Raw genomic sequence first — 56,253 nt, 5'->3', positions numbered from 1 at the left:
GGGTACTTCTGCGCCTTGACGTTCTCGTACGGGGCGTATGTAGCCATGTAGTCGTAGACGGTGACGTCGTGGTACGGGTCGCCCCATTCCTCCCACTCGCCGACGGTCAGCGGCAGTTCGGGTTTCAGGATGGAGGTCAGCGGGTCCACGAACGGCACGATCGCCTGGATGGCGGCGAACTTCTCCGGGGCCATGTTCGCCACCGCACCCATGAGCAGGCCACCTGCGGAACCGCCTTCGGCGACCATCTGCTCGTGCGTGGTCAGCCCCTCGGCCACTACGGCGTCGGCACACGCGATGAAGTCGGTGAACGTGTTCACCTTGTGCAGCATCTTGCCGTTGTCGTACCAGCCGCGGCCCATCTCACCGCCGCCGCGCACGTGGGCGCACGCCCAGATCATGCCGCGATCCAGCAGCGACAGCCTCGCTACAGAGAAGCCCGGGTCCATCGACGCCTCATACGAGCCGTAGCCGTACAGCAAAAGCGGTGCAGGGCCTGTGACACCCTTGCGACGCACCACGGATACCGGCACCTTCGCGCCATCCTTCGCGGTGGCCCACACGCGGAAGGCCTCGTAGTCGTCGGCGTTGTAGCCGCCTTCGACTTCCTGTTCCTTCAGCAGCGTCATCTCACCGGTCGCCACCTCATAATCAACGACCTGCGACGGCTGCGTGTACGAGGAGTACACGATGCGCACCACCGGCGCATCCCACTCCGGGTTGCCGGATAGCCCAACGTTGTACAGCTCCTCAGAGAACTCAAGCTCGGTGAACTCGCCGAAGCCATTGCTTAGCGACGACACCGCCAACCGCGGAATCCCTCCCCGGCGATACCCCATGAACATGAAGTCGCGGTACGTATCGATGCCCTCGATACGCATCGAATCTGAGTGCTCCACCAGCACGTCCAAATCGCGCAGGGCCGGCAACTCACCGACCGGCGTGGTGGCCACACAGAAGTTCGGCCCGTGGGCGTTGTGGGTGATCACCCACTGCTCTTTACCGTCCACCACGCAGTAGTCCGGGTGGTACTCAATGCCGGACTCGCGCGGCCACAGCACCTCGAACTCACCGGTCGGATTGTCCAAATCCAGCACCCGGTACTCGGAGGTCAGCGAAGAGGACGTCACAATCATGAGGAACCGCTCGGCGCGGTCCGCCCCCACACCGACGCCGAATTTCTCGTCCGTCTCTTCGTAGATCAGCACGTCGTCCTCGGCCGGGGTGCCCACCTTGTGGCGCCAGACCTGGTGGGGGCGCCAAGCGTCGTCCACACGCACGTAGAACAGGTACTCTTCGCCGGCCCAGGTGGCGCCGTAGAAGATGTTGTCGAGGCGGTCGTCGAGAAGCTCGCCCGTCTCAAGGTTCTTGATGCGCAGCGTGAAGCGCTCGTCGCCTTCAGTGTCGTAGGAGTAGGCCAACAGACGACCGGTCGTGGCCACCGACGAGGCACCCAGCGAGAAGAAATCGTGGCCTTCTGCCAGTTCGTTGATGTCCAGCAGGACCTGCTCGTCCGCCATGTGGTCGTTGACCTCGGGCGGTGTCCACGGCTCGTCACGCGTCGGCACACGGCAGGAAATGCCGTAGTTTTTGCCCTCAATGGTGCGGCCGTAGTACCACCAGTCGCCCTGGCGCTGCGGCACGGACATGTCCGTTTCCTTGATGCGGGACTTGATCTCGGCGTAGATGTCGTCGACAAGACCCGTCCAAGCGGCAGTCTTCGACTCCGTATAGGCGTTTTCCGCCTCGAGGTAACTGATTACCTCGGGGCTGTCCTTGTCCCGCAGCCACTCGTAGTCGTCGACAAAGTCGCGGCCGTGGAACGATCGTGTAATCGGGTGCTTCGCAGCTTTCGGAGCAGTCATACCCGGAGAGCCTACGCGTGCTCCCCCGGCCACTCAGAGAAGCGTCGGCCACTGAGGCGCTCGTAGGCCTCGATGTAACGGTCGCGGGTGGCCTCCACCACGGATCCGGGCAGTTCAGGCGGCTGCACACCATCGGCTGGGTCCCAACCGGACTTCGAGCTTGTCAGCCAGTTGCGCACGTACTGCTTGTCAAAGCTCGGCTGGACCACGCCCTCTTCGTAGCTGTCGGCTGGCCAGTAGCGGGAAGAATCCGGGGTGAGGACTTCGTCGGCAAGCACAAGCTCACCGTTTTCGTCCAAACCGAACTCAAACTTGGTGTCCGCGAGGATGATGCCCTTGGTCTCCGCGTACTCGGCGGCACGGGTGTAGACATCCAGCGTTGCCGCACGCAGGCGCTCAGCCAGACCAGAACCAACCTTGTTGGCCACGAACTCGAAGGTGACGTTCTCGTCGTGATCCCCCTGCTCCGCCTTAGTCGCCGGGGTGAAAATCGGCTCAGGCAACTTCGATGCCTCAGTTAGGCCCTCCGGCAGTTTCACGCCACAGACGCGGCCAGTGGCGTCGTATTCCTTCTTGCCAGAGCCGGTGAGGTAACCACGCGCAACGCACTCGAAGGGCACCATGTCGAGCTTCTTGACCACCATGGCGCGACCGAGGACCTCTTCGGGAATGCGCTCGTCGTCAATCGGCCCCGCAAGATGGTTGGGGACATCGCCGAGCAGGTCGAAGAAGAACATCGACGTTGCGGTGAGGATACGCCCCTTGTCCGGAATGGCCGGCTCGAGCGAGAAATCGAACGCCGAAATACGGTCGGATGCCACCATCAGCAGCGTGTTGTCATCGACTTCGTAAATTTCGCGGACCTTGCCGCCGGCGAGATGGGCATAATCAGAAAGCTCTGGACGCATGCGCGTTAGTATATTCCCCGTGATCAAACGCGCGACTGCAGTCCTACTCCCCCTCGTTTTGGCTGCGTGCGGCACCCCTTCGGAGTTCGCTGGCAACATGCCAGCGTTTGAACCAACCCGCGACGGCACCACATTGTCGTTCGGCGACACCGCCCGCGTGGTCACCGAGGATGTGAGCTTCCACGTCCCCGTGCAGTGGGACATCACCGTCGATGCCCCCAAAACGCGGCGCGCTCCACGCAGCGCCGAGCAGGCAAACATGCTCGTGTGCTTCCCAGTCACGTTCACCCCGGTTGCGGTGGGTGAGTTCCCCGTGGACGTCACCGTCACGCTGCCGAAGCTCACGCCTATCGACGACACCCTCACCGCCAACACCGCCAACCCCGAATACTGCGGCGAAAGCACCCTCACCGGCTACACCCCGGACCTCACCGGGCCCCAGCACGGCTTCGTCGCCTCCTGGTCCGGCACCGCAGACCGGGGTGTAGTAGGCACCGGCGTCGAGGTCAGCACCCGCGACGCCACTGTGACCTTTACTTCCCCCTAGAGGATCTCGCCCGGGGTGTAGTTCGCAGCCTCCGGGTGCGCATCCACAACCTCTTGCACGCGTGCAAGCACACGATCCACCTGCGCCTCGGCAGCGCCGATGAACGCGTGGCGGTCCTCCAACGCTTCGTCCAGTGCTGCCTTGTCCAACGGAAGGCGCTCGTCGTTAGCCAAGCGCTCCACCAGGTTCTGCTCTGCGCCGCGCTCGCGCATGTCCAGCGCCATAGCGACGGCGTTTTCCTTGATCACCTCGTGTGCGGTCTCACGGCCGACGCCGGCGCGCACCGACGCCATGAGGATGCGGGTGGTGGCAAGGAATGGCAGGTAGCGGTCCAGCTCGCGGTTGATCATGGCCGGGAACGCGCCGAACTCGTCGAGCACGGTCAGCATGGTTTCCAGCTGGCCGTCAATGGCGAAGAACGCGTCCGGCAGCGCCACGCGACGCACCACGGAGCAGAACACGTCGCCCTCGTTCCACTGCTGGCCAGCAAGGTCGCCAACCATGGTGAGGTAGCCACGCAGGATGACCTGGAAGCCGCCGACGCGCTCGCAGGAGCGTGCGTTCATCTTGTGCGGCATCGCCGAGGAACCAACCTGGCCTTCCTTGAAGCCCTCCGTGACCGTCTCGTTGCCGGCCATGAGGCGGATCGTGGTGGCCAGCGACGACGGGCCTGCACCCAACTGCACCAGCGAGGACACCACGTCGAAGTCGAGCGAGCGCGGGTACACCTGGCCCACCGAGTCAAAGACGCGGTCGAAGCCGAGGCCTTCGGCGATGCCCTGCTCGAGCTGTGCCAGCTTGGCCTCGTCGCCACCCATGAGATCCAGCATGTCCTGCGCGGTACCCATCGGGCCCTTGATGCCGCGAAGTGGGAGCCGATCCAGCAGTTCCTCAATGCGTTCGATGGCCACCAGGATCTCATCGGCAGCAGAGGCGAAACGCTTGCCCAGCGTGGTGGCCTGCGCCGCAACATTGTGGGAGCGTCCAGCCATGACCAGGGACTTGTACTCGCCAGCGCGGTTGCCCACCGCCTTGAGCAGCGCGACTGCCTTGTCGCGGGTCAGTTCCAGCGCCTTGCGCACCTGGAGCTGCTCCACATTTTCGGTCAGGTCGCGCGAGGTCATCCCCTTGTGGATCTCCTCGTGGCCCGCCAGCGCATTGAACTCCTCAATGCGTGCCTTCACGTCGTGGCGAGTGACCTTCTCGCGCTGCGCGATCGAGTCCAGGTCGACCTTGTCGATGACCTTCTCGTAGTCCTCGATAGCGCCCTCGGCGACCTCGACACCGAGTTCCTTTTGGGCCTTGAGCACTGCGATCCACAGTTGGCGCTCAAGGATGATCTTGTGCTCCGGAGCCCACAGGGTGGCCATCTCCGGGGAGGCGTAACGGTTGCTCAGAACATTGGAATTATTCGGTTTCACGGCATTTATCCTAGGGAAATAGCGCCTTCGATGGCGGGGCGGGCGATGTCTTTGCGGTAGAAGGATCCGGGCAGTTCGATGCCCTCAATGATGCGGTACGCGTTGTCCACGGCCTCCTTGAGCGTTGCGCCATTGCCGACGACGCCAAGCACACGGCCACCAGACGCCACATAATTGCCGTCCCCTTCCTTGGTGCCTGCGTGGAGGACCTTCGTCGGGTCATCGAGTGCGTCGCCGGTGATCACACCACCGGTCTTTGCGGCCTGCGGGTAGCCCTCGGCAGCCAGCACGACCATGGCAGCGAACCCCTCACGCCACTGCAGCGGCTCGATCTCACTCAAGCGACCTTGTGCGACAGCCAGCAGCACGTCCGCCAGCGGGGTCTCCAACAACGACAGCACAGCCTGGGTTTCCGGGTCGCCGAAGCGGGCGTTGAACTCCACAACCGCCGGGCCTTCCGGGCCCCACGCGGCACCGATGTAGAGCAGGCCCTGGTACGGAATGCCACGGTTGACCATTTCGGTGGCCACCGGGCGGGCGATGTCGTCGACAAGCACCTGCACCCCGTTCTCCGGCAACCACGGCAGCGGCGCGTACGCACCCATGCCACCGGTGTTCGGGCCTTCGTCGTTGTCGTAGGCCCGCTTGTGATCCTGAGCGGGCAACAGCGGCACAACCGTCTCACCGTCGACGAGGCAGAACAGCGACACCTCCGGGCCTTCAAGGAAGGACTCGAACAGCACTGGGTTTCCAGCCTCAATGACAGCCTCTGCGTGCGCCTTGGCTTCGGCGCGGTCCTCGGTGACCACAACACCCTTACCGCCGGCAAGGCCGTCGTCCTTGACCACGTAGCGCGGCCCGTACTCGTCTAACACGGACTCGATACCATCTGCCGATTCCACGCGGGTCGCCGTCGCCGTCTTCACACCAGCCGCCGCCATGACCTCCTTGGCAAACGCCTTCGAGCCCTCAAGCTGCGCGGCCGCCTTCGTTGGTCCGAAGACGGGGAAGCCGGCGTCGATCAGCGCGTCGGCTGCACCCGCAACCAACGGCACCTCAGGTCCGATGACCACGAGTTCCGCGTCGATCTCACGGGCGAGCGACACAATATCTACTGGGGACGACACGTCGAGCGGACGCACCGTGGCCAGGCGGGACATACCCGCGTTACCCGGCGCGACAGTGAGCTCATTGCCGTGCATTGCATGGAGAAGGGCGTGTTCCCGGCCGCCCGAACCGATGACAAGGATGCGCATGCGATCCAACTTACCGGTAGCGTCGGAGACTATGAGCACTGTATTCAGCAAAATTATTGCAGGCGACATCCCGGGCCGAATTGTGTACCAGGACGACAAGGTCGCAGCATTCCTCACCATCGAACCGGTCGCGTACGGCCACACGCTGGTCGTTCCCATCGAAGAGATTGACAAGTGGACCGACATCCCGGCGGACCTGTGGGCGCACATGAATGAGGTGGCGCAGAAGGTCGGACGGGTTGTCGTCGATAAGTTTGATGCGCAGCGCGCGGGCTACCTCATCGCAGGATTCGAGGTCCCCCACGCCCACATCCACGTCTTCCCCGCCAACGACATGTCCGGCTACTCGCTGGCCAGCGCAATGCGTGCCGACGAAACCGACGCCGCCAAGATGGACGCCGCCGCCGACACCATCCGCGAAGGCATTAAGCAGCTGGAAGCGAAATAGTAAACGTCGAGCCCTCGCCCGGCGCCGTATCGACAACCACGGTGCCGCCGTGGGCCTCGATCAGCGATTTGGTAATCGCCAGCCCCAGACCCGAGCCACCGCCCGAGCTGCGGTTGCGCGACGCATCCGCGCGGTAGAAGCGCTCGAAAATATGCTCGGCGTCCTTCTGTTCCATGCCGCAGCCATTATCCGCAATGTCGAGGACCACACGGTCCAGGTTGTGCCGGATCGTGATGGTCACCTCTGCATCCGGACCCGCGTGCTTAAAGGCGTTAGTGACCAAGTTGACCACTACCTGGCGCAGCCGGCCGGGATCCCCCACCACGACAGGGACGTCTGGGGTGTCCTTGACCACGTCCACCACCCGCTCTGGGTAGGCGGCGTGCATCGAGTCCTTCACCGAAAGCGCAAGCTCGAGCACATCCACCTCCTGCTTCTCCAGGCGGGAACCCTCCGCACGGGTTAGCGCCAGCAGGTCCTCGACGAGCAGCTGCATACGCGCGGACTCTTCATCGATCTTGCTCAGCACCATTTGCGGGTCATCCACCATGCCCTTGCGGTACAGCTCGGTGTATCCGCGCACGCTGGTGAGCGGTGTACGCAGTTCGTGTGAAGCATCGCCAACGAAGCGGCGCATCTGCTCTTCCTGCGTTTTCGCATTTTCCAGCGATTCTTGCAAGCGGCTCACCATGGTGTTCATGGCAAACGACAGACTGCCCACTTCTGTCTCACGTGGCCAAGCGGGCACTCGCCTGTCGGTATCGCCTCCGGCGATCGCCAGAGCGGTGTTTTCCACAATCTTTAACGGAGCCAACGCACGTGCCACGAAGTAGTTACTTGCAATGCCAATGCCGACGAGCACCAGAGCCCCAACCAGCGCCTCAATCTGTGCCAGGGAGCGCAACATCCGGTACTCCGACTCCAGCGACTTCGCCACATACTGCACGGAACCGTCGGACTGCTCCGTGGCAATGGCACGCCAGCGCTTCACAGTCGTCGTATTTGGGTCGCTGAGATCAGAAGTGATCGTGACCAACTGTCCGAAGTCAGTCGTTTTGATCTGGCTCCAATCTGGCGAGTTGACCTCCCCCGGGCGCGACACCATCACGCCCCGGTCCGGGTACAGCCTGGATTGGGTGAACTCACTCGGCAGGTTCCAAGGGTTGAACTGCCACACCGGCCCCTGGTGCGCCCACGTATCCAAGCCTTCCCGCAGCTGGTCGTCTGCACGGTCCAGCAGCAGGTTGCGCATGAGGAAGTAGATCAGCACGGAACTCAGTGTCGTACCGATCACGGAGATGACCATCACGGTGGTGACAAGTTGCCGCTTCAGTGGCTTCTTTGTCGGCCCCGTAAATAAGGAATACGCCATAACGTTGCGAAAGGCCTACTGGCGTGGGGTGCGCAGCACGTAACCGACACCACGGACCGTGTGGATCAGCGGCACATCGCCCGTGTCTACCTTGCGGCGCAGGTAGGAAATGTAGGACTCGACCACGTTGCCGTCGCCGCCGAAGTCGTAGTGCCACACGTTGTCCAGGATCTTCGCCTTGGACACGACCACCTCAGCGTTGAGCATCAGGTAGCGCAGCAGGTTGAACTCCGTCGGGGAGAGCTCGACGATCTCGCCGGCTTTGGTGACCTCGTGGGTGTCGTCGTTAAGCGTCAAGTCCGCATAACGCAAGGTGGAATCCTGGTTCGAATCGTCCACCACGTTGCCGCGCCGCAGGATCACACGCAGGCGCGTGATCACCTCTTCGAGCGAGAACGGCTTGGTCACGTAATCATCCGCGCCAATGGTCAGGCCGTGGATACGGTCCTCCACGGCATCCTTTGCTGTCAGGAACAGCACCGGACTGTCAAGTCCTTCTGCTCGTAGCTTGCTGAGCAGCTCAAAGCCGTCCATCTCCGGCATCATCACGTCCAGGATGTACGCATCCGGGCGGGAGGTGCGCGCCAGCTCGAGGGCTTCCGCACCAGAGTTGGCGGTCTCCACATCAAAACCCTGGAACTTCAGAGACACCGTCAACAGTTCGACGATGTTCGGCTCGTCATCAACAACCAGCACTTTGAGGTTCTGCGAGTCAGCCATGGTTTGTGTTCTCCTTAATTTTTGCGGCAATCATGCACTTGCCACGATTAAACAACACAACGCTGTACGTCGCCTGTGTACTTGCTGCCCAAGGTTGAGCAAGTCGATCTTTGTTCGCCAAAGAAAATGCCCCCTCGCCGATACGTATCGACGAGGGGACCCACGAGCTGGAGACGAGACTTGAACTCGCAACCTACGCATTACAAGTGCGTTGCGCTACCGATTGCGCCACTCCAGCAACGCGCTAGATCTTACACATAGCCCGTGGTCGCGCGAAAACCGCCAAGCCGATAGTGTGGCCTGTGTGGAAAAGAGATTGTGGGGAAAGCTCAGAGGTTCGCGCCAACGCTTAGCGACGATCGACGCTGCCCGCACCTCTCCTCCCCCATCCGTCCTCGCCCCGATCAACCTGACCGATCCGACAGAGGTCGCCGCGGTGATGAACATCGCCGCCCGCATCGGCGAGATCCTCATCGCAAACGCCACTACATCCGCGGATGCGATCAAGCAGATCCACACCGTGTGTTCGTCGTACGGCCTGCACTACGTGCACGTATCCATCACGGTGAACACGATTACGTTGAACACCATCATCGGCGTGGACCATCGCACCCCGGTCACCGTGTTCCGCGTGGTCACCATGATCAGCGAGAACTACCACAAACTGCAGGAAGTGGACCGCCTGATCCGCTCGATCCGCTCAGGTGCAACACCGCCTGAGATGGCGGAGAAGATTCTCGACGAGATCGACAACGCCCCCATCCCTTACCGCAACACCCGCAACTTGGCCGGCTGGACTGTGATGGGTTTCTTCGTCGCCATGCTGCTCGGCGGCGATTTGCTGCTCATGTTCTTCGGCGGCCTGACCGCGTTTCTCATCATGGGCTTTTCCAAGTTGCTCTCCCGTGGCGGGTTGCCCGGGTTTTTTCACAATGTGATTGGTGGGTTCGTCGCCACGCTGCCCGCTGCAATCGCCTATGACTTTTCCGCCTCGATCGGGCACACGATCAACCCCAGTCAGCTGATCGCAACAGGCATCATCGTCCTGCTTGCAGGTTTGACGCTGGTGCAATCGCTTCTCGACGGCGTCACCGGCTCCATGGTCAACGCCTCCGCCCGCTTCTTCCAAGCCATGTTGGGCACCGGCGGCATCGTCGCAGGCGTCGCCGCTGGCGTGCAGGTTTCCGAGCTGGTCGGGATGCCACTGCCACCAGTCGAGGTGCTCCCAGCTGATGCGGCGTACAACAACGTGTGGCTGACCACCTTCGGTGGTGCGATGGCGGCCGCTGCCTTTGCGGTGTGTTGCTTTGCGGAACGAGCCGCTGTGCTGCTGTCCTTCGTCACCGCAGCGACAGGTTCATTCATCTTCTACATCGTGCTCACTCCGCTCGGCGCTGGCCGACTGTTGGCTATCGCGGCGTGTGCGGTCGCCGTCGGCTTGGCCGGCGGTCTCATTTCCCGTCGCTTCCTGATCAACCCGGTGATCACTGCTGTCGCCGGCGTGACCCCGTTCCTGCCCGGTTCGTGGATCTACCGCGGCATGTACGCACTGATGAACGAGCAGCTCCTGCTCGGCATGATGAACCTACTGACCGCGATCGGCACCTGCCTCGCCCTAGCCGGCGGTGTGGTGTTCGGCGAGTGGCTGGCCCGCCGCATCCGTGCCCCACAGCTCTACGTGCCGTACGAGGCGTTTAGGCGCGCTGGCCGGCTGACTTTCCAGCAGATTCGTCGGGTACGGCGCCGTCGTTAAGCAGGTGGCGTAGAATGATGGGGCTTTAGCTGTCGTTCTTGCAAGGAGGAACCCCCAAGTGCCACCTAAGATCACCGATTCGCGCCCCACCGCCGAACAAACGCATGCCGTTGAGGAGCAAACTGCGTCGGGCGCCCGTCGGATCGTGGCCACTTACGCTGAGGACTTCCTGGACGGCGTAACGCTCATGTCCATGCTGGGTGTCACCCCGCAGGGCTTCGTGTACAAGCGCTACGTCGAGGACCTGGAGCAAGCAGCGGAAGAGGAAGCGCCGAAGAAGGCCACCAAGAAGAAGGCAACGAAGAAGAAGGCGTCCAAGAAGAAGGCCACGAAGAAGAAGGCGACGAAGAAAAAGTCCACCAAGAAGGCAGTGAAGAAGGCTGCCAAGAAGACTGCTAAAAAGTCGACGAAGAAGACCGCCAAGAAGGCCTAATGGGTAGCAACGAGTTCCTCGTCGTGGCCAACCGCCTGCCTGTAGACAAGGTGGGCGACCATTACGAGGTCTCCCCTGGCGGTTTAGTCGCAGCCCTCGCACCGGTACTGCGCTCCCGTGGGGGCTGCTGGGTGGGATGGCCTGGCAATACCAGCGCAGAACTCGAACCGTTTGAGTTCAACGGCATCTCGCTGGTCCCCGTGTGCTTGGACCAGGACGACTTCGAGGGCTTCTACGAGGGCTTTTCCAACTCCACATTGTGGCCGCTGTACCACGACCTCATCGTCACCCCCGAGTACAGGCAGGAGTGGTGGGAGCGCTATGTCGCCGTCAACGAAAAGTTTGCGCGGGCGACCGCCAAAGCCGCTGGCAAAAACGCCACGGTGTGGGTGCAGGACTACCAGCTTCAGCTCGTACCGGGGATGCTGCGCGAACTACGCCCCGACTTAACCATCGGCTTTTTCCTGCACATCCCGTTCCCGGCACCAGCGCTGTTCCAGCAGTTGCCGTGGCGCGACGAGATCCTCTCCGGCCTGTCCGGCTGCGACCTGATCGGTTTTCAGCGCACCACCGACGAAGAGAACTTCCGCCTGCTCACCACCGATATTCGTACTGGCACCTTCCCCATTTCTATTGATGCGGATGAGGTGCAGGCGGCGACGGAGTCGTCGATACGCACACTGCGCAATTCGCTCGGCAACCCGAAGCACGTGCTGCTGGGCGTGGATCGGATGGATTACACCAAGGGCATCCTGCAGCGACTGCTGGCGGTCGAGGAACTGCTGGAGGAAGGCGAACTCGACGATATTGCCGTGGTGCAGTTGGCTACGCCGTCGCGTGAACGCATCGAGCACTACCGCAAGACCCGTACGGAAGTTGAGCAGGCGATCGGGCGTATCAACGGCCGCTTCGGCCAGGTCGGCCGCCCGGTCGTGCATTACATCCACCGCGGAGTGTCCAAGGACAAGCTGGGTACCTTTTATGCGGCGGCCGACATCATGCTGGTCACGCCGTTTAAGGACGGCATGAACCTCGTGGCCAAGGAGTACGTCGCCGCACACCCGAAGGGCGACGGCGCGCTTGTGCTTTCCGAGTTCGCAGGCGCTGCAGTCGAACTCAACCAGGCCTACCTGTGCAATCCGTTCGACCTGGGGTCCGTCAAGGCCGCGATTGTGGCCGCAACCAATCCTGATCCGGCACGCATGCGGGCGATGCACGACTGGGTCATGGAACACGACGTGACCCGCTGGGCGCAGGACTTCTTGGAGGCGTTGTGAAGCGCGCGCTGCTGCTCGCCCCGGTGATGCTGCTCGCGGCGTGTTCGAGCCCACAGCAGTGGCACGTCGTTGGCGTATACACCGACCCAGAGGCGCCCGTCGCGCGCAATACCGGCGGCGCATCCGTCACCTTTTCGGGTTCGTCGTTTTCCGGTACCACCGGCTGCGCTGAAGTGTCCGGCGAGTTTGAAGGCGACGACACTGTGCGCCTCCACGACGTGACGGTCGGCGACCCGGGCGACTGCTCCGGCTGGGCCCGCCACATGCACGACCAGTTGGCGCCACTGCTTCACGACGACTCCGAGTTCACCGTCACCCGCCCAACCGACACCGACCTTGTGCTCACCCTGCTCAGTGACGCCGTGGATGCCCCGGCCGTTAAACTGCGCACATGGTGATTGCTCAGGCAGAAACGTTGTTGGTGTGCCTCGACTTCGACGGCACGCTTGCTGAACTCAACCCCTACCCCTACGCGGTCACAATGCATCCGGCGGCCGAGGACGCGATCCGTCGCCTTGCTGCTCTCCCCGGCACCGAGGTTGCAATCCTGTCCGGACGACACCTCGACGGCCTGCGCCAGGTCCTCCCTTCCGGCCTCAATGTCACGCTCGTCGGCTCCCATGGCGCCGAGCCCGGGCCCACGCTTGACGACGACTCCCGCGCCCACCTCGACGACATCGAACGCCAACTGCGCGACATCGCCATCCCGCCCGCCTATGTGGAGGTGAAGCCGTATCAGAGGGTGTTGCACGTGGCGCCGGTCGCGGATAAGCAGGCGGCCCAGGACATGCTCGATGCCGCCGCTGCCCTGCCCGCCCGCAAGATCACACTGGGACATAACGTGGTGGAGTTTTCGGCCGTGGATATCACGAAGGGCACCTGGCTCGCTGAATACAAACGTGACTTCGCGGCCACCGTGTTCGCGGGTGACGACGACACCGACGAAACCGCCATCGCCGCCCTCGGCCCCACCGACCTGGCGGTAAAGGTCGGCGACAAACCCTCGCTGGCGTCGCGTCGCGTCGCAGGTGTTGACGCCATGGCTGAGCTCTTGGCGGAACTCGCCGACGAAAGGGAAGCATGGAACGCCTCTCGCTAGAGCACCAGGGACGCACTCGCACCTGGACCGCCGTCGAAGGCGACCCCGACACGCTCCTGCTGGTGCTGCACGGCTCGCGCCAATCCGGCAACGTGATGCGCAACTTCACGGATCGCACCTTTGAAGCCCTCGGCGCGACCGTGGCCTACCCGGACGGTGTGGAGCACCACTTCAACGACCTGCGCACCGGTTTCAACGAGTCCGCACGCCGCCTGAACATCGACGACGTCGGATTCCTACGGAAGGTCATCGCACACCACGCCCCGCGTCGCGTGATCGGCATCGGCTTTTCCAACGGCGGCCAAATGGTCATGCGCCTCCTTTTCGACGCCCCCGGCCTCCTCGACGGCGCCGCCACCTTCGGCGCCTCCATGCCCGTCGAATCCAACACGTGTGTTGGCACTTCCGATTATCAGCCCACCCCGCTCGTTTCCGTCCAAGGCACCGCCGACCCGCTCGTCCCCTACAACGGCGGCGAAGCCGGGATCGGCGGCAACAACCGTGGCCAGACCCGTTCCGCAATCAACTCTGCGCAGTTCTTTGCGGAACTCAACTCGTGTGAGTGGCGGGGGTCGTCGACAAGCGGTGCCCTGCGTATCGACGACTGGCACGGCCCCGCCCCCGTCCGCCTCATCACCATCGACGGTTTCGGCCACATGGTGCCGGTAGCCAAAACGCTCGACGCGCGGCTTGGGCCCGGCACCGACGAGATCACCGGCGGTGAGGTTATTCAGCGATTCTTCTTTGACGAGCGAACTCGCTAAGCACCACGCCCGCCGCCACCGACGCGTTGAGGGACTCCACCCAATCCGTCATCGGCACCGACATGATCACGTCGCAGTTCTCGCGCACCAGGCGTGAAATGCCCTTGCCTTCGGAGCCAACCACGATCACTACCGGGCCCGTGGCCTGGTCAAACGTGTCCAGGGTGTGCTCGCCGCCCGCATCCAGGCCGACGACCGTGTAGCCGTTGTCCTGGAATTTCTTCACCGTGCGGGTCACGTTGGTCACGCGCGCCACCGGCAACTGCGCCGCCGTACCCGCCGACGTCCGCCACGCCACACCCGTGACCTGCGCCGAACGCCGTTCCGGGATGATCACGCCGTTACCACCGAACGCCGCAGTCGAACGAATCACCGCACCAAGATTGCGCGGATCCGTAATGTTGTCCAGCACCACAAACATGCCGGGGCCATCCACCGACTCCAGCAGGTCATCCAGGTCAGCGTACTTGTACGGCTGGATCTTCAGTCCGATGCCCTGGTGCAGGCCGTTACCGGTCATCGCATCCAACTGCTGACGCGGCACCTCCTGCACCGGAATGTTCTTGCTGTTCGCCAGCGCAACGGCCTCGCTCAGACGATCATCGTGGCCAGTGCCCTGCGCGACGAACAACGCCTCCGACGGCACCTTCGCCTTCAGACACTCAATGACCGGGTTGCGGCCCACCACCAGATCCGCCACCTCACGGTCGTGCCGACCCTGCGCGCGGCGCTTCTGCTCCAACTTGCGCTTATGCGCCGCGTGGTAGACGCGATCCTCAGCCTTCGGCGTCGCACCCTTGCCCTTCAGGCCACGGCGACGCTGCCCGCCAGAGCCCTTCGTCGGACCCTTTTTGTTCTTCTTCTGTACGTCACGACGCTGATACGGTTTCGCCATCGTCTACTCCTTTACCTGCCACTGCGGCCCCTCGGCCGTGTCGGTCACTTCAATTCCCGCACGCGCCAACCGGTCGCGCACCTCGTCCGCCGTGGCCCAATCCTTCTCCGCACGCGCGGTCGCACGGCGTTCCAGTTCAGCTTCCACCAGCACGTCTAATGCCTTGCTATTGCCATTGCTTGACGACGACCCCCACGCCCCCGGATCAACACCCAACACCGCCGCCATCGCACGCACCTGCGCCGCGATCGGGGCCGGATCGGCTGCCTTATTGCCCTCGCGCACAAGGTTGTGGATTTCTGCGAGGGCTTTCGGGACGGCGAAGTCGTCGTTAAGCGCCTGCTCAAATGCCTCAGTCCACGTCGACGGCTCCGGCATACCAGCGCGCTTCACAAACTCCTCGATGCGCCTGTAACCCGCCGCCGCCTCCTTAAGCGCCTCCGGCGAATACTCCAACACGCTGCGGTAATGCGCCGAACCAAGGTAGTAACGCAACTCCACCGGACGCACTTCCTCCAACATGTTGTCGATGGACAGCACATTGCCCAGGCTCTTCGACATCTTCTCGCCAGCCATGGTCACCCAGTGGTTGTGCATCCAGTACTGCGCGAAATCATCGCCCGCCGCATGCGACTGCGCCTGCTCGTTCTCGTGGTGCGGGAACTGCAGGTCAAGGCCACCACCGTGGATGTCAAACGTGCCACCCAGGTACCACGTGGACATCGCCGAGCACTCTAAGTGCCACCCCGGACGCCCATCGCCCCACGGGGTCGGCCAACTCGGCTCACCCGGTTTCGCCGCCTTCCACAACGCGAAATCACGTGCGCCACGCTTGCCCGCGTTCGACGTCTCCCCCTGCTCCATCTCCTCAACCTTGTTGCCGGAAATCGAGCCGTAATCGCCGCCCGCCTTCACCCAAGCGTCAACGTCGAAGTACACCGAACCGTCCGCTGCATAGGCGTAGCCGTTATCAAACAGGCGCTGCATGTAATCGACCATCTGCGTCACATGCCCAGTCGCCCGCGGCTCCACCGACGGTGGCAACACACCAAGCGTGTCGTACGCACGGGTGAACTCACGCTCGTACGTGGACACCCACTCCCACCAGGGGCGATTGTGCTCGTCTGCCTTGGTGAGAATCTTGTCGTCAATATCCGTGACATTACGCACGAACGCCACGTCGTTGCCCTTCGCCGCAAACCAGCGACGAACAATATCAAACGCAACACCCGAACGCAGGTGGCCAATATGCGGCTTCGCCTGCGGAGTGGCGCCACACAGATAAATCGAAACGTGGCCAGGATTCACCGGCTCGAAGTCTCGCAGCGTGCGGGTCTTGGTGTCGAAAATACGTTGATTCACGCCGTTTATCCTACGTTGCCGTTCAATTCCACCAACGCAGTGGCAATCGCCGCCCGGCCCTCACCCGAACCAGTGAACCCCATGTGGTCCGTCGTCGTCGCCGACACCGATACCGGAGCACCCAAAGCCTGCGACAACACCCGCTCTGCCTCCTCACGCACCGGGCCCATCTTCGGGGTCTGCCCAATCATTTGTGCAGAAACATTGACGACGGTGTGGCCGTGGTCGTCTACAAGCGCACGGAGCTCCTCGAGCAACTGCACCCCTCGGACCCCGTCATACTCCGGGCGGCCGACCCCGACGAACGAGCCGAGATCCCCAAGGCCCGCCGCCGACAGCACCGCGTCCACGATCGCGTGGCTGACAACATCGCCATCTGAATGACCTTCGCAACCATCCTGGCCCTCGTGCAGAATTCCGGCGATCCAGCACTCCTTCCCGGCCTGGATCTGATGGGCATCGAAGGCAGTACCAACTCGCAGATTCGTCATGGACTGAACACTACCCACTCCGGGGACGCCGAGTCGCATTCTTCGAAGCCCTCGCGCTCCAGTTCGAGGTCGCGCAGGTGTCTCTTCAGCGAGGCGAGGAGTTCCGGCGTAATCTCCGGCATCTTCTCCGGCGCATACTCGAACTTGCGGCCAAACTTATCCTCCAGCGTGGTGATCGTTTCCACGCAGGCTTCCCAGTCGTAGTCCTTTTCGTACTGCTCCACCGCCGAGTGACACCGGGCGTTGAACTCCGCACTGTCGCGGCGCCGCTTCCGACGCTGTTCCAGAGTGGACTTCCACCGCGGGTTTTCACCTTCGGCGAGATACTCGACGATCAAGCCGTCGGGTTCGCTGACCTGGAAGGTGCCGTCATCGAAAAGCCAGACGATTTCGCCCGTGACGTGATCGACCACATAGGTAGCGCGGCGGTCCGTCTTGATGTTGTGGTGACGCTGGCACAGACAGAACAGGTTCGACGGCGTCGTTTTGCCGCCGTTGCCGTAGGGAATGCGGTGGTCGAGCTGGCAGCGCCTCGCGGCAACGTTGCAACCCGGCCAACGGCAGGTACCGTCGCGGGTTTGCACGAACGCCTTCATTGCTTCGGTGGGCACATAGGCGTCGGTCTCGGCATGTTCAGCCTCGTCGAGGTCGATGACCTTCACCTTGGCGGTTTCTTTGAGAGCGTCGATGATTTCCGTGCCGTCTGCCCCCGACCAGCCGAAGCCGGGAACGAAGTAGCCGGCGCCTGGGGTCTTCGGCGAAAACACGTGCAGCACCAACTGAATCGACGAGTGCTGCTGGCCGGTGAGGATCATCTGCAGTGCATCGTCACGACTGAGCTTGTGTTCCTTCGCGACGGCACCGACATACATATCCATCAGGCCAATCGTTGCCGAGTCGCCAGAGATATTCAGACCGGCGTCCCCGTCGTCTTGGCCATAGAACACGCCTTGGCAGGTGCCGAATGGCGCATCTTTTGCTTTCTTGCGAACTTTCGTTTTCTTCGGGCTTGGTGCCAACTTCGCATCGACTTGCTTAATCCGATCACGCAGGCGGCGCTTTAGCGACGTCGCCGACGGCAACTCCATCCCGGCGGAACGCGGCGTGAACACCTTGACTAGGTAGTCGTCGAACTCAGCCAACACTTCGGGCGTGGCGAGATCGTTCAACCGGTTTAGCACGGTCTCGATTGCGCTAAGGCGCGTGATATCTAGCCGTCGCATATCAGCCTGCATTTGGCGTAGTTTCGGCAGGTCTGCCAAGACGCTATACCCCAGAATTCCGCTTTCAGCCCAGCTCACGGTACGGCCGGCGGCGCTTGCGATGCGCTGGCTTACCAGTTCGAAGTCGTCGATAATCGCACCGGGCTCAGCGTAAGCGTGAAAGATACTGTATTCCGCGTCTCGCATCGCTTGACCTGCGACGCTAATCTGGTCACCCTGACGTTCTGTTGCGAAGTATCCGGTAGACATTGTCCCCCCTTTCGATCTTTCAATCGAACATACATGCCACCACCGCGACAATGTAAGGGTTTTTCGAAACTTTTTAGATAATTCGTTCGAACGCCCTAGCTAGTTGCCGGGGATCTCGAACACGGTCGGCTCGGCCTCATCGGTAATGCTTTTCGCCAGGCGAAGATCGATCGGGGTGGTAATCTTGAACGCCATCGGATCGCCCTGAACAGTGGTGACGGGGGCGCCGTACCACTCCATTAGAGACGCGTCATCAGTTGCCACGAACTCGGGCGACTGCTCAAGGTAAGCACGGTTGGCGGCACGCAATTGGCGCAGGTCAAAGCCTTGCGGTGTCTGTGCGGCCCGCAAACGGCTGCGGTCCAGCGTCGCCTCCACCGCATGCACCGCACCCCCACTGACCTGTTTAATGGTGTCCGCGACAGGTACAATCGGCACCACTGCGGGCGCGCCATCGAGCACGGCACGGGCCACGCGGGCAATCATGCCGGGAGGGGTGAGGGCGCGGGCGGCGTCGTGGACGAGCACGCAGGCGTCGTCAAGCGAAATTGCTTCGAGCGCTGCGTAGATGGAGTCCGCGCGCTCCGCACCGCCATGCACAAACTGCACGTCATGCTCCCGCAGGCACTGTCGGGCGTGCTCCTCCATGGCAGGGCTGATGACGACGACCACCTGGTCCACAATTTCGGAGGTTTCCATCGCGGTGACGGAACGCTCCAAAAGCGTGCGCCCGCGCAACGGGACGTACGCCTTTGGCACCTCAGCGCCCAGCCGGGTGCCCTGACCTGCTGCGGCAACAACCGCTACGACACGGCGGTCCAAGGGCTCGTCTTACTCGTCGTCGAAAGAAAGCTCGTCGAGGTCAACATCATCTTCGGCGTCAACATCGCCCGGCGCCTCGGAGATACCGGCCTTGACCTGCTCGTCGATGATCTTCTGGATCTCGGCTTCCATCTCCTCGACCTTCTTCTCATCAACAGGCTCTGCAAGCGCGAGCTCACCGACGAGAATCTGGCGGGCCTTGCCAAGCATGCGCTTCTCACCAGCAGAAAGACCCTTGCCCTGGTCACGGCGCCACAGGTCACGTACAACCTCGGCCACCTTATTAATGTCGCCGGAAGCAAGGCGCTCCTGGTTCGCCTTATAGCGACGAGACCAGTTGCCGGCCTCCTCAACATCCGTCTCACGCAGCACGGAGAACACCTTCTGCAGGCCCTCCTCGTTGACTACGTCACGCACACCGACAAGCTCGGAGTTCTTTACGGGCACGCGAACCTCAAGGTCTGAGTGGAGAATCTGCAGCACCAAGAAGTCCAGCTTCTCGCCGCGCATCTCACGCTCTTCGATGTCGGCGATACGCGCCGCGCCGTGGTGCGGGTAAACGACCACTTCTCCGACCTTGAATTCCATAAACGCTCCTTGGTGCTCCCGGCGAAGTTTTGACCCCACAACCCTACCACCGCCTTCAAAGCTCCGAATAGGGGATAAAATGGGAAAAGTTGCTGTCTAGGCGCTAAAGTATTCCAGAGAATAACCTTCGAAACCGTTTGACTATGGAGGACCCCACGTGAAGTCCCTGAAGCAGGTAGCCGTTATCGCTGCCGCTGGCTGCGCATCCTTGGCCCTTGTTGGCTGCTCCGCTGGCCAGATTACTCAGACCTCGAACCAGGTCGCTGCTGTGGATGGTGCCAGCGCCGCAACCGAGAACGGCGAAGTTGCTGTGCAGGATGTCACCGTCGTCTTGGCTGAGGACGGCAAGGCTGCCCTCAAGTTCACCGCGACGAACCAGGACACCTCCATGACGGATCACACGTTGAAGTCCGTCACCGCTGGTGGCAACACCGTCAAGATCGCAAACAACAACACGATTAAGTACAACTGCGTGTTGGTTGCTGATTCCGCCGAGGGCCTCGAGCGCCTGCCGCAGGATGACGCGAACTGCATCAGCTACACCGCTACCTCGCTGGCTAACGACGATTTCGCGTACGGCGGCAACGTCCCGGTCACGTTCAACTTTGACACCGGCTCCATCGACGTTGTGGCTACCGTGTCTGCACCGCACCTCGTTTCGGGCCAGGTTGACCGCGAGACTGGCGCGAAGCACTAAGAGCTTTTCGCTTATCGACGAACACATGCCGCTGGGTTAACCAGCGGCCTTTTCGTTTTCGAACACTTTTCGAACACTTGCAGGCTCCGTGTCGTGTGCGTGTTATACGGTGTCGCACATGGCTAAGAAACCTCGCGTGATCCACACGTGCTCCGAATGCGGCTACTCTTCCCCGAAGTGGCTCGGCCGCTGCCCTGAGTGCGGGTCGTGGGGAACGTTGCAAGAAGAAGCGCCGGCTGCGGTTTCCGCAGGTCCGGTAAAGACGTCTGCGCTGACACCGACGTCGCCCGCGACCCCGATCACGAAGGTGAACGCGACTGCGACGCGCACGTTGCCCTCTGGCATCCGGGAACTCGACCGGGTGTTGGGTTCCGGTGTCGTGCCGGGGTCGGTGGTGCTGATGGCCGGTGAGCCGGGCGTGGGTAAATCGACGCTGTTGCTTGAGGTGGCATCCCGGTGGGCGGCGATGGATGGCCGCAAGGCGCTATACGTGACTGCTGAGGAATCTGCAGGCCAGGTCCGTGCCCGTGCTGAGCGCACCGATGCGCTGAAAGACACGCTGTACTTGGCGGCGGAGTCGAACCTCGACGTGGTGTTTGGCCACGTCCAGCAGGTCAACCCCTCGCTGCTCATTGTGGATTCGGTGCAGACTATGCACGCCGCGGGTGTGGAGGGTGTTGCGGGTGGGGTGGCACAGTCCCGCGCAGTAACGGCTGCGCTGACCACGCTGGCGAAGACGACGAACCTGCCGATCATCCTGGTGGGGCATGTGACTAAGGACGGCAACGTGGCCGGCCCGCGCGTGCTCGAGCACCTGGTGGATGTGGTGTTGAACTTTGAGGGTGACAGGCAGTCGTCGTTACGCATGCTGCGTGGCATGAAGAATCGCTTCGGGGCAACGGATGAGGTGGGGTGCTTCGAGCAGACCGCTGGTGGCATCCGGGAGGTACCGGACCCATCGGGGCTGTTCCTCTCTCACCGCGGGAAGACTCCGGACGGTTCTGCGGTCACGGTGGCGATGGATGGCGTCCGGCCGATGCTGGCGGAAGTCCAGGCACTTACCGTCGATCCGGTGAATAAGAGCCCGCGACGCGTGGTCACGGGCTTGGATTTCAACAGGGTGCCGATGGTGCTCGCTGTCCTGCAGGCACGCTGCGGGCAGCGCACGAATGACAAGGACGCGTACGTAGCAACCGTTGGCGGTGTGAAGATCACCGAAACAGCAACGGATCTTGCGGTCGCGCTGGCTACATGGTCGAGCCTGCACGAAACACCGCTGCCGCCGAAGACTGTGGTCATCGGCGAAGTGGGCCTCGCGGGTGAACTACGAAGGGTGCCTAACCTCGGACGCCGCCTGCAGGAGGCGGCGAGGTTGGGATACGAAAACGCGATCGTGCCCAGCGGAGAACTCGAACCGGTCGAGGGAATGCGGGTCATTCAGGTCTCTACGCTCGGGGAGGCGATCGCGCTGTTAGCTAAATAACTACAAGAAACTAGGTGATGTTGAAGGGGGCTGCTTCCGAAGCATTGTCGCCGATGACCGTGTGCAGGAAGTAGGACCCCGGCTCGATCGCGGGACGGTCATCACACTTACCCGGCTGAGATACGGTGCCGGACCAGCGAGCCTGGTAGCCCTGCTTCTCCCCCGCCTTGTAGGTCTGGGTGCCGGACACGACGGGCTGGTAGCAGTCGGTGTCTGCCCACATGCGCTCGTTAGTACGCATGTCGTACACCTCGAAGCGCAGGATGTTCTCGTCAAGGTCGATGACGCAGTCGGTGTCGGTCGGGTTTTCCACTTCCATGTAGAACACCGGCTCGGTGCCTGCGGCGTAGGACGGCTGGTTCGGCAACGCCTTGATCCGTAGGTCCTTGAGTTCGCATGCGCCAGTGCGGGCCGGTGCGGCCTCAACACTGGAGGAAGGTTCCTCCGACGGGGATGCAGACTCCGAAGCAGATTCCTCAGGCGCGGCGACGGTCGGCTCGGTAGCCACGGTCGGGTTCACGGTTTGCTCGGTGGAGGTTTCGGTTGCCCCATCCGATCCGGATCCGCCGCTGCGGGCCATGGAGGAAAGCGCCCAGACCAGCAACGCCACAACCACGAGGAGGATGACGAGGGCCGCGACGCGGCGACGCATGTAGATCTCCGGGGGCAATGGGCGCTGGTTCGACATGCTTATAACTTAATCGCCGAAGTTTTCGTAGGTGGTCTCGACACGGCCGTCCGAAAGACGGTAACGCGCGCCAACCACACCGATGCTGCGCTTGCTCAAGCCAGCAACGACGGCGGGGATGCGGGCGACCAAGTGCTCGGCGCCGTGGCGGGCGTGGGCTTGCTCGACCTGTTCGCCGCGCTTTTCGGCCTCGACGATGGATGGGGCGATCTTCTCCACGAACAGGCGGGTCAGGCCATGCGGGATCTCGCCGGACTCGAACGCCTGGACTGCGGAGCCGACAGCGCCGCACTTTTCGTGGGAGAGGAACAGCACGAGGTCCACGCCGAGGCCGTCGACGGCGAACTCCACGGATGCGGAGACAGCGGAGTCGACGCAGCCGCCGGCGGTGCGGATGACGAAGATGTCGCCGAAGCCGGCGTCGAAAAGCAGCTCGACGGGCACGCGCGAGTCAGAACAACCGATGACACATACGGCTGGGTTCTGGCCGGACGTCAGCTGCTGGAGGGTTTCGGAATCGCGATTCGGGGCGACGGGGCTTCCGGTGGCGAAGCGTTCGTTGCCTGCGCGAAGCAGGTCCCATACTTCGCGCGGGGAGGTTGCGGCCTGGAGCTCTGTTGTATTAGTCATACCGGCTATTGTGGCACGCATTGTGCAGAATATTCGCCCAAATCAGGTAGTTGATTGGTACCGCGCCAACGCGCGTGATTTGCCGTGGCGCAAACCAGACACGTCACCGTGGGGTGTGCTGATCAGCGAGGTCATGAGCCACCAAACCCAGGTGGAGCGCGTTGCCCCCATTTGGTTGGAGTGGATTGAGCGTTGGCCGACCCCGCACGATTTTGCGCAGGCGCGTATCGACGACATCCTGCGCGCCTGGGCCAACCTCGGCTACCCACGGCGGGCGTTGAGGTTGCGGGAGTGTGCACGGGTGATCGTCGATAAGCATGGTGGCGTTGTGCCAGACGATGTGGACGCGCTGCTGGCATTGCCGGGCATTGGGGATTACACGGCGCGAGCGGTGGCGTGCTTCGCGTACGGCAAGAACGTGCCGGTTGTGGATACGAATGTGCGGCGTGTGGTGGCGCGTGTGGAGCGCGGCCAGGCGCTTGGGGTTCCGGGGAAGAAGGAAATCGAGGAGGTAGCGCGGCTGCTACCGGAGGAAAAAGGGCCGGAGTTTTCGGTCGGGCTCATGGAGCTTGGGGCGCTGGTGTGCACCGCGAAGGCGCCGAAATGCGAAGTGTGTCCACTTGCGCAGGATTGTGCCTGGTTGGCGGCGGGGAGGCCGGCACCTGAGGAGGGGCAAAGGCGGCCGTCGCAACGCTTTGCGGGCACGGATAGGCAGGTGCGCGGCAAGATTATGAAGGTGCTGCGTGAGGCGGATTCGCCTGTTGAGCAGGCGGTTATCGACGCCGTCTGGCACGACGACGCCCAACGCTCACGCGCCCTGTTCTCACTACTGGAGGACGGCTTGGCCGAACAGGACGAGCGCGGTTACTTCCACTTGCCGCGGTAGGTCAGCCCGCCGGGCAGTTTCACCCACACGCCGCCACGCGAGTTGACCGTCACTGGGCCAAAGCGCTTGGAGGCGGAAACGCCCGAACCGGAGTAATTCAGCCAGCTGTCCTTGCTGAGCTTCTGGCGCTTACGAAACTGGAATCCCATAGCCGGCAGTTTACACTGCTGTACATGCAAAAACGTTGGTGCTCCCTGCTCATTCCGGTGTTATTGGCCCCATCCGCGCAGGCTGCGGACCTGAGCGCGGAGTCGTTGTCGTCGCTGTCGTCGGTGGGGTCGTCGACACTCGAGGTGGTACGCGACGCGTCGTCGTTGTCGTCGCTTCCGGAGTCATCGTGGAAACCACTGGCCGGCGCACCAGGTAGCGAGGCGGGTTCCCTCGACGCGGTGAAGCGGGTGCCAGGGTCGACCGGCCAGCGCATCCGCTACACCACCACGAATGACGAGGGCGAGAAGGTCGCGGTGACTGGGGCGTTTTACAAGCACCGCCGTGCGAAGGGACTCATCGCGCTCGCACCGGGCACGCGTGGTCTGGGTGATCAGTGCGCGCCGTCGGCAGGCTCGTCCATGCTGGTGCGCATCGAAGACGGCACCGTGAACATTAACTATGAGGCGCCCCTGGTACAGAAGCTGCTGGATGCCGGCTATTCCGTGGTGGTCACCGACTACATCGGGTTGGGCACCGATGGGTTGCACACCTACTTGAACAGGGTGGATCAGGGGCATGCGCTTATCGACGCCGCCCGCGCCGTTGCAAAACCAAACCAAAAAGTGGGCTTCTGGGGCTACTCCCAAGGCGGTGGCGCTGCCGCGGCCGCTGCGGAACTCGTCGCCGACTACGCCCCCGAACTCAACGTGATGGGAACGTTCTCCGGCGCCCCGCCAGCCGACCCGCTGGGTGTGCTGGAGCAAGGTACCGCACCGATGCTCACCGCCGTGGCCGGTTTTGCCGCTGCGAGCTACTCCGAAAGCTACCCGGAATTCGGCGAGGCCCTGCAGGAACACCTCACCGACGAGGGCAAAGTCTGGCTCGAAGGACTGAAAACCTCGTGTGTGGTCGACGCCTCGTTGTCTGCGCCAGCCGACCCTTCCACACTGTTCACCGCAGGCAACTCGTTCGCTGAAGTGGTGCACTCGGATGAGCGGCTGGCGAAATATCTGGAACTAAACAAAATGGGCACCGTCGCACCGTCTGCGCCGATCATGGTGATGACGAATGCCGACGACGACCTCGTTCCGGAGCCGCAAGCCACCCAACTGGCAGAGGACTATTGCGCCGTCGGTGCGCAGGTGGAGTACCGACGCGTGGTGGTGCCGGGTTCCCCGACGCAACCATTGTCTTCGGGGCGTCTGCAGTTGACGCCACGCGTTCCTGGTTCGGGCCATGCCGCTCCCCTGCTTTTGCAGGCCGATAATGCGATTGCGTGGATGGATGATCGTTTCGCCGAACAGCCTATGAAACGGGTGTGCCCCTCCGACCATCCTGCATATGAGGTGGTGAAGGGGCTTGACGCGGTGGAGATCACCGCGTTAGTCCTCGGCATCCTTGGGATGCTGGGGATACTCGGTGGCGCAGCCTGGTGGGTTTACACCGGCTCGGGGCCGTTGTCTTCCTTGCCCTCGTTGCCGTTCTGATCTTCGGCGGTCGTGTCGCGCTCATCCGGGAACTCGGAGGCTTCGGACTCCGGCTGGGTGCGCTCCGGCTCGATGTCGCGGACCTCTTCTTCCAGCTCGACGTCGAAGGCCTCCGCTGGCAGCGGGCGTGGACGTGGGGTGAAGGTGAAGGTCGCATCCGGGGCGGCCTTGCCGCGATCCTTGCGGGCCGTCTCCACGTCGCCATCCCAACCCTCGACGTCCACGGTGATGATCTCCCCGGCACCGATCTCGCCGAAGAGGATCTTCTCGGACAGGATGTCCTCGATCTCCCGCTGGATGGTGCGACGCAGCGGACGTGCACCCAGCACGGGGTCGAAACCACGGACTGCAAGCAGGTTCTTGGCGTTCTCGGTGAGCTCGATGCCCATGTCCTGCGCGGCCAGGTTCTTGTCCACTCGAGCGATGAGCAGGTCCACCATCTGGACAATCTCTTCCTGGGAGAGCTGCTTGAACACGACGATCTCGTCGATACGGTTCAGGAACTCCGGGCGGAAGTGCTTCTTCAACTCGTCGTGGACCTTACCCTTCATGCGCTCGTACTGCGCCTCGGAATCCGCAGCGGTATCCCCGGTGAAGCCCAGGCCGACCGGCTTGGAGATGTCGGAGGTACCCAGGTTCGAGGTGAAGATCAGCACCGTGTTCTTGAAGTCCACGTTGCGGCCCTGGCCGTCGGTGACGTGGCCTTCTTCCAGCACCTGCAGGAGGGTGTTGTAGATCTCCTTGTGGGCCTTCTCGATCTCGTCGAAAAGCACGACCGAGAACGGCTTGCGGCGCACCTTCTCGGTGAGCTGGCCGCCCTCTTCGTAGCCGACGTATCCCGGAGGGGCACCGAAGAGACGCGACGCCGTGAAGCGATCGTGGAACTCGCCCATGTCCACCTGGATCAGGGAGTCGTCGTCGCCGAAGAGGAACTCTGCAAGCGCCTTCGACAGCTCCGTCTTACCCACACCGGACGGGCCAGCGAAGATGAACGAACCGGACGGACGGTTCGGATCCTTCAGACCCGCACGGGTGCGGCGGATGGAACGGGACACAGCCTTAACAGCCTCGTCCTGACCGATGATGCGCTTGTGCAGCTCGCCTTCCATGTTGAGCAGGCGCTTCGACTCGCTCTCGGTGAGCTTGAACACCGGGATGCCGGTCCAGTTGGCCAGCACGTCAGCGATCTGCTCCTCGCCAACCTCGGCGATGTCCTCGAGGTCGTCCGAGCGCCACTTCTTCTCCTTCGCGGCGCGCTCCTCGGTGAGCTTGCGCTCCGTTTCGCGCAGGCTAGCTGCCTTCTCAAAGTCCTGGGCGTCGATCGCCGCTTCCTTTTCCTTGCGGACCTCAGCGATACGGTCGTCGACCTCACGCAGGGAATCCGGGGCGGTCATGCGCTTGATGCGCATGCGGGCGCCGGCCTCGTCGAGAAGATCGACTGCCTTATCCGGCAGGAAACGATCGTTGATGTAGCGATCCGACAGGTTTGCGGCTGCCTTGAGCGCATCGTCGGTGTAGGACACGCGGTGGTGCGCCTCGTAGCGGTCGCGCAGGCCCTTGAGGATCTGGATGGTGTCCTCGATGCTCGGCTCGTCCACCTGCACCGGCTGGAAACGACGCTCAAGAGCGGCGTCCTTCTCGATGTGCTTGCGGTACTCATCAAGCGTGGTGGCACCGATGGTCTGGAGCTCGCCACGAGCCAGCTTCGGCTTCAGCAGCGAAGCAGCGTCGATCGCGCCTTCGGCGGCACCGGCGCCGACGAGGGTGTGGATCTCGTCGATAAACAGGATGATGTCGCCGCGCTGGTTGATCTCCTTGAGCACCTTCTTCAGGCGCTCCTCGAAGTCACCGCGGTAACGCGAACCTGCAACCAGGGAGCCCAGGTCCAGCGAGTAAACCTGCTTGTCCTTCAGGGTCTCCGGGACGTTGCCGTTAGCAATGTCGAGCGCCAAGCCCTCCACGACAGCAGTCTTACCGACGCCCGGCTCACCAATGAGCACCGGGTTGTTCTTGGTACGGCGTGACAGAACCTGCATGACGCGCTCGATTTCCTTATCGCGACCCACAACCGGGTCGAGCTTGCCTTCCTTGGCAGCAGCGGTGAGGTTACGGCCGAACTGGTCGAGCACGAGCGAATTGGAACGCTCGCCGCCCTGCGGGCCGCCACCACCTGCACGGTTGCCGCCAGCACCCGCACCTGCGAAGCCTGGGCCGCCGCCCTGCTGCGGGGACTCCGGATTCTGTGCCTCGCCGCCCTCGTAACCAGACAGCAACTGGATAACCTGCTGGCGCACACGCGGCAGGTCAGCGCCGAGCTTGATCAGCACCTGCGCCGCAACGCCCTCGCCCTCACGGATCAGGCCGAGCAGCAAGAACTCGGTGCCGATGTACTTGTGGCCCATCTGCAAACCCTCACGCAGGGAGAGCTCCAGGACCTTCTTGGCGCGCGGGGTAAACGGGATGTGGCCGGTGACCGGCTGGGTGCCGTGGCCAATGATGTCGATGACCTCGCGGCGCACATCCTCAAGGTTGATACCCATGGATTCGAGGGCCTTCGCGGCGACGCCCTCGCCTTCCTTAATCAGGCCGAGCAGGATGTGCTCGGTGCCCATGTAGTTGTGATTGAGCGCGCGCGCTTCCTCCTGCGCCAGGACGATGACGCGACGGGCCCGGTCGGTAAACCGCTCGAACATGTGGCTGACCCCTTCTATAGCTAAATCGTTGTCCACCACCATAACGCCGGGGTGCGACATCACTTCCCACGTTTTGGCTGCCGGGGGCGTGGAATCGTCGAAAAGCAGTGCTCAGAGGGGATGTTCACCCTTAGCGAACATCCCTGAAATACACATTTTCATGCAGTTTGCAGCCCGGATTAAACGGGTGCCCGCACGAGGGGCACGCGGCCCCATACTCGGCGTGCGTCATCATGTGACCGCACGCGCCGCACATCACAGAGCGCAGTTGCTTATCGACGCCCACAAACCGGTGATCCGCCAACTCGTCATGGCACAGCGAACAGGCCCAGAGTTTGTGGCAGGACCCGCAGGTATTGGCAATGACGTCGCACTCCGAGTGCCAGTGGGCGCACCGGCCTTGCGGGTCGACGTCGATACCGTGGATTTTCATTAATTCACCGGGATTACGGAGCCGCTGTACTTCTCGCGGATCCACTCTGCGGTCTCCGGCGAGCTCAGGTCCGCCGCCAGCTTCTCGATGCGGGGATCCTTCGCCGCGTCCTCATTGGCTGCGAGGATATTCACGTACGGGTTGTTCTCCGGGCTCTCGGCAATGACAGAATCCTCCGACGGGTTCAGGCCGACCTGGAGTGCGAAGTTGGACGACGAGATGACGCCGTCGATCGAGTCATCCGACAACGACTGGATAACGATCACATCGTCGACAGGGACGATCTCAATGTCCTTCGGGTTGTCGGTGATCGACTGCAGGTTGATCTTGGACACGTTTGCCGGATCAATCTCCTGGTCCAGACCGATGACGCCGTTGGCCTCCAGCAGGATCAGCGCACGCGCTAGGTCGGACGGGGAGTTCGGCGTCGCAATCTTCGCCCCTTGTTTCAGCTGATCGATGGAATCAATGGAGTTGGAGTACATCCCCATCGGCTCAATGTGGACTCCGACGATGTTGACCAACTTTTTACCGGTCTGAGTCTCCCAGTCCAGCAGGTATGGCGGATGTTGGTAGAAGTTCGCAGCAGCAGAGCCATTGGCTACCGACATGTTCGGGTCGATACCACCCGGAACGACCTTCACGTCGAGCTCGTACTCCGGATTCTTCTCATCGACATAGCGCAGAATTTCCGCATGCGGTGTCGGCACTGCTAACACCGTAAGTGGCTCGAGGTCATCCGAATCACTGGAGCAAGCAACGAGGCCAAGGCCAACTGCGGCAGACAAAGCAATGGACGCGAAACGCTTCATGGGGAAGCCCTTTCCCTATCGTGAACAACTTTGTCTGCCAATACTAGACTATGCGGTTCACAGTAGGTCAAGAATTACCGAATCCGCGATCCCAAGCACCGCCTCACGTGCATCTTCAGCGGTCCGGGCGGCAAGGGCAGCATCGGCCATCTTCCGGCAGGTATCCATGTCGTGCAGGCGCAGCGCCGCGCGCACGGCGTTGACCTTGCCGGGCGCCATAGACAGTGACTTCACGCCAAGGCCGACAAGGACGAGGGCCATGAGCGGGTCGCCGCCGGCCTCGCCGCACACACCGATGGGTTTGCCAGTAGCTTCACCGCCGCGGCAGGTCTCGCGGATCATGGACAGCACCGCGGGCTGCCAGGGCGAGAGCAGTTCGGCGAGTTCGCCCTGCATGCGGTCAGCGGCCATCGTGTACTGGGAAAGGTCGTTGGTGCCGATGGAGCCGAAGTCCACAACGTCGAGCACCTGCCCGGCGCGAATCGCGGCCGCAGGGGTTTCGACCATGATGCCCACCTGCTTCAGGCCAGCAGCGCGGGCACGTTCGGCGAACCACTCGGCCTCCTCGACCGTGGCGACCATGGGCGCCATGACCCACAGTTCGGCGTCCAGCACGTTGCGCTGCGCGTTGGCGAGTGCCTCCAACTGGTCGGCGAGCAAATCCTCGCGGGCTTGGGACAGTCGCAGGCCGCGGCGGCCAAGGGCTGGGTTTTCCTCCTCGCCAAGGTCCGCAAACGACAGCGGCTTGTCGGCGCCGGCGTCGAGGGTGCGCACCACCACGCGGCGCTCGCCGAAGGCCTCGAGGACCTTGGTGTAGGTCTCGGTCTGCTCGTCCACGCTGGGCGCGGAGTCGCGGTCCAGGAAGAGAAACTCAGAGCGGAACAGGCCGGAGCCTTCCAGGTCATAGCCCGCAGCCTTCACCGCGTCTTCGGCGGTGCCGATGTTGGCCAGCAGTTTCACGGCGTGGCCGTCGCGGGTGGCGCCGGCGCCGGCGGAGCCTTCCAGTGCGGCGGCGCGGCGGCGGGAGCGCTCGTCGAGTTCGGCGACGTCCTCATCGGACGGGGCGACGATGATTTGGCCGGTGCTGCCGTCGAGGGCGATGCGGGGGTCGTCGACAATCGCATCGGAAATGCCCTTGACCTGCACTGCGGCGGGGATGCCGAGCTGTGCGGCGAGGATCGCGGTATGCGAGGTCGCGCCACCCGCCTCGGTGACAATGCCGAGCACCATCGCCGGATCCAGTGTGGCGGTCTCGGCGGGCGCAAGATCGTGCGCGACCAGCACAGACGGTGCCGTCAGATCCGGCACGCCCGGCTCCGGCAAGCCGCGAAGGCGTGCGGTGGCGCGGTCGCGGATGTCGTAAAGGTCGGTGACACGCTCGGCCATGTAGCCGCCGAGTTTGCGCAGCTTGTTCGCGTACGTCTCCACCGCGTCGTGTACCGCTTTGGTGGGGCCGCTGCCCTTCTTCAGTTCCTTGTCCACCCCGCGGATCAGGCCACGGTCCGTGGCCAGCGCTGCGGTGGCCTCGAGCACGTCCTGCGACGCCTTCGAGTTGGCGTGCGCCGCGCGTTCGCGTAACGACGACGCCACCTCCCCCAACACTTCCCGTATCCGCTGACCATCCGCCTCGGGGTCCACGGAGGCGGGCTCGTGGTTATCGATACCCACCGCCGGGGTCACTACCGCGACGGGTCCGCAGGCAGTACCAGCGGATACACCAATGCCGTGAAGAACTGTGCGTTCAGTCATGCCACCGAGCCTACTCGGCGGGCGTGATCTCGAGGATGACATCTCCAATTTCGACGGTGCCATCGGCCACGTCGTTTACTCCGCCGAGTTTCTTGGAGTTGACCACGGTGGTGATCACAGTGGTGTCGACCCCCTTGGCAGCAATCGCCGGGAAGTCCACCTCCGCCAGCGCGTCACCTGCCGCAACCTCCTGTTTCTTCTCCACCAGCGGGGTGAAGCCCTCGCCCTCGAGTTTCACGGTGTCGATGCCGATGTGGACGAGCAGTTCCGCGCCGTCATCAGTCTTGATGCCGTAGGCGTGGCCAGTCTTCGCCACCGAAATCACCTTGCCCGCAGCGGGCGCAACCACGGTGAGTTTGTCATTCGCCGGAATCACGCCAACAGCCTGGCCGAGGGCGCCGGAGGCGAAGGCGGCGTCGTTAAGCGCTGCCATCGCCACAACCTCACCAGCGACAGGAGCGAGCACTGTGCTTTCAGTGCTTTGCGACGACCCCACAACCGCAACCGGCTCCTCCTCACGAGCAGCAGCCGCGCGAGCAAGCGCGTCCGCCTTCTCCTCAGGGGTGCGGTAGTCGGTGATCAGGATGATGAAGAACGAGGTGAAGAACGCCACTGCGATGGCGATCATGTAGACCCACATTGGGTCGAACACGAACATGGTCGGGATGGAGGTGAACACGAACGCGTTCGTCTTCACACCACCGAACGGGGTGCCCAGGATCGCGATAGTCAGGCCGCCGGCGAAGCAGCCGACGAGCATGCGCGGGTAGATCTTCTTAAAGCGCAGGTGGATACCGTAGAGCGACGGCTCGGAGATGCCGCCGAGCAGGCCCGCGGCGAGGGCGGAACCGGAGGTCTGGCGCATCAGCGGGTCGCGGTCACGAATAGAAATAGCCAGCACCGCGGCGGTGGCGCCGAAGCAGGCAAAGTTCCACGCACCCATTGGTCCCTGGATGAAGTCGTAGCCAAGGGTGTTGATGTTCACCAGCATCAGCGCGTTGAGCGGCCAGTGCAGACCAAGCGGCACCAGGAACGGGTAGAGCATCGGAATGAGCAGCGCGAACAGGAACGGTGCGTTGCCGTTCATCCATGCCAAGCCAGTACCAATCCAGGCACCGAGCAGGTAGCCGAACGGGCCAATGATGAACGCGGTGACCGGGATCATGACCAACAGGGTCAAGAACGGCACGAACACCATGTGCACGGTAGACGGGATGATCTTCTGCAATCCCTTATAAAGCAACGCAGCGACCGCGGCCATGATCAGCGGCACGAAGACGTTGCCGTTGTAGCCGTTATGGATCATGGGCAGGCCGAAGACGTCGATGACGTCGGTCGGCGCGCCGAACAGATCGATCACTCGCGCATCCGGGTGCTCGGTCAGATCCACGAAGTCCGGGGTGAACAACGCCAGCATGACCGCGGCTGGCACCCACGGGTCAATATTGAGCTTCTTGCCCGCGTTGTAGGCAACAGCCACCGGCAGGAAGAAGAACACGGAATTCCACATGGCGTCCACGAACTGCCAGCCCGGTGTCTTTACTTCCGCACGGAAGTCGATGATGTCGAAGGCGTCGAGGAAGGCAGCGAACGCAATGATCAGCGACGCGCCGAGCAGCACGCCCAGGATCGGGCGGAACGAGTCCGAGAGGTACTCGAAGAACGCGTCCAGCCACGGCATCTTGCCCTTAGCCTTGTCACGCTGCTGCTTCTTCAGCTCGTCGTTGGAAACCGAGCGGCCCGCCATCTCGGGCAGGTTATTGATCGCGTTGTACACCGTAGCCACGTCACCACCGACGATGACCTGGTAGTGGCTGCCGCCCTGGGGTACCGCGCCCATTACCTTCGGGTTTGCTTCGAGGCGGTCTTTGTCGGCCAGGGAGGCGTCGTTTAGTTCGAACCGCAGTCGGGTCGCACAGTGCGTCATCGATGCGATGTTGTCGGCCCCGCCGATTCCGGCGAGGATATCGGCAGCCTGATCTTGCAGGCTCGCCTTAGTGGTCGCCATGCTGATGCTCCTTTCAACCACATGGTTTAGTCACATCAAACGTTAGTTGGTTATAACCACCGTGCACAATTAGCAGGGATCGAGATATTCCTCACGATCCGACAACACTCGCGCGTTCCCGCCGTAGTTCTTCTTCGCAGCACACAGCGCATCCGTGTCGTGGCCAAAATCGAGGTACACCGGGTAAATATCGTTGCCATCGACCTGTGCGCGAAGCGACGGGCAGTGGCCTGGATAGGTGAACTCAGCATTTCCATCGCCGAGATACGCAATGTCAAACGCAAGCTTGGAGTGTGTCGAGCCAATATCTCCGTCCGCAATTACGGAATCGAGAATGAGAATTCCTCGTCCATCACAATTCGGCGCAGAGATTTGACGCTTAACCCCTTCAAACTGCGCCTCGATAATCACGCCATCGCTGTCGCGCTTAATCCCCCAGTTTGGGTCGAGTGTGCTCGATGTCGGCACAGGGGTGGAAGCCTTCGCCTGCTTCTTGTGCGGCGGCTCCTGACCAGGCGGGTATACGCCGCAGCGTGGCTCCTTATCCGCTAGGGATTCGGGAACGCCGAGCTCCTCAAGACGACCCGGGTTAAAGCACGGCCGCGCCATACCCATGCCATCCCACACGCCATCGGACTCTACTTCTACCCAGTGCTTACCGTCCCACTGCGCGAGGATGATGTTGCCGGAATTCGGAACTCCAGGACGAGTGAATCCACCTTCGCAAGGACCATACAGCTCAAACTCTTCAAGCCCTGGCGAATTTTTGATTGCATCAGTGGAGCAATCCGGTGGGGGCAGCTGCGACGTTGTTGTGGTTGGCGTGGTAGGCACCGTTGGCTCCGCAAGCTCTGCTTGTTCACTACTGCCACAGCCCGCCAACGAGGCTGCGAGGAGTACTCCGGCTGCTGCGAGGGGCCAACGGCGCATCGTCGTTACGCTTCCGGCTTCACCATCGGGAACAGGACGGTCTCGCGGATACCCAGGCCGGTCAGGGCCATCAGCAGGCGGTCCACGCCCATGCCGCAACCTGCTGTCGGCGGCATGCCCTGCTCCATAGCGGCGAGAAAGTCCTCGTCGAGCACCATGGCCTCGTCGTCACCATGCGCCGCCAGGCGGGCCTGGTCTTCGAAGCGCTCGCGCTGGATCACCGGGTCGATGAGCTCGGAGTAGCCGGTGGCCAATTCGAAGCCACGGACGTAGAGGTCGAACTTCTCGGTCACACCCGGCTGCTCGCGGTGGTCGCGGGTCAGCGGGGAGGTCTCCACCGGGAAGTTAATGACAAAGGTCGGCTCATAGAGCTGGTCGGAGCAAAGCTCCTCCCAGATTTCCTCAACAAGCTTGCCGTGCAGCCAGCCTGCATTCTCCGGAACCTTCAGACCGATAGTCTCAGCGATGCCCTTGAGTTCCTCCACGGAGGAATCGATGGTCACCTCAGGCTGGCCCGGGAACTTACGCTGCAGCGCCTCGTTGAGCGACGGGTACATCTCCAGTACCTTCCACTCGCCGCCGAAGTCGTACTCGGTGCCGTCAGCCAGCGTGACCTTCTGGGAGCCGAAGACTTCCTGGGCACAGAACTGGACAAGACCCTTCATGGTTTCGGCACCGTCTTTGTAGGTGCCCCACGCCTGGTAGGTCTCCAACATGGTGAACTCCGGCGAGTGGGACGAATCCACGCCCTCGTTGCGGAAGTTCTTGTTGATCTCAAAGACGCGCTCCAGACCACCAACAACGGCCCTCTTCAGGTAAAGCTCCGGCGCGATGCGCAGGTAGAGGTCAATGTCCAGCGCGTTGGAGTGGGTGACAAACGGACGCGCCGCAGCACCGCCGTGCAGCGTCTGCAGCATCGGCGTCTCAATCTCCACAAAGTCCAGGCCCGTCAGGTACTTACGCACCGCAGCCATGACCTTGATGCGGGTCATGGCGTTCTTGCGCGCATCCTCGCGCATGATCAGATCCGTGTAACGGCGACGGACGCGCTGCTCCTCGTTCATGTCCGCAAACGCGACCGGAAGCGGGCTCAAGGCCTTCGAGGCCATGTGCCAGGACTGTGCCTGGACGGAGAGCTCGCCTCGTCGAGAAGCAATGATGCGCCCACGAACCGAGACAATGTCACCCAGGTCCGTGTCAGCCTTCCACTGCGCGAGGGCTTCCTCGCCCACCTCTGCCAGCGACAACATGACCTGCAACTGGGTGCCGTCACCCTCCTGCAAGGTGGCAAAGCAAAGCTTGCCAGTGTTGCGCTGGAACATGATGCGACCGGCGACGGCCACCACATCCTGGTTTTCCTGGCCGGCCTCAAGGCGGGTCACACCGTCGCCTTCGCCCTCTTCAACGACCTGGTACTTCGCCCGCAGGTCCTTCAGCGAGGTCGTACGGTCAACTTCGACGGGGTAGGCATCACGGCCCTCGCCGATAAGCCGTTGCCTCTTCTCCCGGCGGATTTGCTGCTGCTCTGAAAGATCCTGCGTACTCACGCCGGTCAATCGTAGTCTATTGGCAAAGCGGAAGATCCAGACGCTGCTCTTCCGAGTTCAAACCGTTAATAATCATGAGGTATTCAGGCTTGTCCTGCGGCACCATCACATAGGCAGACGGGTTCGCATCCGGCAACTCATAGGAGTTCACGGTGCACTCACCGGAGCCCAGAACGACGGCCTCGCGCGGGTCCGGCACCGCATCGTCGCGGTCATACTCGTCGGCGTACTTCACCACAGACACGCCCAACTCTGCGTTGGCGCAGCGGATCTTGCCTTCCTGGTCCGGATCGGTCGAGCCGTTCTCGCAGCGCAGGTCCTGCCAGCCCTTCTGGCCGGACTTCTTGGACACGATATCCGGGTACTCCTCGGCGATCTGCGCCTCCGCACCCTCCCAGGCCTCGCCGCGGTTGGCGGACCAATACCACAGTGCCGCAATAGCGATGAGCAGTAGCGCCAGGATCGCGATGATCCACGGCCACGGGACTTTCTTCTCGTTCGTCGCCGCCGGGCGGGTGTAGTTGCCGTCCGGGCCGTACGCGTACGGCTCAGGGCGCTTGCGATAGCCGTCCTCCGGGTTGGGAGCAACGTCGATGTTGGACGCCTCCTGGGGCGCCTCGCCCACCGGCACCATATGCAGCACATCCGCACAGGTGCGCACGCCCTCGCGTGGGGCCTCGCCCGTCATCAGACTGACCACGCTGGCGAACTTGTCCACATTCGCCTTGGCCAACTCCTCATCCGAGCCAACCGCGTCGGTACTCGGACCAACCAGGGTGAGCTTCACCGGGGTGGTCGACCACTGCGGCTGCACCAAAAGTCGCTCCGGCGAAATAGAACGGGAGACGAACCCGGACAGGCCCTTGAGGTCGTAGTCATCGATGGCCTCGACCACCGGGGCGAGCAGGTCACGCACTTCCTGCTGGGTAAACGTCGCGCCCTTCTCCGCAATGAGGTCGCTCAGCGGCGTGCCGGTTGCGGCCTCGCGCAGGACGAAAAGCTGCCCTTCGTCGGTGGTACCCACACTGCGCGGCTGGAACGCGCCCGGATGCGCCGCCAGCGCGAGGCGGCTGTTGAGCGTGTTCACGTCGGCGCCGAGGTGTTCCGCCACCTTCGTGTCAAAGACCTCCACCTCTACGGCGTGGCCTTTGTCGTCCGACGCGGTGTACAACGTGGACGTTTCAGTACGGCCACTTTCACGCACCTGCTCAGGGGTGAAGGCGAAGCCGAAGCGGTCGGCGAGGATTCCGGCGATGTTGGGCACAGACATGCGCCGCATTCTACCGCTTGATGTCGCAGCCCGTTCGGCTACCTGTCTTCTTCGATGTGCTTGAAGCCAATCCCGAGCGGCAAACCGACGTTGTCGGCCAGGCGCACAGGGCCGAGGTCGACGGCGGCGAGGAGGCGGGCGTCGCCACGCTCGGGCGCTTCGCGCATTGCCAGATCGCGCAGCTCAAGGTAGGCCGGTTCGAGGCCCTCGGCGGCGAGCACACCACGCACGGTTTCCAACACGACCTCGGCGCCCTGCTCAGCGGCGTGGGCACCTGCGGTCAGCGCCGCCGGCAGCGCGAGAGCTGCCTCGCGCAGATCCTCCGGCACGTCCGCGTTGCGCAGCGACACCGCCAGCCCATTCGGAGTACGCACGGTGGGAACCGAGTGCAGTTTGACCTCCATACGCAGGCCAGAGACCGCATATTGCGTAGCCACGAGCACCTCGAAGTCCTTCTCCCCCAACACCACATCCGTCGCATGCGAGGCGTTAATCGCAGCAAGGATGCGCGCCACCTCGCGCTGCGTGTGCTCCGGGTCCTCCAGCGGATCCACCCCGGAATCCACCCGCACCTTGGTCTCCAGCGGGCCGTGGAACACCACGTCCACCTTCTCCTCGGCGAAGATGTCCGGCACCTCGTCGCCAGTAAACGTGACCACGACGTACGAGCCGAGCAGCGACTTCGCCGCACGGATTAACTCAATGTGACCCGCGTGCACATCGCGACCCAACGGCACGACCACAACGGACTTGCCAATCTTGCGAAACGCCCGCCCGTACGTTGCCAGCAGCGCCTCATCCGTAACGACGACTGCCTTACCTGCCTCAAACGCCATCTATCTTCCCCTTTATCTTCCCTCGTATTTCTGAATAACCCACAGTTCCGTATCCGTGTCCTGCTCCATCTCACCGCGTCGGCGCTGCAGATCCACAAACAGCCTGCGCACCCCGGGTTCCGGCAGTGCGTCGAGCATCCGATCCAGTTCGTTGACGCTCCTTGCGTATCGACGACCCGACGCCGCCTCGACGAACTTCTCCGCCACCGCCTCAAACGCAGGAACCGTATCGATGAGCAGCTCGAGCGCGTCATCGTGCACCGTCGCTTCCAGTGCGCGAAGTTCTTGAGCGGCGGCGATGGTGGGGCGGACGGTGTCGTCGATACGCATGCTCGTGCCACCGATCTCCGCGATGAGCAGCCCCACGACGGTTTCGCCGAGTTCGTCCGCGGCGGAGGTGACCCAAATATTGTCGAAGAGGTTGTGGGCGCACATGGTGATGGCCTGGGACGTTTCGACGTCGTCAAGCAACTGCGGGCCTTCCTCCAACGCGGTGTGGAGGAACATCTGCTGCGGGCGCGCGTAATCAGCCAGGATTTCTGCGGCGGCGCGGATATCGTTCGCGGAGCCGTCGATGAGCACGAGGTCCACGTGCGCGATTGCGCCCGGGTCGGTGTTGATATCGATCGGGCGCACGGTGTGCCCGGCGCGCTCCATGTCGAGAGCGAGTTGGCTGTGGCCGGGGATTGCGCCTACGAGCAGGCGTGGCGCCATTTACTTCCCCCGGCGGGCGAGCAGTTCAGCGACGGAAATGGAGTTCTCGCGCTCGTCACGACGACGGCGGCCCGAACGGCGCGGCTCCTCCTGCGGTTCCGGTTCCGGGGTTGGCTCCGGCTTGGGCTCTGGCTGCGGTTCTGGCTTTGCTTCTGCTTCCGCTTGCGCCTTTCGCTCGCTGATCAGGTCAGACAGCGGGTTGCGTGCGGGGCGGCCGGACGGCTGGGTGCCAATGCGGCCAGCGATCGCATCCGAGCTCGGCGCACCTGTCGGACGCACGCGGTCGAGCACAACCGTGTCGTCGGTCGACGGCGACGGGCGCGCTGGTTCTGGTTCTGAGATCGGTTCTGGTTCCGGGGTGGGTTCCGGCGCTGGCTCTGGCTCTGGGGTGCTCTCCAACTCGGAGATGCGACGCGCAGAGGCGCGCACGGCGGCTGGCTCGTACTCGAAGACGCGGCCGTTGAGCTCCTCCAACTGTGCTCGCAGTGCCTGGATCTCGTCCTGCAGCGCGCGAAGGGCTTCCATGTCCACAGGTGCGTTTTCGCCCTGCGGCAGGGCGGCGATGACGGCCTTGTGGCGCTCTTCCTGCTCGCGGACTTGCTCGCGGGCGGCTTCGGCGTCCCGGGTGGCGTCGTCACGCTCGCGGCGGCTGCGGAAGTTCAAGATCAACCCGGCCGCTCCGGCCCACAGCGCGAAGATCAACGCGATCTTCAGCGCGTTGGCAGAGTTGGTAAACAGCATGACAACGGTGCCAATTACGGCGACAACAAAGGGGACGATGACCCACAGGGTTGCGCTGTCACTGGATGTGTTTTTGGCACTCATGCCCAACACTCTAGCCAACCCCCTGCCCGTCGGCGGGTGGCGACACCTCGCAGTTTTTCTCCAGCACCAACCCGGCCACACACAGCGCGATGCCGCCGAGAGTGCCCACCGTCAGGGGAACGACGTCGTCAGATGCCGCCGCCAGCACATCAAGTTTGCGCACCACATACATCAACGCACCTGCATACATGCCGCCGCAGATCGCACCCGCCCACGCGCTGGCCTTGCCAAACACCATGAAGTTCGCCGCCTGCATCGGGTTAAGTTGGCTCCGATCCAACCCCACCTGGCCGTCCTTGCGGCGCTTGTGCACCACCCACGCCAGCCACCCGGCCACCGCGCCGATGCACCACAGCGACAGCGGCACGATCACATCCAGCGACTCCAGCCAGCTGTAGTAGCGACGCACCACAATCAGCGCAGCTGCGGCACTGAAACCAGCAGCGGCGATGATCCCCTCGATCGGCGTGCGCTTCATAGTTTGCGCACCCCTTGGTCCTCCAGACCATCGAGCAATTCGCGTATCGACGACCCCTTCAACTCCGCACCCGGATCAATCTCCAACCACGGCTCGAGCACAAACTGGCGCAGGTGCGCCCGCGGGTGCGGGACGGTCAGCACCGGATCGTCGGAGGTATAGCCCTCAATCCAGACAATGTCCACGTCCAAGGTGCGCGGACCCCAGCGTTCCACGCGGACACGCTCGGCTTCGTTTTCCAGGCGCTGGCAGCGTTGAAGCAACTCGTGCGGGCTTTGGTCAACGTCCACCAGCAGGCTCTGGTTCAGAAAGTCCGGCTGGTCCGTCTTGCCCCAGGGGGCGGTGGCGTAGATAGAGCTGGCGGCGACGGTTTCACTCGCGAACTCATCCACAACCGCGCGCAGGTGCGCACGCGCATCACCCATGTTCGATCCGGAGGACAGCACTGCGCGCATGGGCATCACATCCGTTTCCGGGAACGGCGCGCCACCACGGCAACATCGTCGAACACGGACGGGATCGGCGCGTGTGGCTTGTGCAAGGTCACCTCGATGGCGTGCAGCGCGTCGTAGGTGCGCATGGCGGTCTCTGCGATCTCGACAACCACGGTTTCGATCAACTGGCGTGGCGTGCCGGTTGCAATGGCCAGCGCGGTATCGGCCAGTTCGGCGTAGTTGACGGTTTTGGTCAGGTCGTCGTCACGCGCGGCATCTGCAAACTCCAACCAGCACGTGATGTCCAGCGAGAACGCCTGGCCAAACTCGGTTTCGTGCTCAAGCACGCCGTGGTTGGCGTGGAATTGCAGACCTTTGAGTTCGATGCGGTCAGCCATGGTTCCACCTTGCCACCACATCCACCGCATCGCGCGAGACCGCAACCTCGTGCACACGCACGCACCAGGCGCCGGCCTGGGCAGAAAGCGCCGTGACGGCAGCCGTAGCCGGGTCCGCATCCACCGGGGAGTGCTCCAGACCACGATCCGCGCGGATCTCCCTGAGGAAACGCTTGCGCGACGCACCCACAAGAATCGGGAACTCACCGGCGATAAACTCCGGCAGGGCGTTGAGCAGCGCCCAGTTATCGGCCGCGGTCTTAGCAAAGCCCAACCCCGGGTCCAGCGTGATCTGCTCCTTGGCCACCCCCGCGGCCAGGGCGTTCTCGACGAGTTCTGCCAGCACCTGGTGGACGTCCTTGACCACATCCCCGCCGTGGTCGGCCGCACCCGAGGCGTTGACAAACGCGTCCGCACGCCAGTGCATCAGGCACACCGGCAGCTGCGTTTCCGCCATCACGCGGTACATGTCCTCATCCGCCAGGCCACCGGAGACATCGTTGATCAGATCCACGCCCTCTTCAGCTGCGGCCTGCGCGGTGGCGGCACGCATCGTGTCAATCGAGGTCCGGATGCCATCCTCGTGCAACGTCCGGATCACCGGGCGAATGCGCTCCGCTTCCACCTCCGCGGGAACGCGGGTGGCGCCGTTATCTGCGGTGACGCTTTTGTCCCCCGCAGAGTCCACCTCCGCGGGAACGCGGGTGGCGCCGGGTCGGGTGGATTCGGCGCCGACGTCGATAATGTCCGCGCCCAACTTCACCAACTCGTGGGCATGGGCGATGGCATCGTCGGTGGCGAGCCACTTGCCGCCATCCGAAAACGAATCCTCCGTGACGTTGACAATCCCCATCACACTCGTGCGTCCGGGCAGTGTCAGGTCGGCGACAGTGGTCATTGGTGTTCTATCCCCTAATCAGGCTCATGACCTCGGCACGCGAGGCCGCGTTCTTCTGAAAACCGCCGCGCACAGCGGACGTGGTCGTCGTCGCACCCGGCTTCCGAATTCCACGCATTGCCATGCACAGGTGCTCGCATTCGATGACGACGATCACCGCAGACGCATCAAGCTTTTCGACGATCGCATCCGCAATCTGCGCCGTCAACCGCTCCTGCACCTGCGGGCGCTTCGCGTACATATCCGCCACACGCGCCAGCTTGGACAGGCCGGTCACCTTGCCGTCTTGTCCAGGGATGTAGCCAATGTGGGCTACGCCGTAGAACGGCACGAGGTGGTGCTCGCAGGTGGAGTAGATCGGAATGTCACGCACGAGCACCAACTCGCGGTGGTTCTCCGAAAAGGACTTCTCCAGGTGCACCTTCGGGTCCTCGTGCAGGCCCGCGAACACCTCGGCGTAGGCGCGCGCCACACGCGCTGGCGTCTCCACGAGGCCCTCGCGGTCCGGGTCCTCCCCCACCGCGATGAGCAGTTCACGCACGGCGGCTTCGGCGCGCTCGTGGTCAAACTTAGGCGTCGTCATCGTCGTCTCTCCTGTGCTTCGGTTCCTGCGGCTCGCGCGGCAACTGGGTCGTCTCGTCTTCAGACGCAGTCGGACGGGTCTCCGGCTCCGGACCACGCGCTGGGTTGTCTGGGCGTTCGTGCTCCGGCAGGCGGAAGCCGATCTCCTCGGTCTCCCGGGTCGGGTAGTTCTCCGCACCCGGGTGCTGCTTCGGCTCGGGCTGCTTTGGTTGCGGTCCGCCCACGTAGGTCCAGTCCGCCGGCGGCTTCTCACCGCGGTACTGCGGGGCCTTGCCCTTCGGCGGCTGCCAACGCGTGGAGCCCTTCTGCTCCGCTGCCTTCTCTTCCGCCTCGCGTTCCTTGCGACGACGCTCACGCGTCGCCTTCGACGCCTCCAGGATGGAGAAACGCTTCGGTGGCTCCTCGCCACGCTCCTTAGCAATCTCCACCGGAGTCTTCACCGGCTCGCGACCGATCTGGCGGCCGAAGCGCACGTCGTGCTCCGGCAAGGTCGGGCGTTGCGGCTCGATCGAGTCGAAGATCTCCTCCAGATCGCCCCGACGCAGGGTTTCCTTCTCCAGAAGCTTCGAGGCCAACGTATCCAGCTCGTCGCGGTAGCGCTCGAGGGTTGTGTAGGCGACCTTGTGGGCTTCGTCGAGAAGCGCCTGCATCTCCTCGTCGATCTTCGCGGCGACTGCCGGCGAGTACTCGAGTGTGCCGCCACCGCCGCGGCCGGAGAACGGATCGCCCTGCTCCTGGCCGTACTTCACCGCGCCGAGCGAGGAGGTCATGCCGTACTCGGTGACCATCGCGCGGGCAATCTTCGTGGCCTGCTCGATGTCGTTCGAGGCACCCGTGGTCGGTGCGCCGAAGACCAGTTCCTCGGCGGAGCGGCCACCCATGGCGAACACCATGCGGGCAAAGAGTTCGTCGCGGGTGTACATGCCCTTGTCGTCCTCGTCGGCCGTCATGGCAAAGCCGCCGGTGCGGCCGCGGGCGAGGATAGTCACCTTGTACACGCGCTCGATGTCCTTCAGCGCCCACGCAGACAGTGTGTGGCCACCCTCGTGGTAGGCGGTGACCTTCTTCTCGTGTTCGGAGATGACCTTGCTGGAGCGGCGCGGGCCGCCGATCACGCGGTCGGTGGCTTCTTCCAACGCATCCGCGGTGATCACGTTGCCGCCGATGCGGGCGGTGAGCAACGCGGCCTCGTTAAGCACATTCGCCAGGTCCGCACCCGACATGCCCGCGGTGCGCTTTGCCAAAGCATCCAGGTTGACGTCCTTGGCCAACGGCTTATCCTTCGCGTGCACCTTCAGAATCTGGGCACGACCCGCGAGGTCCGGGTTGGATACCGGAATCTGGCGGTCGAAACGGCCCGGGCGCAAAAGCGCGGGGTCCAGGATGTCCGGACGGTTCGTCGCCGCCAGCAGGATCACGCCCTCGCGGCCAGAGAAGCCATCCATCTCCACCAGCAACTGGTTCAAGGTCTGCTCGCGCTCGTCGTGGCCGCCACCCATACCGGAGCCGCGCTGGCGGCCAACGGCGTCGATCTCGTCGACAAAGATGATGCACGGAGCGTTCTCACGCGCCTGCTTGAACAGGTCACGCACGCGGGAGGCACCCACACCGACGAACATCTCCACAAAGTCAGAACCGGAGATGGTGTAGAACGGCACACCCGCCTCACCAGCGACAGCACGCGCGAGCAGGGTCTTACCGGTACCCGGCGGGCCATAAAGCAGCACGCCACGTGGGATCTTCGCACCGAGCTTCTCGTACACGCTCGGGTCGGTGAGGAAATCCACCACCTCGTGGAGCTCATCGACAGCCTCGTCGGCACCCGCCACGTCATCAAACGTGTTCGTCGGATTGTCCTTCGTCAGCTGCTTCGCCTTCGAGCCACCAATGCCAAACGGCCCGCCGCCGCCCGACTGCATGCGATACATGAAGTAGAACAGCAAACCGAACACCAGGATCATCGGCAGCATGAAGCCCAGCATGGACATCAGGAACGAATCCTGCGTCACATTCGTCTGGTAGGAATCCGCCTCAGACTCACGCACCGCCTGGAACACATCCGGTGCGGTACGAGCCGGGTACTGGGCGGAGATCGCCTCGACGCCCTCGCGCTCGTCGACAGTAATTGGCTCACGCAGATCAATACGCACCCGCTGCTCACGGTCATCGATCTGCACTTCCTCCGCGTTATGCTCGCGGAGCTGCTGCATCGCCACCGACGTATCCACGTCCTGGTAAGCGCGGGAATCGTCCCCAATCAGCGTCAGCAAATAGAGCACAATAAGCGCGATGGCGCCCATAATGCCCCACCGCATGACGTTTTTATTTTTGCTCATAAACCTTTGTTCTAGTCGGCTTTACTCAGCGTCCGAGTACACGCGCGGATGCAACGTGCCCACGTACGGCAAATCACGGTAGCGCTCCGCGTAATCCAGGCCGTAGCCGATCACGAACTCGTTCGGGATATCAAACCCGATATCAAGCAAGTCGATCTGCGCCGTCTGCACATCCGGTTTGCGCAATAGAGTAACGACCTCAAGGCTCTTCGGGTTCCTGTTGCGCAAATTACGCAGCAACCACGACAAGGTCAGACCCGAATCGATGATGTCCTCAACCACCAGCACATCACGGCCGGCGATCTCCTTATCCAGGTCCTTCAGAATGCGGACCACGCCGGAACTCGTCGTCGAGTTGCCGTAGGAGGACACCGCCATGAACTCCATCTCAGCCGGAATGGAGAGCTTGCGCGCAAAGTCCGTTAGGAAGAACACCGCCCCCTTCAGCACACACACCAAAATGAGGTCCTCTTCAGAGTCGCGGTACTTCTCCGACACCATATCCGCCAACTCCTGGATACGGTCCTGCAACGCCTCCTCACTGATCAGGATTGCCTCCACGTCGTCGCCGTAACGGTTCGGCGGAACGTTGAAATCCTTCGTGTCGTGCAACTCAGTCATGGGCTGGCCTTTCCCTTTCGCTGTGCCTCGCGGACGTCACGCAGTTCACCTGCGCGTAACTTCCTCATCTTGCCACTAGATTCCTACAAGGCACAACCACCTGGGACATTTGGGCTAGGTCAGGACCAGTTTCCCGTCGATTCGCGCCACCGAACGCCCGCCGCCTACCGCGATCGGCCCCTGCCCGCGCCAGTTGGTCACCAGTGCCTCGATCGCCGCCAGTTGGTCGCCTTGAACCCGCACTCCTTCATCTAAGAGCCATATTGCTAATCGACGACGCCTCACCGGCCCCGCATCCCCCTCCAACTCCACACACGACGTGGTCAGCGTGAGGTCCGCGAGTTGTTCAATGAGCGCCTGGTCGGCTGCGATGCGGTTCGCGGTGGTGGCAAGGGCCGGCACCGCATCCCCGCCCAGCAAGTCCGTCAGCGCAGGGATGATGCTTTGGCGCATTGCTACGCGACGATACGCCGGGTCGGAATTCATCGGGTCGTGCCAGACTTCGAGCCCGAGTTCCTCGCACGCCCCGACGGTGTCTGCGCGGCGGATGTGTAGGAACGGCCTGACGATCTTCCCGTTGCGCTGCGCCATGCCCGACGGGTTGCCCCGCAACGCGCCGAGTAGCAGGGTTTCTGCCTGGTCGTCGGCGGTGTGTGCGACCCAGACGTCGCGGCCGGATTCGAGCAGTGCGGCGTACCTTGCTTCGCGCGCGGCGGCCTCGACGTTGCCGGGTCCTACTGTCACGTTGGCCACCGTAGAGGCAAACCCGAACTCGCGCGCCACGGCCGCGGCACGCTCGGCGATCTCGGCCGAGCCGGGCTGCAAACCGTGGTCCACGACCACAACAGAGACGTCCTTCTGCTCCGCCGCAGCTGCCGCGACCAGCGCCAACGAGTCCGGCCCGCCCGACAGCCCGATCACCGCTGGCCCGTCGAAGGGGCGCACAGCCCGCCTGCACGCGAGGAAGTGCGGGGAGCGGCGCGGCCAAAACGGTTGCATCAGGGTGCCTTTTAGAAAGCTCGCAGCGCCGAGGTGAACTCGTCCATGGCCCGGCGCGCCGCGAGCACGTCGGCGTCGTTGCAGATCAGCGCAAACGTATAAATGTTGCCGTTCACGCTGGTCACCGTTCCGGCCAGCGAGGCGGTGCCGTCGAGCGTGCCGGTTTTCGCGCGGACCCAGCCACGCCCCGGGAGGTCGCCGTAGCGGTCCGCCAGCGTGCCCTCGCCTGCTGCAACCGGCAGTGTTGCCAGAAGCGGGCGGAGTTCGGGTTTGGTCGTAGCTTCCACGAGCACACTATCCAGCACCACCGGCGGGATACGGTTGTCGGTAGACAGGCCCGAGTTGTCCGAGAGCGCCACACCCGACGTATCAATGCCGTGCTCCTGCAGCAACGACAGCGTCGCCGACGGCGCGTCCTTCACCCCGCGCGCGAGCGCGACCTCACGCCCGATCGCCTCGGCGTAGACGTTGTCGGATTCCTTCATCATCATCTCGAGGCGCTCCACCAGCGTCGGCGATTCCACCTCGGCGACGACCTCGGCGTCGGCGGGCGCCTCGCGCACGTCCACAACACCGGCACCGAGACGGTTCGCCAGCGCCTGTGCCACGTCGAGGGCCGGCGTGTGCGAACGCGGCACGTCCCCAGACGTCTCCCCGTCCAAGCGCCCGCCGGACAGCATCGCGGGTTGCAGTGGTGCGACGTAACCGCCGTCGATATCCAGCGGGTCCCAGCCCGGCATCATCTCCGGCATGCCAGCCCAGGCCGACGTATCCACGTACACCTCGGACGCCTCCCCGATCTGGCCGGCCAACTCGTCGAGTGCCTCCGCGTCCAACCACACGTCGCCGGCAGCCTTGATCGTCACCGCACCCGAATCCGCAACGCGCACCACCTGTGTGGTGATCGTGTCGCTTTGCCCCAACTCGATCAGCGCCGCCGCGGCCGTGAGTACCTTCGTCACCGACGCCGGGCGCAACGCATCCCCCGACGCCCTGTCAAACACCACGTCGCCGCCTGCCGCGGATACACGACCATGGAACTGCCCCAAACCAGGATTCTCAGCAAGATTGGTGAGGGTTTGGGTCAGCAAGGTGTCGTCGATAAGCGAAGGCTCTGCAGGCACAAGCGGAAACGCCGCCTGCTCAAGCCGAAACGCCGGCGCATGCTCAATCCGCGACAACTGCTCATGCGCAGCCACACCAAACCCAGCAACACCACCAACCGCAGCCAACGCCAACGTGCCCGCAACCCAAGTCCATACCTTCATCGGCAAAAAGCGTAGCCCACGTATGATGATTTGCGGACAATCACCGAACGAAGGAGATCCCATGTCTATTGAGGTCATCATCGAAATCCCCAAGGGCTCGCGCAACAAGTACGAGTTCGACCACGAAACCGGCCGCGTCTACCTCGACCGCTACCTGTTCACCCCGATGGCATACCCAGCCGACTACGGCTACATCGACAACACTCTTGCCGACGACGGCGACCCACTCGACGCCCTCGTCATCCTCCCCGAACCCGTCTTCCCGGGCGTCACCGTCAAGGCCCGTCCGCTTGGCGTATTCAAGATGACCGACGAGGCCGGCGGCGACGACAAACTGCTCTGCGTCATTGACGACGTCCGCTACGACCACTACCAGGACATCGACGACGTCTCCGACTTTGTCAAGGACGAAATCGAGCACTTCTTCGTCCACTACAAGGACCTCGAGCCGAACAAGGAAGTCACCGGCTCCGGCTGGGGCAACAAGGCAGAAGCCGAGAAGATCCTCCAGGCCTCCATCGACGCATACAAGGGCGACAAGTAAGACTGTTTGGTCTTTGATAGCCGGGCTCCGCGACTGTGCGGGGCCCGGTTTTTGCTGTTCTGTGGTGGGTTTTCTGGGGTTTTGCTGGGGTTTTTGCGCAGTCGTCTAGCTCCCCCTCAGGTGCAGCTAGACGATCAGCTAGTGGGCTTCACATTTCCCCAGGTCATGTTGAACATGATGGTCATTATGCGCCTGATCGTCTTGTTGGCCTTGCGGCGAGCTAGACGATCAGCGAACACTAGACTGCGGCCGGCGTCTTCTTCGACTGACGCAGCACCATCACCGAGCCGAGCAGGCCCAGCAGCAGGAACAGGGCGGCGAACCCGATCGACCAGGCGGCGGCATCGGCGAACCCGCTGGCCAACTGCTCTACAACCACACTGCGGGCGTCGCCGAGGGGTGCGGTGAAGGGGTCGGTGGGGGTGGCGTCGCGAAGTTGCCCGATCATTGAGCCCGCGGACGCTTGCGTGGCCTCGGACAGTTTGGACAGCACATTCTCGGACACCCCGGCGACGGACTCGAGCGAGGACGGGATGGTGCGCGCCATCGCCGCTGCCAGGGCAGACCCGGCGATCGCGGCGCCCATGGCGGAGCCGAGTTGGCGCACCGTGGACTGGGTGGCCGAGCCCGCGCCCGACTGCGCTTCGGGGATGCCGGCGAGCACCGTCGAGGTCAACTGTGCGGACGCAAGGCCGAGCCCTACGCCGTAGACCACGAGTGCGCCGACGGTGAACCAGGTGGAGCCTTGCGTTGCGACGACCCCAGCCAACAGCCCAACACCAACCACCTCAAGTGCAAGACCAAGCACGACGACACCCGGCGCGCCGAGACGAGCCGCGAGGTGGCGTGCGGAGGCACCGGAAACGAACGCGCCGAATGCCATCGCGGCAAGGACAAGGCCGGTGCGGGCGGTGGAAAGGCCGACCGCGTTGACCAGGAACAACGGCAGGACAAACATGAGGGCGAACTCGCCGACGGCGACCATGGCAGCGGTGAGGTTGCCCCAGGAGAATGTGCCGACTTTGAACAGGGAGAGATCCAGAAGCGCATCGCGGCCGTTGCGCGCGCGGTGCAGCTCCCAGCGCAGGAACAGGCCGATGAAGATCAGGCCGATACCGATGGCGAACGGCACGGGCGAGACAGTCCAGCTCTCTGGCCAGGACCAGGAGCCGATGCGCAAGGTTTCTTTCTTTTCCCACCAGCCGAGCGTGGTCGCTTCGATGAGCCCGAACACGACAAGCCCGAAGCCGATGGCGGAGGTGAGCAGGCCGTCGACGTCGACACCCCGGACGTTGCGTTTACCGTGGGTTTGCGGCACCCAGGCGTAAATCCCCAGCAGCACCATCAGGCCGAGCGGCAGGTTTACCCAAAAGATCCACTGCCAGGAGAAGTACTGTGTGAGCACCCCGCCGAGCAGCGGGCCAAGCGCCGCCGTGCCGCTCATTACGGCGCCCCACACACCGAACGCGGCGGCACGGTCCTTGCCGTGGAAGAGCGAATTTACCGACGACAACGTCGCCGGCAGCACCAATGCACCACCGACGCCTTGGACGGCGCGGGCTGTGATCAGGGTGGTTGCGGTCGTCGATAAGCCTGCAAGCAACGAGCCACCAATGAACAGCGCAACGCCTGCGGCGAACGTGGTGCGGCGGCCGACACGATCACCGAGGCGGCCGGAGCCGAGCAGCAACGCCGCGAAGATGACGTTGTAGATCGCGTTGACCCACTGCGCGTTGGTGAGGCTGAGGTCGAGGGCGGTGATCATCGTGGGCAGGGCGATGCCAACGATGGTGCCGTCCATGACAATCAGCGCCAGCCCTGCGGCGAGGACCGCGAGGGCCTTCCACCGGCCGGGGTGTTCGGTTGTTGTGTTTGGGGTGTGCACTGTAGTCACGGGGTTCCTTTCGACCTTCACGACAGTAGGCCTGGGAACCACCCGGATTCATCAACCGATCGGTCGAAAAAATACACACCCTTTCGGTTTAGAAGTAGTGCTTGTACAGGTAAAACCCAACAGCGCCGAGGCCGGTAAGCACCAGCAGAATGCTCGGCACGATGATCGCAAGCGGCGAGGTGCTCGAGGACTTCGCCGAGCCATCTTCCTTCCCAGTCGGGATCTCCAGCGATTCCGTGATGGTTGTCGTTGCGCTCGTACTCTTATCGACGACCGACCCCTCCGGAATTTCCACCACCGTAGTAGCCGCTGCCGTGGTGGTGGCTTCGGTGGACGTGGTTTCGGTGGACGCGCTCGTTGTCGTGGTTACCGTGACCTGCGCTGACGTACGCGTCGTCGTGGTTTCCTTCGACTCTGCCGACGGAGTTGCTGCGGCCGTGTTTGTCTTCTCGGCGGAAGTAGACGGTGCAGCCTCAGACGACTTCGTGGTCGTGGTGACCTTCGTCGCCCGGGTCTGCGTAGTTGGCGTGGGCTTCAGCGTCGGAGACGTAGTCGATGTGCGCGAGGTCGTGGACGTCGTAGTCGGCGCCGACGAGGTTGCCTTCGCGGTCGTCCTCGTTGCTGGCGCAACCTCCGAGGAATTTGTAGTCGGTGTGGTCGTTACTGCCGAGGTCTTGGTAGACAAACGCGGAGTCGTGGGCTTCGTAGCCTTCGTGGTCGTGGTGACCTTCGTCGCCTGGATCTGCGTAGTTGGCGTGGGCTTCAACGTCGGGGACGTGGTCGATGTCCGCGAGGTCGTAGAGGTCGTAGAGGTCGTCGTCGGCGCAGACGTAGTTGCCTTCGCGGTCGTGGTGGAACGAGGCGTCGTCACCTCGGGCTTGGTGGTTACCTCAGACGTCGGCTCCGGCACCTGCGTTGGCTCCGGCTCGAGTTCGGGTTTGGTCGTAGGAGTTGCCGTCGGGGTTACTGACTCCTCCGGCTCGAGCGTGGCATCCGGGTGCTGCGCCTTGAACTCCTCAAGATTGTTCTGGGCAGCCTGCAAGACGCTCCAGGCAGCATCCGCAGCTGCCTCGGCTTCGTCGATGCCTTCGCCCCTTTTCTGCGCTGCCCTAGCTGCCTCATCAGCAGCCACGTACTGATCCTTCGCTTCCTTCACCGCATCCAACGCTTCCTGCAGGGTGGTCGGCTTCGGCAGTTCCTCGACGGGAGCGACCTGGGTGGGCTCCTCAGGGGTCGGCTCCGCAGAGGTGGGTTCCTCAACCACGACAGTTTCGATCACCGTGGTCTCGCTGGTCGGTTCCTCACTGGTCGGTTCCTCGGTGGTCGGTTCCTCGGTGGTCGTTGTGGCCGGGACCGTCGTAACGACTGTGCTGACCTCAGGCGTGGACGGCTCAGGCGTGGACGGCTCCGGAACCACAGGTGCGGGCTCAGAAGTCGTTGGCTCAACCGGCGCAGGTGCAGGCTTCGAGGTCGAAGTCTCAGGGGCAGGCGCAGCAGTCGTGCTCGGCTGCGGCCGGCGGCCACCATACTGCTTAAGGTTGTTGTGCTGGATGAGCACCTGTGCGTCCAGGGCCTGCGGGGTAGTCGCGGACTTGCCGCGGTTGTTGCCCACCTTCATCAGCGCACCGTCGCACGAGTGGGCAAGGCCCATGGCGTGGCCGATCTCGTGGGCGAGGGTCATGGTGATGCTCGGTTCGTGTCCTCCACGGATCGTGTCGGGGTTAATCAGCACCCTCATGTTGTGCACGTTGCCGGTGACGCGACCTACGGAGCCGCCGAGGTTAGCCTCCTGGACGGTGACGACTTTGTAGCCGGGTTTGTCCACGTACTCGAAACGCACGAGTTCATTGGTGGCCTTGACCCATTCGGCGGTGGCGCGGTTGATGTGCGGCTTCAGTCGGTCCGGCGCGTAAAGGTACAGGGTGTTTTCGACGAGGGCGTTTTCGTTGTCGCTAAACACGAAGCGGTCCATGTGCGGGATCGGCGCGCCCCTCTTCGCAGCTGCAGTGGCTTCCTTGCACTCACGGCTGAGTGGGTCGATGTCGACGTGAGCATGGGCGGTTGCAGGAGCTACGACACCGCCTGCGATCACAGCGGATGCACAGGCGGTGGCGATCAGATGTCTATAATTCACGAACTAAGAGAACATCATTCTCAGCCGTAAATCAAGTCGGGTGTCCTAGATAAGACGACGGCGCGCGAAGGCGTATACGCCGGTACCCAGCACAGATGCGAGCAGCAGCGCGAACAGTGCGCGCACGAGGGTGTTGGAGCCGGTCTCGGCGGCGAGGCCGCGCTGGGCGGTCGCGGCAGTGTCAGCGGCGGCCGCGTCAACGGTTTCAGCGCCGCCACGCTCGGCGGCATACGGGGCAGCCGGGGCGACGTCGACGTTCAGGTCGCCGGCAGCGCGAGCGGCCTCGATACCCTGGCGCGCGATTTCGCCAGCAAACTTTGCGACGAGCCCATCACTCAACGCAATCTCCTCCGGCGTGACATCCGAGTTCACGCGCAGGACATCGGCGACGAAGGTGTGACCGTTTTTGTTCAGGAAGTAGGTCACGCCGTCCAGGGTGGCCACTGGCGGGAACTTGACCAAACCGTTGGCAACCGGGTCCGGGTTGGCCGGGTCAACGTTGTCGGCGTCAAGCGGCTTCTCAGCCGGGGCCTGGGTGGCCTCGCCGCCAGACTGCGCCTCAGCCTTCTCCCCTTCAGAGAGCTCCGGGGCGGGAGCGGGTGCCGGTGCCTGCACAGAAGTCTGGGCGTCGCGGATGACGCCGGTGTCGATGAGGCCGGCCACGGCGGCGTCGACAATTGCAACTGCCTTCTCCTGCTGTGCGGAGTCGAGCTGCGCGAACGGCTTGAGCGCCTCCTGCGCGTCAGGCACGTAGTGGGTGCCTTCCTCGTTAAGGAAGTAGGTTTCGCCGCGCGCGTCCTTGGTTTCCTTGGGCAGGTCCTGCGCGTTGGCGTTTGTCATCGGCAAGGCGGCCAGGGCGAGAGCGCCAGCGGCGGCTGCGGCGAGAAGGCGGTTCATTGTGGTCTCCTGAAGTTGAGAAAGTCTAAAGTTCAACTTGAAGTCTACAGTGCCTTGACAGTTTTTACACCAGTCACACGAGAAACTTTTGTCACAATTTGACAAACGGGCGCGACAACGCACCAGAAATCAACGTGGCTGGAAGACGGTTTCCACCTCGTCGTCAGTGGCGGTGCCCTCGAGCTGCCACCCCACCACCGCATTGCGCACCGAGTTGGCCAGCAGGTTCGACGGCTGCACACAACTGATGGTCAGCAGCCTGCCCGGCATCGGCCCGTCACCCCAGATCTCCGGGTTGGAGGCAAGCGACTTCTTGTCAGGATCGTGCAGATCAGTCGCGCGGTACACCAGCCAGTCCTGCCCGGAGGTTTCGGTGCGCACGTAGAGGTAGTCGCCGACGGCAACGTTGTGGTGCTCGGTGGTGCCGTCGTAAAGCTTGTTAAACACCGCGCTCACCCCCGCACCCGTGTGACCCGCGATGACCACAAGATCCTTCGCATCCGTGCCAGGCAGCGCGTACGGGTACCCCTCCCCCGTCAGCGCACACGCCTTATCCAGGCTCTTCGGATCGATCGCGCCATCGACCACCCGGCAATCCTCGGCCTCAAACCCGGCGCGCATCCCCAACACCGGCACAACCATCTCCACCGGCCGTCCCGCTGGAATCTGCGCAGCTGCTTCTCGACGAACCGACGCCTCCGACGACGTCTCTTCCGTGGTGGGGGTTTCGGGGGAAGGCGTGGTGTCGTCGAAAAGCAATATGCGCACGACGAACACAACGATGAGCAGCGCGACAATGCGGCGCACATGATAAACCCAGCGAGGAGTGGACGTCACGGGCGCTATCATACGAGCCATGGAGAATGTCCAAGTCACTGAAGTCCCTGCAGGCGCGCAACTTATCGACGTCCGCGAGGCCGACGAATACGCCGCCGTCCGCGCAACCGGCGCCAAGAACATTCCGCTGTCCGAATTCGTGGCACGCTACAGCGAAATCGACCCGGATCAGGACATCTACCTGATCTGCAAGGGCGGCGGCCGCAGCGCACAGGCCGGCGAATACCTCGAGCAAGCCCTCGGCTGGGACGGCATTTACAACGTCGCGGGCGGCACCACCGCCTGGGTCGAACAAGGTTTGCCGCACGAAAATTAGGCCGTCCCAACCATTGGGACGCCGCAGGGAAGTATGGTGGGGGTATGTCGACGCTTCCTGAACTGCCCTCTGCTCTTCTGAAGTCTCCCCACTTCCAGATCGAACGCGTGCGCAGGCACACCAAGGACGAAGTCGAACGCACCCTGGCCAAGCACGACACCACCATGCGCGAGTACTGGGTGCTGTCCTGCGTGGACGTCGCTCCAATGTCGCAGCGCCAACTGTCCGAGCTGCTGATCATCGACGCCTCCGACATGGTGCGGCTCATCGACTCGCTGGAGAAACTCGGCTGGGTCACCCGCGACCGCGACCCGAAAGACCGTCGCCGCCAGATCGTCGCCGCGACCAAGAAGGGCACGAAGGCGCTGGCCAAACTTGGCGACGACGTGGTTGCAGCCGAGGAGCGCGCACTCGAAGCGTCGTCCCAGAAGCAGCTGAAGAACCTGAAGAAGCTGTCGCAAGCGCTCGAGACGGAATAGCCGTGTAGTCGCCGTGTAGGCGAGCGATACGGCCCGGTTCGGTCTAACCTAATCCGCATGGTTCAACCCGAGCCCCTCCCCGATCCGCTCCTGCGCAGCCACCTCGCCCCGCCGGAGCGGACACTTATAGACATCCTTTTCGCCTCCGCCGAAGCACATCCCGGCGCGGCGGCCATCGACGACGGCGAGGTAATCACGTACGCCGAACTCGTCGAAGAAATCGACCAACGCGCCACCGCCATGCGCACCCAGGGTGTGCCGTACCGGGGCCGCGTCGGCATCCGGATGACGTCCGGCACCCGCGAGTTATACCTCGCTATCTTGTCGACGATGCGCGCCGGCTGCGCCTACGTCCCCGTCGACGCGGACGACCCGGACGAGCGCGCCGAAACCGTGTTCACCGAAGCGGACGTGGACGCCATCTGGACCGACGCGGGCCTGCGGTTGGTGAAGGCGCCGGTTGGTGGTGGCGTGTTGGGCGGCGAGCTTGGCGCGCTTGCGACAGTCACCCCCGACGACGACTGCTGGATCATCTTCACCTCCGGCTCCACCGGCAAACCAAAAGGCGTAGCGGTGACCCACCGCTCGGCCGCCGCCTTCGTGGATGCGGAGGCGCGCCTGTTCTGCCAGGACGAACCGCTCGGGCCCGACGACCGCGTGCTTGCGGGCCTGTCGGTGGCGTTCGACGCGTCGTGCGAGGAGATGTGGCTGGCCTGGCGCCACGGGGCGTGTTTGGTGCCGGCCCCGCGCGCGCTGGTGCGCTCGGGTCAGGATTTGGGCCCGTGGCTGATCCGTCGCGACATCACGGTCGTCTCCACCGTGCCTACCCTTGCTGGGCTGTGGCCGAAGGAGGCCCTGGACAACATTCGCCTGCTCATTGTGGGCGGCGAGGCCTGCTCCCAGGAACTGACTGACCGCCTTGCCGACGGCCGCGAGATGTGGAACACCTACGGCCCTACTGAAGCCACCGTGGTGGCCAGCGCAACCCGGCTCTTCCCCGGCAAGCCCGTGACTATCGGCTGGCCGCTGGACGGTTGGGATCTCGCCATCGCAAGCGACGGCGAGGGAGAAGCAGGTGAGTTGATCATCGGCGGCGTGGGCCTCGCGCGCTACCTCGACCCGGAGAAAGACGCGGAGAAGTACGCCCCCATGGGTGATTGGGAGCGCGCGTACCGCACCGGCGACCACGTGCGACTCACCGAGGATGGCCTGGCGTTTATCGGCCGCGCCGACGACCAGGTGAAAATCGGCGGGCGCCGCATCGAGCTCGGCGAAGTGGAGGCCAACGTGGCCGCGCTCGACGGCGTGTATAACTCCGCCGTCGCCGTACAAACGCTGCCCGCAGGCGACAAGGTGCTCGTCGGCTATGTCTCCCCCGACGACGGCGTTTCGCTGGACGTGCAGCAGATGCGCGAGCGCCTCGCCGAGGTCATGCCGGCCGCGCTCGTGCCGCGCATCCACGTGATGGACGAACTACCGATCCGCACCTCCGGCAAGGTGGACAAGAAAGCCCTGCCGTGGCCGCTGCCCGCCAGCGTGGACGCGGTCGGCATGACGCCGACCGAGCAGTGGGTTGCCGAAGCATGGGTGGCGGTGCTCGGCCTGGACGTGCCGGGCAAGGATGCGGATTTCTTTGAGTTAGGTGGGTCGTCGCTAGCTGCCGCCTCGCTCATCGCGCGTCTGCGCGAGCGCGTGCCCACCATCGCGGTGCGCGACCTCTACGACCACCCGAGGTTGGAAACGCTTGCATCGCTTATCGACGACCTCACGCGCACCACCCACACCTCCACCCGCAAGCGTTCTGTGA

At 63.2% G+C, this 56,253-nt stretch carries 55 protein-coding genes and 1 tRNA gene (2 of these 56 running past the window's edge); 17 read left to right on the top strand and 39 right to left on the bottom strand.

Going from position 1 to position 56,253, the window contains the following annotated elements:
* Both HMPREF2785_RS05100 and HMPREF2785_RS05095 read right to left on the bottom strand, forming a co-directional pair.
* Positions 1 to 1,865: the 5' portion of a S9 family peptidase gene (locus HMPREF2785_RS05100; RefSeq protein ID WP_070614432.1), read on the bottom strand. It extends 232 nt beyond the left edge of the window; 1,865 of the gene's 2,097 nt are visible here — the first part of the coding sequence; its start codon is at positions 1,863 to 1,865; its stop codon lies off the left edge, out of view.
* An 11-nt stretch (positions 1,866 to 1,876) separates the two neighbouring features.
* Positions 1,877 to 2,773, bottom strand: a complete 897-nt coding sequence (locus tag HMPREF2785_RS05095; protein WP_070614431.1) for a phosphoribosylaminoimidazolesuccinocarboxamide synthase — start codon at positions 2,771 to 2,773, stop codon at positions 1,877 to 1,879.
* 19 nt (positions 2,774 to 2,792) lie between these two features.
* Between HMPREF2785_RS05095 and HMPREF2785_RS05090 the strand changes: the two genes are divergently transcribed.
* Positions 2,793 to 3,320, top strand: a complete 528-nt coding sequence (locus tag HMPREF2785_RS05090; protein WP_141750641.1) for a hypothetical protein — start codon at positions 2,793 to 2,795, stop codon at positions 3,318 to 3,320.
* Here HMPREF2785_RS05090 and purB read toward each other — a convergent pair.
* Positions 3,317 to 4,741: an adenylosuccinate lyase gene (gene purB, locus HMPREF2785_RS05085; RefSeq protein WP_256374912.1), complete on the bottom strand. Its 1,425-nt coding sequence runs from the start codon at positions 4,739 to 4,741 to the stop codon at positions 3,317 to 3,319. The two genes, HMPREF2785_RS05090 and purB, sit on opposite strands and share 4 nt — an antisense overlap.
* 5 nt (positions 4,742 to 4,746) lie before the next feature.
* Complete coding sequence (gene purD / locus HMPREF2785_RS05080; protein ID WP_070614428.1) at positions 4,747 to 5,997, bottom strand: phosphoribosylamine--glycine ligase; 1,251 nt, start codon at positions 5,995 to 5,997, stop codon at positions 4,747 to 4,749.
* A gap of 31 nt (positions 5,998 to 6,028) precedes the next feature.
* On the opposite strand from purD, the gene HMPREF2785_RS05075 reads away from it, so the two are divergent.
* Positions 6,029 to 6,445 (top strand): HIT family protein, encoded by a 417-nt coding sequence (locus HMPREF2785_RS05075; protein ID WP_070614427.1) that lies wholly within the window; start codon positions 6,029 to 6,031, stop codon positions 6,443 to 6,445.
* On the opposite strand, the gene HMPREF2785_RS05070 is transcribed toward HMPREF2785_RS05075, so the two are convergent.
* The 3 genes from HMPREF2785_RS05070 to HMPREF2785_RS05060 form a co-directional block, all read right to left on the bottom strand.
* Positions 6,423 to 7,817 carry a sensor histidine kinase gene (locus HMPREF2785_RS05070; protein WP_070422509.1) on the bottom strand — a complete coding sequence of 465 codons (1,395 nt, stop codon included), beginning with the start codon at positions 7,815 to 7,817 and terminating at the stop codon, positions 6,423 to 6,425. The two genes, HMPREF2785_RS05075 and HMPREF2785_RS05070, sit on opposite strands and share 23 nt — an antisense overlap.
* Before the next feature lie 15 nt (positions 7,818 to 7,832).
* Positions 7,833 to 8,537 (bottom strand): response regulator transcription factor, encoded by a 705-nt coding sequence (locus HMPREF2785_RS05065; RefSeq protein ID WP_070422508.1) that lies wholly within the window; start codon positions 8,535 to 8,537, stop codon positions 7,833 to 7,835.
* A gap of 165 nt (positions 8,538 to 8,702) precedes the next feature.
* Positions 8,703 to 8,775: transfer RNA gene (locus tag HMPREF2785_RS05060), tRNA-Thr, on the bottom strand.
* Positions 8,776 to 8,841: 66 nt separating this feature from the next.
* On the opposite strand from HMPREF2785_RS05060, the gene HMPREF2785_RS05055 reads away from it, so the two are divergent.
* The 6 genes from HMPREF2785_RS05055 to HMPREF2785_RS05030 are packed head-to-tail and all read left to right on the top strand — an operon-like array spanning position 8,842 to position 13,863.
* Positions 8,842 to 10,290: a threonine/serine exporter ThrE gene (locus tag HMPREF2785_RS05055; protein ID WP_244268636.1), complete on the top strand. Its 1,449-nt coding sequence runs from the start codon at positions 8,842 to 8,844 to the stop codon at positions 10,288 to 10,290.
* A gap of 58 nt (positions 10,291 to 10,348) precedes the next feature.
* Positions 10,349 to 10,723 carry a hypothetical protein gene (locus HMPREF2785_RS05050; RefSeq protein ID WP_070422506.1) on the top strand — a complete coding sequence of 125 codons (375 nt, stop codon included), beginning with the start codon at positions 10,349 to 10,351 and terminating at the stop codon, positions 10,721 to 10,723.
* A complete protein-coding gene (locus HMPREF2785_RS05045) occupies positions 10,723 to 12,000 on the top strand; it encodes an alpha,alpha-trehalose-phosphate synthase (UDP-forming) (protein WP_070614426.1) in 1,278 nt (425 codons plus the stop codon). The genes HMPREF2785_RS05050 and HMPREF2785_RS05045 overlap by 1 nt, the downstream gene beginning before the upstream one ends.
* Positions 11,997 to 12,398: a YajG family lipoprotein gene (locus HMPREF2785_RS05040; RefSeq protein ID WP_070422504.1), complete on the top strand. Its 402-nt coding sequence runs from the start codon at positions 11,997 to 11,999 to the stop codon at positions 12,396 to 12,398. Before HMPREF2785_RS05045 ends, HMPREF2785_RS05040 begins: the two co-directional genes overlap by 4 nt.
* A complete protein-coding gene (locus HMPREF2785_RS05035; protein WP_070614425.1) occupies positions 12,392 to 13,099 on the top strand; it encodes a trehalose-phosphatase in 708 nt (235 codons plus the stop codon). Before HMPREF2785_RS05040 ends, HMPREF2785_RS05035 begins: the two co-directional genes overlap by 7 nt.
* Positions 13,081 to 13,863 carry a CE1 family esterase gene (locus HMPREF2785_RS05030; protein ID WP_070614424.1) on the top strand — a complete coding sequence of 261 codons (783 nt, stop codon included), beginning with the start codon at positions 13,081 to 13,083 and terminating at the stop codon, positions 13,861 to 13,863. The genes HMPREF2785_RS05035 and HMPREF2785_RS05030 overlap by 19 nt, the downstream gene beginning before the upstream one ends.
* Here HMPREF2785_RS05030 and rlmB read toward each other — a convergent pair.
* The 6 genes from rlmB to HMPREF2785_RS05000 all read right to left on the bottom strand — a co-directional run bounded on the left by rlmB (position 13,826) and on the right by HMPREF2785_RS05000 (position 19,493).
* Positions 13,826 to 14,758 carry a 23S rRNA (guanosine(2251)-2'-O)-methyltransferase RlmB gene (gene rlmB / locus HMPREF2785_RS05025; RefSeq protein ID WP_070422501.1) on the bottom strand — a complete coding sequence of 311 codons (933 nt, stop codon included), beginning with the start codon at positions 14,756 to 14,758 and terminating at the stop codon, positions 13,826 to 13,828. The genes HMPREF2785_RS05030 and rlmB overlap by 38 nt on opposite strands.
* 3 nt (positions 14,759 to 14,761) lie before the next feature.
* Positions 14,762 to 16,120, bottom strand: coding sequence for a cysteine--tRNA ligase (gene cysS / locus HMPREF2785_RS05020; RefSeq protein WP_083308872.1), 1,359 nt, complete (start codon positions 16,118 to 16,120; stop codon positions 14,762 to 14,764).
* 5 nt (positions 16,121 to 16,125) lie between these two features.
* Entirely contained in the window at positions 16,126 to 16,611 is a 486-nt protein-coding gene (gene ispF / locus HMPREF2785_RS05015; RefSeq protein WP_070422499.1) for a 2-C-methyl-D-erythritol 2,4-cyclodiphosphate synthase, read from the bottom strand.
* Positions 16,608 to 18,083 (bottom strand): HNH endonuclease signature motif containing protein, encoded by a 1,476-nt coding sequence (locus tag HMPREF2785_RS05010; protein ID WP_070614422.1) that lies wholly within the window; start codon positions 18,081 to 18,083, stop codon positions 16,608 to 16,610. The genes ispF and HMPREF2785_RS05010 overlap by 4 nt, the downstream gene beginning before the upstream one ends.
* 99 nt (positions 18,084 to 18,182) lie before the next feature.
* Entirely contained in the window at positions 18,183 to 18,905 is a 723-nt protein-coding gene (gene ispD / locus HMPREF2785_RS05005) for a 2-C-methyl-D-erythritol 4-phosphate cytidylyltransferase (RefSeq protein ID WP_070614421.1), read from the bottom strand.
* A 9-nt stretch (positions 18,906 to 18,914) separates the two neighbouring features.
* Positions 18,915 to 19,493: a CarD family transcriptional regulator gene (locus HMPREF2785_RS05000; RefSeq protein ID WP_070450262.1), complete on the bottom strand. Its 579-nt coding sequence runs from the start codon at positions 19,491 to 19,493 to the stop codon at positions 18,915 to 18,917.
* A 157-nt stretch (positions 19,494 to 19,650) separates the two neighbouring features.
* Between HMPREF2785_RS05000 and HMPREF2785_RS04995 the strand changes: the two genes are divergently transcribed.
* Both HMPREF2785_RS04995 and radA read left to right on the top strand, forming a co-directional pair.
* Positions 19,651 to 20,190: a hypothetical protein gene (locus HMPREF2785_RS04995; protein WP_070422495.1), complete on the top strand. Its 540-nt coding sequence runs from the start codon at positions 19,651 to 19,653 to the stop codon at positions 20,188 to 20,190.
* Between the two features lie 118 nt (positions 20,191 to 20,308).
* The gene (gene radA, locus HMPREF2785_RS04990) at positions 20,309 to 21,673 is read left to right on the top strand and encodes a DNA repair protein RadA (RefSeq protein WP_070614420.1); all 1,365 of its coding nucleotides are present in this window, start codon (positions 20,309 to 20,311) and stop codon (positions 21,671 to 21,673) included.
* 10 nt (positions 21,674 to 21,683) lie between these two features.
* Here the strand turns inward: radA and HMPREF2785_RS04985 are convergent, their stop codons facing one another.
* Positions 21,684 to 22,361: a hypothetical protein gene (locus HMPREF2785_RS04985; protein ID WP_070614419.1), complete on the bottom strand. Its 678-nt coding sequence runs from the start codon at positions 22,359 to 22,361 to the stop codon at positions 21,684 to 21,686.
* Between the two features lie 9 nt (positions 22,362 to 22,370).
* Positions 22,371 to 22,991: a carbonic anhydrase gene (locus tag HMPREF2785_RS04980; protein ID WP_070614418.1), complete on the bottom strand. Its 621-nt coding sequence runs from the start codon at positions 22,989 to 22,991 to the stop codon at positions 22,371 to 22,373.
* A 10-nt stretch (positions 22,992 to 23,001) separates the two neighbouring features.
* Here HMPREF2785_RS04980 and HMPREF2785_RS04975 point away from each other — a divergent pair, with 10 nt between their 5' ends.
* Entirely contained in the window at positions 23,002 to 23,877 is an 876-nt protein-coding gene (locus tag HMPREF2785_RS04975; protein WP_371440485.1) for an HhH-GPD family protein, read from the top strand.
* Here HMPREF2785_RS04975 and HMPREF2785_RS11560 read toward each other — a convergent pair.
* Positions 23,856 to 24,026, bottom strand: coding sequence for a DUF4236 domain-containing protein (locus tag HMPREF2785_RS11560; RefSeq protein ID WP_083308868.1), 171 nt, complete (start codon positions 24,024 to 24,026; stop codon positions 23,856 to 23,858). The genes HMPREF2785_RS04975 and HMPREF2785_RS11560 overlap by 22 nt on opposite strands.
* A 24-nt stretch (positions 24,027 to 24,050) precedes the next feature.
* On the opposite strand from HMPREF2785_RS11560, the gene HMPREF2785_RS04970 reads away from it, so the two are divergent.
* On the top strand, positions 24,051 to 25,514 hold the full coding sequence (locus HMPREF2785_RS04970) for a lipase family protein (protein ID WP_070614417.1): 1,464 nt from the start codon (positions 24,051 to 24,053) through the stop codon (positions 25,512 to 25,514).
* Here the strand turns inward: HMPREF2785_RS04970 and HMPREF2785_RS04965 are convergent.
* Positions 25,466 to 28,207 carry an ATP-dependent Clp protease ATP-binding subunit gene (locus HMPREF2785_RS04965; RefSeq protein ID WP_070422490.1) on the bottom strand — a complete coding sequence of 914 codons (2,742 nt, stop codon included), beginning with the start codon at positions 28,205 to 28,207 and terminating at the stop codon, positions 25,466 to 25,468. The genes HMPREF2785_RS04970 and HMPREF2785_RS04965 overlap by 49 nt on opposite strands.
* A gap of 223 nt (positions 28,208 to 28,430) precedes the next feature.
* Between HMPREF2785_RS04965 and HMPREF2785_RS12365 the strand changes: the two genes are divergently transcribed.
* Complete coding sequence (locus HMPREF2785_RS12365) at positions 28,431 to 28,643, top strand: hypothetical protein (protein WP_371440484.1); 213 nt, start codon at positions 28,431 to 28,433, stop codon at positions 28,641 to 28,643.
* On the opposite strand, the gene HMPREF2785_RS04955 is transcribed toward HMPREF2785_RS12365, so the two are convergent.
* The 18 genes from HMPREF2785_RS04955 to dacB all read right to left on the bottom strand — a co-directional run bounded on the left by HMPREF2785_RS04955 (position 28,640) and on the right by dacB (position 47,345).
* Positions 28,640 to 29,452, bottom strand: coding sequence for a MetQ/NlpA family ABC transporter substrate-binding protein (locus tag HMPREF2785_RS04955; protein ID WP_070614415.1), 813 nt, complete (start codon positions 29,450 to 29,452; stop codon positions 28,640 to 28,642). The genes HMPREF2785_RS12365 and HMPREF2785_RS04955 overlap by 4 nt on opposite strands.
* Before the next feature lie 57 nt (positions 29,453 to 29,509).
* Entirely contained in the window at positions 29,510 to 31,201 is a 1,692-nt protein-coding gene (gene ptsP / locus HMPREF2785_RS04950; RefSeq protein WP_070614414.1) for a phosphoenolpyruvate--protein phosphotransferase, read from the bottom strand.
* 10 nt (positions 31,202 to 31,211) lie between these two features.
* Positions 31,212 to 33,209 carry a glucose PTS transporter subunit IIA gene (locus HMPREF2785_RS04945; protein ID WP_070614413.1) on the bottom strand — a complete coding sequence of 666 codons (1,998 nt, stop codon included), beginning with the start codon at positions 33,207 to 33,209 and terminating at the stop codon, positions 31,212 to 31,214.
* A gap of 69 nt (positions 33,210 to 33,278) precedes the next feature.
* Entirely contained in the window at positions 33,279 to 34,139 is an 861-nt protein-coding gene (locus HMPREF2785_RS11810) for a hypothetical protein (RefSeq protein ID WP_141750397.1), read from the bottom strand.
* A gap of 5 nt (positions 34,140 to 34,144) precedes the next feature.
* Entirely contained in the window at positions 34,145 to 35,686 is a 1,542-nt protein-coding gene (gene lysS, locus HMPREF2785_RS04935) for a lysine--tRNA ligase (RefSeq protein WP_070614444.1), read from the bottom strand.
* 16 nt (positions 35,687 to 35,702) lie between these two features.
* The gene (locus HMPREF2785_RS04930; protein WP_070614411.1) at positions 35,703 to 36,956 is read right to left on the bottom strand and encodes a hypothetical protein; all 1,254 of its coding nucleotides are present in this window, start codon (positions 36,954 to 36,956) and stop codon (positions 35,703 to 35,705) included.
* A 38-nt stretch (positions 36,957 to 36,994) separates the two neighbouring features.
* Positions 36,995 to 37,792: a pantoate--beta-alanine ligase gene (locus HMPREF2785_RS04925; RefSeq protein WP_070422484.1), complete on the bottom strand. Its 798-nt coding sequence runs from the start codon at positions 37,790 to 37,792 to the stop codon at positions 36,995 to 36,997.
* A gap of 12 nt (positions 37,793 to 37,804) precedes the next feature.
* On the bottom strand, positions 37,805 to 38,506 hold the full coding sequence (locus HMPREF2785_RS04920; RefSeq protein WP_070614410.1) for a 6PGD fold domain-containing protein: 702 nt from the start codon (positions 38,504 to 38,506) through the stop codon (positions 37,805 to 37,807).
* Positions 38,507 to 39,331 (bottom strand): DUF6779 domain-containing protein, encoded by an 825-nt coding sequence (locus HMPREF2785_RS12305; RefSeq protein ID WP_070614409.1) that lies wholly within the window; start codon positions 39,329 to 39,331, stop codon positions 38,507 to 38,509.
* Positions 39,332 to 39,341: 10 nt separating this feature from the next.
* Complete coding sequence (locus HMPREF2785_RS04910; protein ID WP_070614408.1) at positions 39,342 to 39,809, bottom strand: DUF3180 domain-containing protein; 468 nt, start codon at positions 39,807 to 39,809, stop codon at positions 39,342 to 39,344.
* Positions 39,806 to 40,264, bottom strand: a complete 459-nt coding sequence (gene folK, locus HMPREF2785_RS04905; protein ID WP_070614443.1) for a 2-amino-4-hydroxy-6-hydroxymethyldihydropteridine diphosphokinase — start codon at positions 40,262 to 40,264, stop codon at positions 39,806 to 39,808. Before folK ends, HMPREF2785_RS04910 begins: the two co-directional genes overlap by 4 nt.
* A gap of 5 nt (positions 40,265 to 40,269) precedes the next feature.
* Positions 40,270 to 40,641, bottom strand: coding sequence for a dihydroneopterin aldolase (gene folB / locus HMPREF2785_RS04900; RefSeq protein ID WP_070614407.1), 372 nt, complete (start codon positions 40,639 to 40,641; stop codon positions 40,270 to 40,272).
* Positions 40,634 to 41,539 (bottom strand): dihydropteroate synthase, encoded by a 906-nt coding sequence (gene folP, locus HMPREF2785_RS04895; protein WP_070614406.1) that lies wholly within the window; start codon positions 41,537 to 41,539, stop codon positions 40,634 to 40,636. The genes folB and folP overlap by 8 nt, the downstream gene beginning before the upstream one ends.
* 7 nt (positions 41,540 to 41,546) lie before the next feature.
* Entirely contained in the window at positions 41,547 to 42,122 is a 576-nt protein-coding gene (gene folE / locus HMPREF2785_RS04890; protein WP_070422479.1) for a GTP cyclohydrolase I FolE, read from the bottom strand.
* A complete protein-coding gene (gene ftsH / locus HMPREF2785_RS04885; protein ID WP_070614405.1) occupies positions 42,109 to 44,457 on the bottom strand; it encodes an ATP-dependent zinc metalloprotease FtsH in 2,349 nt (782 codons plus the stop codon). The genes folE and ftsH overlap by 14 nt, the downstream gene beginning before the upstream one ends.
* Before the next feature lie 21 nt (positions 44,458 to 44,478).
* Entirely contained in the window at positions 44,479 to 45,078 is a 600-nt protein-coding gene (gene hpt / locus HMPREF2785_RS04880) for a hypoxanthine phosphoribosyltransferase (RefSeq protein WP_070568705.1), read from the bottom strand.
* Positions 45,079 to 45,192: 114 nt separating this feature from the next.
* Positions 45,193 to 46,077 carry a tRNA lysidine(34) synthetase TilS gene (gene tilS / locus HMPREF2785_RS04875; protein WP_070614404.1) on the bottom strand — a complete coding sequence of 295 codons (885 nt, stop codon included), beginning with the start codon at positions 46,075 to 46,077 and terminating at the stop codon, positions 45,193 to 45,195.
* Positions 46,078 to 46,088: 11 nt separating this feature from the next.
* Entirely contained in the window at positions 46,089 to 47,345 is a 1,257-nt protein-coding gene (gene dacB / locus HMPREF2785_RS04870; protein WP_070614403.1) for a D-alanyl-D-alanine carboxypeptidase/D-alanyl-D-alanine endopeptidase, read from the bottom strand.
* Positions 47,346 to 47,406: 61 nt separating this feature from the next.
* On the opposite strand from dacB, the gene HMPREF2785_RS04865 reads away from it, so the two are divergent.
* Complete coding sequence (locus tag HMPREF2785_RS04865) at positions 47,407 to 47,889, top strand: inorganic diphosphatase (protein ID WP_070422474.1); 483 nt, start codon at positions 47,407 to 47,409, stop codon at positions 47,887 to 47,889.
* A 238-nt stretch (positions 47,890 to 48,127) separates the two neighbouring features.
* On the opposite strand, the gene HMPREF2785_RS04860 is transcribed toward HMPREF2785_RS04865, so the two are convergent.
* The 4 genes from HMPREF2785_RS04860 to HMPREF2785_RS04845 form a co-directional block, all read right to left on the bottom strand.
* Positions 48,128 to 49,783 (bottom strand): MFS transporter, encoded by a 1,656-nt coding sequence (locus tag HMPREF2785_RS04860; protein ID WP_070614402.1) that lies wholly within the window; start codon positions 49,781 to 49,783, stop codon positions 48,128 to 48,130.
* 88 nt (positions 49,784 to 49,871) lie between these two features.
* Positions 49,872 to 51,917 carry a hypothetical protein gene (locus HMPREF2785_RS04855; protein ID WP_141750640.1) on the bottom strand — a complete coding sequence of 682 codons (2,046 nt, stop codon included), beginning with the start codon at positions 51,915 to 51,917 and terminating at the stop codon, positions 49,872 to 49,874.
* A gap of 45 nt (positions 51,918 to 51,962) precedes the next feature.
* Positions 51,963 to 52,814 carry a hypothetical protein gene (locus HMPREF2785_RS04850; RefSeq protein WP_070614400.1) on the bottom strand — a complete coding sequence of 284 codons (852 nt, stop codon included), beginning with the start codon at positions 52,812 to 52,814 and terminating at the stop codon, positions 51,963 to 51,965.
* Between the two features lie 129 nt (positions 52,815 to 52,943).
* On the bottom strand, positions 52,944 to 53,651 hold the full coding sequence (locus tag HMPREF2785_RS04845; protein WP_141739339.1) for a sortase family protein: 708 nt from the start codon (positions 53,649 to 53,651) through the stop codon (positions 52,944 to 52,946).
* 19 nt (positions 53,652 to 53,670) lie between these two features.
* Between HMPREF2785_RS04845 and HMPREF2785_RS04840 the strand changes: the two genes are divergently transcribed.
* The 3 genes in view from HMPREF2785_RS04840 to HMPREF2785_RS04830 are tightly spaced (at most 57 nt apart) and all read left to right on the top strand, a layout consistent with a single transcriptional unit that may run on beyond the window.
* Positions 53,671 to 53,967 (top strand): rhodanese-like domain-containing protein, encoded by a 297-nt coding sequence (locus HMPREF2785_RS04840; RefSeq protein ID WP_070422470.1) that lies wholly within the window; start codon positions 53,671 to 53,673, stop codon positions 53,965 to 53,967.
* 44 nt (positions 53,968 to 54,011) lie between these two features.
* Positions 54,012 to 54,446: a MarR family winged helix-turn-helix transcriptional regulator gene (locus tag HMPREF2785_RS04835; protein WP_070422469.1), complete on the top strand. Its 435-nt coding sequence runs from the start codon at positions 54,012 to 54,014 to the stop codon at positions 54,444 to 54,446.
* A 57-nt stretch (positions 54,447 to 54,503) separates the two neighbouring features.
* Positions 54,504 to 56,253, top strand: the 5' portion of a protein-coding gene (locus HMPREF2785_RS04830; protein ID WP_070614399.1) for a Pls/PosA family non-ribosomal peptide synthetase. It continues 2,072 nt past the right edge of the window; 1,750 of the gene's 3,822 nt are visible here — the first part of the coding sequence; the start codon lies at positions 54,504 to 54,506; its stop codon lies beyond the right edge, outside the window.

This window comes from Corynebacterium sp. HMSC067D03, from assembly GCF_001811185.1.
Classification (GTDB): domain Bacteria; phylum Actinomycetota; class Actinomycetes; order Mycobacteriales; family Mycobacteriaceae; genus Corynebacterium; species Corynebacterium coyleae.
The sequence above is the reverse complement of the archived record's forward strand: the minus strand, read 5'-3'. Positions and strand labels throughout refer to the sequence as shown.

Bases quoted from the DNA above. Each gene is read 5' to 3' on its own strand.
- HMPREF2785_RS05095 (WP_070614431.1), bottom strand. From the start codon at position 2,773: ATGCGTCCAGAGCTTTCTGATTATGCCCATCTCGCCGGCGGCAAGGTC.
- purD (WP_070614428.1), bottom strand. From the start codon at position 5,997: ATGCGCATCCTTGTCATCGGTTCGGGCGGCCGGGAACACGCCCTTCTC.
- HMPREF2785_RS05075 (WP_070614427.1), top strand. From the start codon at position 6,029: ATGAGCACTGTATTCAGCAAAATTATTGCAGGCGACATCCCGGGCCGA.
- HMPREF2785_RS05070 (WP_070422509.1), bottom strand. From the start codon at position 7,817: ATGGCGTATTCCTTATTTACGGGGCCGACAAAGAAGCCACTGAAGCGG.
- HMPREF2785_RS05065 (WP_070422508.1), bottom strand. From the start codon at position 8,537: ATGGCTGACTCGCAGAACCTCAAAGTGCTGGTTGTTGATGACGAGCCG.
- HMPREF2785_RS05045 (WP_070614426.1), top strand. From the start codon at position 10,723: ATGGGTAGCAACGAGTTCCTCGTCGTGGCCAACCGCCTGCCTGTAGAC.
- HMPREF2785_RS05035 (WP_070614425.1), top strand. From the start codon at position 12,392: ATGGTGATTGCTCAGGCAGAAACGTTGTTGGTGTGCCTCGACTTCGAC.
- HMPREF2785_RS05030 (WP_070614424.1), top strand. From the start codon at position 13,081: ATGGAACGCCTCTCGCTAGAGCACCAGGGACGCACTCGCACCTGGACC.
- rlmB (WP_070422501.1), bottom strand. From the start codon at position 14,758: ATGGCGAAACCGTATCAGCGTCGTGACGTACAGAAGAAGAACAAAAAG.
- ispF (WP_070422499.1), bottom strand. From the start codon at position 16,611: ATGACGAATCTGCGAGTTGGTACTGCCTTCGATGCCCATCAGATCCAG.
- HMPREF2785_RS05010 (WP_070614422.1), bottom strand. From the start codon at position 18,083: ATGTCTACCGGATACTTCGCAACAGAACGTCAGGGTGACCAGATTAGC.
- HMPREF2785_RS05000 (WP_070450262.1), bottom strand. From the start codon at position 19,493: ATGGAATTCAAGGTCGGAGAAGTGGTCGTTTACCCGCACCACGGCGCG.
- radA (WP_070614420.1), top strand. From the start codon at position 20,309: ATGGCTAAGAAACCTCGCGTGATCCACACGTGCTCCGAATGCGGCTAC.
- HMPREF2785_RS04985 (WP_070614419.1), bottom strand. From the start codon at position 22,361: ATGTCGAACCAGCGCCCATTGCCCCCGGAGATCTACATGCGTCGCCGC.
- HMPREF2785_RS04980 (WP_070614418.1), bottom strand. From the start codon at position 22,991: ATGACTAATACAACAGAGCTCCAGGCCGCAACCTCCCCGCGCGAAGTA.
- HMPREF2785_RS11560 (WP_083308868.1), bottom strand. From the start codon at position 24,026: ATGGGATTCCAGTTTCGTAAGCGCCAGAAGCTCAGCAAGGACAGCTGG.
- HMPREF2785_RS04970 (WP_070614417.1), top strand. From the start codon at position 24,051: ATGCAAAAACGTTGGTGCTCCCTGCTCATTCCGGTGTTATTGGCCCCA.
- HMPREF2785_RS04965 (WP_070422490.1), bottom strand. From the start codon at position 28,207: ATGTTCGAGCGGTTTACCGACCGGGCCCGTCGCGTCATCGTCCTGGCG.
- HMPREF2785_RS04955 (WP_070614415.1), bottom strand. From the start codon at position 29,452: ATGAAGCGTTTCGCGTCCATTGCTTTGTCTGCCGCAGTTGGCCTTGGC.
- ptsP (WP_070614414.1), bottom strand. From the start codon at position 31,201: ATGACTGAACGCACAGTTCTTCACGGCATTGGTGTATCCGCTGGTACT.
- HMPREF2785_RS04945 (WP_070614413.1), bottom strand. From the start codon at position 33,209: ATGGCGACCACTAAGGCGAGCCTGCAAGATCAGGCTGCCGATATCCTC.
- HMPREF2785_RS11810 (WP_141750397.1), bottom strand. From the start codon at position 34,139: ATGCGCCGTTGGCCCCTCGCAGCAGCCGGAGTACTCCTCGCAGCCTCG.
- HMPREF2785_RS04930 (WP_070614411.1), bottom strand. From the start codon at position 36,956: ATGTCTGTGCCCAACATCGCCGGAATCCTCGCCGACCGCTTCGGCTTC.
- HMPREF2785_RS04925 (WP_070422484.1), bottom strand. From the start codon at position 37,792: ATGGCGTTTGAGGCAGGTAAGGCAGTCGTCGTTACGGATGAGGCGCTG.
- HMPREF2785_RS04920 (WP_070614410.1), bottom strand. From the start codon at position 38,506: ATGGCGCCACGCCTGCTCGTAGGCGCAATCCCCGGCCACAGCCAACTC.
- HMPREF2785_RS12305 (WP_070614409.1), bottom strand. From the start codon at position 39,331: ATGAGTGCCAAAAACACATCCAGTGACAGCGCAACCCTGTGGGTCATC.
- HMPREF2785_RS04910 (WP_070614408.1), bottom strand. From the start codon at position 39,809: ATGAAGCGCACGCCGATCGAGGGGATCATCGCCGCTGCTGGTTTCAGT.
- folK (WP_070614443.1), bottom strand. From the start codon at position 40,264: ATGCGCGCAGTGCTGTCCTCCGGATCGAACATGGGTGATGCGCGTGCG.
- folB (WP_070614407.1), bottom strand. From the start codon at position 40,641: ATGGCTGACCGCATCGAACTCAAAGGTCTGCAATTCCACGCCAACCAC.
- folP (WP_070614406.1), bottom strand. From the start codon at position 41,539: ATGACCACTGTCGCCGACCTGACACTGCCCGGACGCACGAGTGTGATG.
- folE (WP_070422479.1), bottom strand. From the start codon at position 42,122: ATGACGACGCCTAAGTTTGACCACGAGCGCGCCGAAGCCGCCGTGCGT.
- ftsH (WP_070614405.1), bottom strand. From the start codon at position 44,457: ATGAGCAAAAATAAAAACGTCATGCGGTGGGGCATTATGGGCGCCATC.
- hpt (WP_070568705.1), bottom strand. From the start codon at position 45,078: ATGACTGAGTTGCACGACACGAAGGATTTCAACGTTCCGCCGAACCGT.
- tilS (WP_070614404.1), bottom strand. From the start codon at position 46,077: ATGCAACCGTTTTGGCCGCGCCGCTCCCCGCACTTCCTCGCGTGCAGG.
- dacB (WP_070614403.1), bottom strand. From the start codon at position 47,345: ATGAAGGTATGGACTTGGGTTGCGGGCACGTTGGCGTTGGCTGCGGTT.
- HMPREF2785_RS04865 (WP_070422474.1), top strand. From the start codon at position 47,407: ATGTCTATTGAGGTCATCATCGAAATCCCCAAGGGCTCGCGCAACAAG.
- HMPREF2785_RS04850 (WP_070614400.1), bottom strand. From the start codon at position 52,814: ATGAACCGCCTTCTCGCCGCAGCCGCCGCTGGCGCTCTCGCCCTGGCC.
- HMPREF2785_RS04840 (WP_070422470.1), top strand. From the start codon at position 53,671: ATGGAGAATGTCCAAGTCACTGAAGTCCCTGCAGGCGCGCAACTTATC.
- HMPREF2785_RS04835 (WP_070422469.1), top strand. From the start codon at position 54,012: ATGTCGACGCTTCCTGAACTGCCCTCTGCTCTTCTGAAGTCTCCCCAC.